Source organism: Plectonema radiosum NIES-515, assembly GCF_025753815.1.
GTDB lineage: Bacteria > Cyanobacteriota > Cyanobacteriia > Cyanobacteriales > Nostocaceae > Hassallia > Hassallia radiosum_A.
The window spans coordinates 1-46,818 of the sequence record NZ_JAOWRF010000368.1; the positions used below are offsets into that span (position 1 = coordinate 1).

The 46,818-nt window shown below is 41.2% G+C and carries 47 protein-coding genes and 2 pseudogenes; 26 read left to right on the plus strand and 23 right to left on the minus strand.

Annotated elements, in window-relative coordinates:
- Nucleotides 1–326: pseudogene (locus tag OGM63_RS25680) on the plus strand (hypothetical protein); the annotation flags it as partial.
- 98 nt (nucleotides 327–424) lie between these two features.
- On the opposite strand, the gene OGM63_RS25685 reads toward OGM63_RS25680, so the two are convergent.
- From OGM63_RS25685 to rbp, 3 genes are all read right to left on the minus strand, one after another.
- On the minus strand, nucleotides 425–565 hold the full coding sequence (locus OGM63_RS25685; protein ID WP_263748541.1) for a hypothetical protein: 141 nt from the start codon (nucleotides 563–565) through the stop codon (nucleotides 425–427).
- 477 nt (nucleotides 566–1,042) lie between these two features.
- Nucleotides 1,043–1,234 (minus strand): 30S ribosomal protein S21, encoded by a 192-nt coding sequence (gene rpsU, locus OGM63_RS25690; RefSeq protein WP_029637314.1) that lies wholly within the window; start codon nucleotides 1,232–1,234, stop codon nucleotides 1,043–1,045.
- Nucleotides 1,235–1,335: 101 nt separating this feature from the next.
- Nucleotides 1,336–1,641, minus strand: a complete 306-nt coding sequence (gene rbp, locus OGM63_RS25695; protein ID WP_263748542.1) for an RNA-binding regulator — start codon at nucleotides 1,639–1,641, stop codon at nucleotides 1,336–1,338.
- Nucleotides 1,642–1,891: 250 nt separating this feature from the next.
- On the opposite strand from rbp, the gene OGM63_RS25700 reads away from it, so the two are divergent.
- Nucleotides 1,892–2,158, plus strand: coding sequence for a hypothetical protein (locus tag OGM63_RS25700; protein WP_263748543.1), 267 nt, complete (start codon nucleotides 1,892–1,894; stop codon nucleotides 2,156–2,158).
- Between the two features lie 236 nt (nucleotides 2,159–2,394).
- Here OGM63_RS25700 and OGM63_RS25705 read toward each other — a convergent pair whose 3' ends face one another.
- From OGM63_RS25705 to OGM63_RS25730, 6 genes and pseudogenes are all read right to left on the minus strand, one after another.
- Nucleotides 2,395–3,555, minus strand: coding sequence for a VWA domain-containing protein (locus tag OGM63_RS25705; RefSeq protein ID WP_263748544.1), 1,161 nt, complete (start codon nucleotides 3,553–3,555; stop codon nucleotides 2,395–2,397).
- 150 nt (nucleotides 3,556–3,705) lie between these two features.
- Nucleotides 3,706–4,458, minus strand: coding sequence for an RNA-guided endonuclease InsQ/TnpB family protein (locus tag OGM63_RS25710; protein WP_263748545.1), 753 nt, complete (start codon nucleotides 4,456–4,458; stop codon nucleotides 3,706–3,708).
- 81 nt (nucleotides 4,459–4,539) lie between these two features.
- The gene (locus OGM63_RS25715; protein WP_263748546.1) at nucleotides 4,540–4,908 is read right to left on the minus strand and encodes a hypothetical protein; all 369 of its coding nucleotides are present in this window, start codon (nucleotides 4,906–4,908) and stop codon (nucleotides 4,540–4,542) included.
- A gap of 370 nt (nucleotides 4,909–5,278) precedes the next feature.
- Nucleotides 5,279–5,971: an NADH-quinone oxidoreductase subunit NuoB gene (gene nuoB, locus OGM63_RS25720; protein WP_263748547.1), complete on the minus strand. Its 693-nt coding sequence runs from the start codon at nucleotides 5,969–5,971 to the stop codon at nucleotides 5,279–5,281.
- 216 nt (nucleotides 5,972–6,187) lie between these two features.
- Entirely contained in the window at nucleotides 6,188–8,275 is a 2,088-nt protein-coding gene (locus tag OGM63_RS25725; RefSeq protein WP_263748548.1) for a TonB-dependent receptor plug domain-containing protein, read from the minus strand.
- A gap of 371 nt (nucleotides 8,276–8,646) precedes the next feature.
- Nucleotides 8,647–8,958, minus strand: a pseudogene (locus OGM63_RS25730) (energy transducer TonB family protein); the annotation flags it as partial.
- Between the two features lie 116 nt (nucleotides 8,959–9,074).
- Between OGM63_RS25730 and OGM63_RS25735 the strand changes: the two are divergent.
- From OGM63_RS25735 to OGM63_RS25785, 10 genes are all read left to right on the plus strand, one after another.
- A complete protein-coding gene (locus OGM63_RS25735) occupies nucleotides 9,075–9,275 on the plus strand; it encodes a hypothetical protein (protein ID WP_263748549.1) in 201 nt (66 codons plus the stop codon).
- A 266-nt stretch (nucleotides 9,276–9,541) separates the two neighbouring features.
- Nucleotides 9,542–10,783, plus strand: a complete 1,242-nt coding sequence (locus tag OGM63_RS25740; RefSeq protein WP_263748550.1) for a GNAT family N-acetyltransferase — start codon at nucleotides 9,542–9,544, stop codon at nucleotides 10,781–10,783.
- A gap of 139 nt (nucleotides 10,784–10,922) precedes the next feature.
- Complete coding sequence (ruvX, locus tag OGM63_RS25745; protein WP_375340525.1) at nucleotides 10,923–11,363, plus strand: Holliday junction resolvase RuvX; 441 nt, start codon at nucleotides 10,923–10,925, stop codon at nucleotides 11,361–11,363.
- A gap of 124 nt (nucleotides 11,364–11,487) precedes the next feature.
- Nucleotides 11,488–12,060 carry a DUF3727 domain-containing protein gene (locus tag OGM63_RS25750; RefSeq protein ID WP_263748551.1) on the plus strand — a complete coding sequence of 191 codons (573 nt, stop codon included), beginning with the start codon at nucleotides 11,488–11,490 and terminating at the stop codon, nucleotides 12,058–12,060.
- A 365-nt stretch (nucleotides 12,061–12,425) separates the two neighbouring features.
- Nucleotides 12,426–13,490 carry an endolytic transglycosylase MltG gene (gene mltG, locus OGM63_RS25755; RefSeq protein ID WP_263748552.1) on the plus strand — a complete coding sequence of 355 codons (1,065 nt, stop codon included), beginning with the start codon at nucleotides 12,426–12,428 and terminating at the stop codon, nucleotides 13,488–13,490.
- Nucleotides 13,491–13,678: 188 nt separating this feature from the next.
- Nucleotides 13,679–14,227 carry a YqeG family HAD IIIA-type phosphatase gene (locus OGM63_RS25760; protein ID WP_263748553.1) on the plus strand — a complete coding sequence of 183 codons (549 nt, stop codon included), beginning with the start codon at nucleotides 13,679–13,681 and terminating at the stop codon, nucleotides 14,225–14,227.
- Between the two features lie 253 nt (nucleotides 14,228–14,480).
- On the plus strand, nucleotides 14,481–15,590 hold the full coding sequence (gene proB, locus OGM63_RS25765; RefSeq protein WP_263748555.1) for a glutamate 5-kinase: 1,110 nt from the start codon (nucleotides 14,481–14,483) through the stop codon (nucleotides 15,588–15,590).
- 369 nt (nucleotides 15,591–15,959) lie between these two features.
- Nucleotides 15,960–16,130, plus strand: a complete 171-nt coding sequence (locus OGM63_RS25775) for a plasmid partition protein ParG (RefSeq protein ID WP_263748556.1) — start codon at nucleotides 15,960–15,962, stop codon at nucleotides 16,128–16,130.
- An 89-nt stretch (nucleotides 16,131–16,219) separates the two neighbouring features.
- Nucleotides 16,220–17,155, plus strand: a complete 936-nt coding sequence (locus OGM63_RS25780) for a CHAT domain-containing protein (RefSeq protein WP_263748557.1) — start codon at nucleotides 16,220–16,222, stop codon at nucleotides 17,153–17,155.
- A 17-nt stretch (nucleotides 17,156–17,172) separates the two neighbouring features.
- Complete coding sequence (locus OGM63_RS25785; RefSeq protein WP_263748558.1) at nucleotides 17,173–18,225, plus strand: hypothetical protein; 1,053 nt, start codon at nucleotides 17,173–17,175, stop codon at nucleotides 18,223–18,225.
- Between the two features lie 5 nt (nucleotides 18,226–18,230).
- Here the strand turns inward: OGM63_RS25785 and OGM63_RS25790 are convergent, their stop codons facing one another.
- The 6 genes from OGM63_RS25790 to OGM63_RS25815 form a co-directional block, all read right to left on the minus strand.
- A complete protein-coding gene (locus OGM63_RS25790) occupies nucleotides 18,231–18,572 on the minus strand; it encodes a type II toxin-antitoxin system PemK/MazF family toxin (RefSeq protein WP_263748559.1) in 342 nt (113 codons plus the stop codon).
- Complete coding sequence (locus OGM63_RS25795) at nucleotides 18,559–18,783, minus strand: ribbon-helix-helix domain-containing protein (RefSeq protein ID WP_263748560.1); 225 nt, start codon at nucleotides 18,781–18,783, stop codon at nucleotides 18,559–18,561. Before OGM63_RS25795 ends, OGM63_RS25790 begins: the two co-directional genes overlap by 14 nt.
- A gap of 283 nt (nucleotides 18,784–19,066) precedes the next feature.
- A complete protein-coding gene (locus OGM63_RS25800; protein WP_263748561.1) occupies nucleotides 19,067–19,252 on the minus strand; it encodes a hypothetical protein in 186 nt (61 codons plus the stop codon).
- Nucleotides 19,253–19,266: 14 nt separating this feature from the next.
- A complete protein-coding gene (locus OGM63_RS25805; protein ID WP_263748562.1) occupies nucleotides 19,267–19,593 on the minus strand; it encodes a Tse2 family ADP-ribosyltransferase toxin in 327 nt (108 codons plus the stop codon).
- A 17-nt stretch (nucleotides 19,594–19,610) separates the two neighbouring features.
- On the minus strand, nucleotides 19,611–19,949 hold the full coding sequence (locus tag OGM63_RS25810; RefSeq protein WP_263748563.1) for a type II toxin-antitoxin system PemK/MazF family toxin: 339 nt from the start codon (nucleotides 19,947–19,949) through the stop codon (nucleotides 19,611–19,613).
- A complete protein-coding gene (locus OGM63_RS25815; RefSeq protein WP_263748564.1) occupies nucleotides 19,936–20,160 on the minus strand; it encodes a ribbon-helix-helix domain-containing protein in 225 nt (74 codons plus the stop codon). The genes OGM63_RS25810 and OGM63_RS25815 overlap by 14 nt, the downstream gene beginning before the upstream one ends.
- Before the next feature lie 154 nt (nucleotides 20,161–20,314).
- Between OGM63_RS25815 and OGM63_RS25820 the strand changes: the two genes are divergently transcribed.
- Nucleotides 20,315–20,869, plus strand: a complete 555-nt coding sequence (locus OGM63_RS25820) for a PadR family transcriptional regulator (protein ID WP_263748565.1) — start codon at nucleotides 20,315–20,317, stop codon at nucleotides 20,867–20,869.
- Between the two features lie 449 nt (nucleotides 20,870–21,318).
- Here OGM63_RS25820 and OGM63_RS25825 read toward each other — a convergent pair whose 3' ends face one another.
- Together OGM63_RS25825 and OGM63_RS25830 are read right to left on the minus strand one after the other, a co-directional pair.
- Nucleotides 21,319–22,362 carry a helix-turn-helix domain-containing protein gene (locus OGM63_RS25825; protein WP_263748566.1) on the minus strand — a complete coding sequence of 348 codons (1,044 nt, stop codon included), beginning with the start codon at nucleotides 22,360–22,362 and terminating at the stop codon, nucleotides 21,319–21,321.
- A 582-nt stretch (nucleotides 22,363–22,944) separates the two neighbouring features.
- Nucleotides 22,945–23,802: an alpha/beta hydrolase gene (locus tag OGM63_RS25830; protein WP_263748567.1), complete on the minus strand. Its 858-nt coding sequence runs from the start codon at nucleotides 23,800–23,802 to the stop codon at nucleotides 22,945–22,947.
- Nucleotides 23,803–24,031: 229 nt separating this feature from the next.
- Between OGM63_RS25830 and OGM63_RS25835 the strand changes: the two genes are divergently transcribed.
- Nucleotides 24,032–24,856: a helix-turn-helix domain-containing protein gene (locus OGM63_RS25835; RefSeq protein ID WP_263748568.1), complete on the plus strand. Its 825-nt coding sequence runs from the start codon at nucleotides 24,032–24,034 to the stop codon at nucleotides 24,854–24,856.
- An 80-nt stretch (nucleotides 24,857–24,936) separates the two neighbouring features.
- Here OGM63_RS25835 and gatA read toward each other — a convergent pair whose 3' ends face one another.
- Nucleotides 24,937–26,397, minus strand: a complete 1,461-nt coding sequence (gene gatA / locus OGM63_RS25840; protein ID WP_263748569.1) for an Asp-tRNA(Asn)/Glu-tRNA(Gln) amidotransferase subunit GatA — start codon at nucleotides 26,395–26,397, stop codon at nucleotides 24,937–24,939.
- 297 nt (nucleotides 26,398–26,694) lie between these two features.
- Nucleotides 26,695–27,588: an alpha/beta fold hydrolase gene (locus OGM63_RS25845; RefSeq protein ID WP_263748570.1), complete on the minus strand. Its 894-nt coding sequence runs from the start codon at nucleotides 27,586–27,588 to the stop codon at nucleotides 26,695–26,697.
- Nucleotides 27,589–27,885: 297 nt separating this feature from the next.
- Here OGM63_RS25845 and OGM63_RS25850 point away from each other — a divergent pair, with 297 nt between their 5' ends.
- The 8 genes from OGM63_RS25850 (at nucleotide 27,886) to OGM63_RS25885 (ending at nucleotide 36,489) form a co-directional block, all read left to right on the plus strand.
- Nucleotides 27,886–28,698, plus strand: a complete 813-nt coding sequence (locus OGM63_RS25850; RefSeq protein ID WP_263748571.1) for a sulfurtransferase — start codon at nucleotides 27,886–27,888, stop codon at nucleotides 28,696–28,698.
- Nucleotides 28,699–28,828: 130 nt separating this feature from the next.
- Complete coding sequence (locus OGM63_RS25855) at nucleotides 28,829–29,140, plus strand: BMC domain-containing protein (RefSeq protein WP_263748572.1); 312 nt, start codon at nucleotides 28,829–28,831, stop codon at nucleotides 29,138–29,140.
- 85 nt (nucleotides 29,141–29,225) lie between these two features.
- A complete protein-coding gene (locus tag OGM63_RS25860) occupies nucleotides 29,226–29,579 on the plus strand; it encodes a carbon dioxide-concentrating mechanism protein CcmK (protein WP_263748573.1) in 354 nt (117 codons plus the stop codon).
- Nucleotides 29,580–29,836: 257 nt separating this feature from the next.
- Nucleotides 29,837–30,568 carry a TIGR04283 family arsenosugar biosynthesis glycosyltransferase gene (locus OGM63_RS25865; protein WP_263748574.1) on the plus strand — a complete coding sequence of 244 codons (732 nt, stop codon included), beginning with the start codon at nucleotides 29,837–29,839 and terminating at the stop codon, nucleotides 30,566–30,568.
- Between the two features lie 482 nt (nucleotides 30,569–31,050).
- Entirely contained in the window at nucleotides 31,051–32,226 is a 1,176-nt protein-coding gene (locus OGM63_RS25870) for a HetZ-related protein 2 (protein WP_263748575.1), read from the plus strand.
- Nucleotides 32,227–32,466: 240 nt separating this feature from the next.
- Entirely contained in the window at nucleotides 32,467–33,639 is a 1,173-nt protein-coding gene (locus tag OGM63_RS25875; protein WP_263748576.1) for a hypothetical protein, read from the plus strand.
- Between the two features lie 218 nt (nucleotides 33,640–33,857).
- The gene (locus OGM63_RS25880) at nucleotides 33,858–34,541 is read left to right on the plus strand and encodes a Crp/Fnr family transcriptional regulator (RefSeq protein ID WP_263748577.1); all 684 of its coding nucleotides are present in this window, start codon (nucleotides 33,858–33,860) and stop codon (nucleotides 34,539–34,541) included.
- Nucleotides 34,542–34,692: 151 nt separating this feature from the next.
- Nucleotides 34,693–36,489 (plus strand): M61 family metallopeptidase, encoded by a 1,797-nt coding sequence (locus OGM63_RS25885; RefSeq protein ID WP_263748578.1) that lies wholly within the window; start codon nucleotides 34,693–34,695, stop codon nucleotides 36,487–36,489.
- A 62-nt stretch (nucleotides 36,490–36,551) separates the two neighbouring features.
- Here the strand turns inward: OGM63_RS25885 and OGM63_RS25890 are convergent, their stop codons facing one another.
- A complete protein-coding gene (locus OGM63_RS25890; protein ID WP_263748579.1) occupies nucleotides 36,552–37,283 on the minus strand; it encodes a 2-phosphosulfolactate phosphatase family protein in 732 nt (243 codons plus the stop codon).
- A 246-nt stretch (nucleotides 37,284–37,529) separates the two neighbouring features.
- Between OGM63_RS25890 and OGM63_RS25895 the strand changes: the two genes are divergently transcribed.
- Complete coding sequence (locus tag OGM63_RS25895; protein ID WP_263748580.1) at nucleotides 37,530–37,952, plus strand: BlaI/MecI/CopY family transcriptional regulator; 423 nt, start codon at nucleotides 37,530–37,532, stop codon at nucleotides 37,950–37,952.
- Nucleotides 37,952–38,782, plus strand: a complete 831-nt coding sequence (locus tag OGM63_RS25900; protein ID WP_263748581.1) for a M56 family metallopeptidase — start codon at nucleotides 37,952–37,954, stop codon at nucleotides 38,780–38,782. The genes OGM63_RS25895 and OGM63_RS25900 overlap by 1 nt, the downstream gene beginning before the upstream one ends.
- An 84-nt stretch (nucleotides 38,783–38,866) precedes the next feature.
- Here OGM63_RS25900 and OGM63_RS25905 read toward each other — a convergent pair whose 3' ends face one another.
- Both OGM63_RS25905 and OGM63_RS25910 read right to left on the minus strand, forming a co-directional pair.
- The gene (locus OGM63_RS25905; protein ID WP_263748582.1) at nucleotides 38,867–39,697 is read right to left on the minus strand and encodes a DNA adenine methylase; all 831 of its coding nucleotides are present in this window, start codon (nucleotides 39,695–39,697) and stop codon (nucleotides 38,867–38,869) included.
- A gap of 297 nt (nucleotides 39,698–39,994) precedes the next feature.
- Nucleotides 39,995–41,251: a DUF4912 domain-containing protein gene (locus OGM63_RS25910; protein WP_263748583.1), complete on the minus strand. Its 1,257-nt coding sequence runs from the start codon at nucleotides 41,249–41,251 to the stop codon at nucleotides 39,995–39,997.
- Nucleotides 41,252–41,864: 613 nt separating this feature from the next.
- Between OGM63_RS25910 and OGM63_RS25915 the strand changes: the two genes are divergently transcribed.
- Nucleotides 41,865–42,146: an anti-sigma factor gene (locus OGM63_RS25915; protein WP_263748584.1), complete on the plus strand. Its 282-nt coding sequence runs from the start codon at nucleotides 41,865–41,867 to the stop codon at nucleotides 42,144–42,146.
- Between the two features lie 410 nt (nucleotides 42,147–42,556).
- Here OGM63_RS25915 and OGM63_RS25920 read toward each other — a convergent pair whose 3' ends face one another.
- On the minus strand, nucleotides 42,557–44,866 hold the full coding sequence (locus OGM63_RS25920; RefSeq protein WP_263748585.1) for an IMS domain-containing protein: 2,310 nt from the start codon (nucleotides 44,864–44,866) through the stop codon (nucleotides 42,557–42,559).
- Between the two features lie 794 nt (nucleotides 44,867–45,660).
- Between OGM63_RS25920 and pdhA the strand changes: the two genes are divergently transcribed.
- Entirely contained in the window at nucleotides 45,661–46,695 is a 1,035-nt protein-coding gene (gene pdhA / locus OGM63_RS25925) for a pyruvate dehydrogenase (acetyl-transferring) E1 component subunit alpha (protein ID WP_263748586.1), read from the plus strand.
- Nucleotides 46,696–46,818 lie beyond the last annotated feature (123 nt).

Below are 46,818 nucleotides of genomic sequence, written 5' to 3' on the forward strand. Positions count from 1 at the left end.
TAGTGGGGGAAGATGTAATTCATCCCACCACCAAAAAAGTTATTGCCCCGCGCAATACACCAATTAGTAACGAATTAGCTGCTGTAATTCAAAAAAGCGGCGTTGTCTCTGTGGTAGTGCGGAGTCCTTTAACTTGTGAAGCAGCCCGTTCGGTTTGCCAACACTGTTATGGCTGGAGTTTGGCACACGCGAAGATGGTGGATTTGGGTGAAGCGGTAGGCATTATTGCGGCTCAAAGTATCGGTGAACCGGGTACTCAGTTAACCATGCGGACTTTCCACACTGGTGGTGTATTCACCGGGGAAGTGGCAAAACAAGTGCGTGCCGAAAAAATTGATAATTTTGTGGTGTGCGATCGCTACCTTTTTGCACACTATGCGCCTGTTGCTAATTTCTACTAAATTTTTTAATTCAATTATTTAGCTTAACCGTCATATCTATTTGGATCTTTTTTATCCTTTTTGTCCTTAGAATCTTTTTTGGGTTTTTTAACTTCTTTATTACTTTTTTTTTCTTTTGACATTAGCTTTCTCACTTTTAGGTTAATAAATAAATCTTCCGCCACTTGTACTCAAATCAGGTGACGTTTCAAGCTCTACAATGTATCAATGCTTTGTGAACATAAGCTATTTGGTGAAACTAGAGCATGACGGCAAAGAACGTTTAATAGGGTGTAGTCTGATTGGATAAATAGAATTGATTAACTACGACACAAAACGCAAGTTTAATTTGATTTAGGAGCCATGTAAAAATTCCAGTTCTTTCTAACGGCAGTTTATTCGCAGGAATTGCCACCGCTTCAATTGGTTGAAATCAAGGAAGATACGAAAAGCCGTCCTACGATCGCGATCGGCTTCTTCAGGCTTGTACATCCCAAAGCGGTTACTTCACGGTTGTGTAGCAAGTGACAATGCTGATAAAGCACTGGTGAGCAAGATGAGGGAATTTATCAAGGGTAAAACTGTCAAACACTCTTCGCTCTTGGCTGTTATCGCACTCTGTACCCCTATGGGTGAAAGTAACCGCTTGTGAGGAGTTATCCTTAATTACTACGAAAACGTCTTTTACTTTGTTTGTGTCTAGCAACTGCTTTACGCTTATGTTTTTGCAGAGGTGTTTCAAAGTGACGATGCTTTTTCATGTCTGGAAAAATCCCAGCTTTGGAAACTTCTCGTTTAAATCGGCGTAAGGCTGACTCAATTCCTTCATTTTCTCCGGGAATTATTTGGGTCATTGTATCTCCAATTAAATTGATGTTTTGGGGGTGGTGAGCAAAAAAGGGCAGACAAGGAGTCTACCCTCAAGACCAACGAGTTCAACTCTTGCTCTTAAAGCTTAGTATCGGCGAGAGTTGTATCCACCACCACCACCTCGTCTGTCATTGGAGGAACCTCTTTCTTCACGGGGTTTAGCTTTATTAACTTTTAAGCTACGACCCATCCAATCAGCGCCATCAAGCGCTTCAATTGCCGCTGTTTCTTCGTCGTCTTTTGCCATTTCGACAAAGGCAAAGCCTCTCGGACGACCTGTTTCGCGATCGCTAGGTAGCTGAACGCGATTTACTGTGCCGTATTCAGCAAAAGCCCGCTTTAGGTCTTCTTCTGTAACTTCATAAGATAGATTGCCGACATAAATTGACATAAAACATCTCCAAGAAATCTTAAGTGTAGAGATTTAGATTCAGGAGAGACTTTATTAAAAGGAGTCATATCACCGAAAATAATACTCAATTAAACACAAGCATAACACAGAAAAGATGGTTATTAGTTGCTTGTACGTGCATTATGTCGGTTACTTTCTCCCAAATGGAAAGTTTTTCCTTGTTCGGTGTGCGAGCCTCGGTATATTGCCAAGCCTGTTCTGAAATAACAGGCTTCGTCAAAGCAAAGCTTTGAGGCTACCACACAAAGTGCGGTTGAGCAATCGGACGCGATCGCGCGATCGCACGCTTGACTTGAGTGGGCGGCTACCCTATCGTACTAAAGAATTTGTTAATCACTTCAAAGGCTCATATCTTGCACCTCAGCGTAGAAACCCAGACAACAGAAAAGGATGTGCCATAAGGCTACCTTATTTTTATTGGCGAGCGATCGCGCGATCGCAAGGGTTTTATTTTCATGTCGTCATTTCATCTATATTTATTTTAGCTTCAAAGTGATAGTTTAGGTATAATTTATGCTCAAAGCCCTATTTATTCCTACATTTTGGGATGCGATCGCATCCCAAGTATTCTCGTTATAACCCAGTCACCGTGAGCATTTCTCATTTCCGGCTCAGTCTATTTATTCGGAGATGGAATTACAGCACTTACTGAGGTGATTAGGTATAATAGCGGCAATTAGTAAACCAGTTTTTTAAATTTTATTGATATTTTCTCCGGAAATAGACTAGCCTCTAATCCCTTTGAGCGCTTTGCGCCGTCACTATATCATTATTAGCTGCCCATTGTCTAATATCTTGACGAGCGATCGCAGCTGCCATCAAATCAGGAAATTTATCAGGAGTGCAAGCAAACGCGGCAATACCAAATTCTGTTAATGATAAAGCAATAGAGCGATCGTACATCGGAGCGCCATCATCATTCAACGCTAGTAAGGCGATAAATTGCACCCCAGTATTCACCATCGCTGCAACTCGCTTAAGCATTTCTTTGCGATCGCCACCTTCATACAAATCACTTATTAAAACTAAAATTGTATCTTGGGGCTGTTGCACAAAACCTTGACAATATGCTAACGCTTTATTAATATCAGTCCCACCACCCAATTGAGTGCCAAATAGTAAATCTACTGGGTCTTCCCCTTCATCAGTCAAATCTACAACTTCGGTATCAAAGGCAACTATGCGCGTCTGCACTGCTGATAAAGATGCCAATACAGACCCAAAAATACCTGCATAAACCACAGAAGTTGCCATTGAGCCACTTTGGTCAATGCAAAGTATAATATTGCGTAAATTACTTCGCTTGCGCCCGTAACCGATTCTAACTTCTGGAATAATGGTACGATATTTAGGTTGATAATGCTTGAGATTGGCGCGGATAGTGCGATTCCAATCAATTTCATTGTGTCGGGGACGACGGTTGCTCCTACTGCGGTTCAAGCTTCCCATAACAGCTTGACGCATCGGGTTAGCGAGTTTGCGTTGCAATTCCTCGACGACGCGACGCACAACCATGCGTGCTGTATCTTTAGTAATGCTTGGCATAATATTGCTTAAAGAAAGCAAATTCGCCACTAAATGCACATCTGGCTCCACAGCTTCTAGCATTTCTGGTTCTAACAACATTTGACGCAAATTGAGACGCTCTAGCGCGTCAAGTTGCATCACCTTCACTACCGATGTAGGGAAATAAGTGCGGATGTCACGAAGCCAACGAGCAACTTTTGGGGATGAAGAGCCTAAACCACCAGAGCGCTCGCTATCGTACAATGCACTCAAGGCGTTATCCATTGCCAAATCAGCACCGCTTAATCGACACCCTGTACCATCAGCTTCTTGACTTCCTAACAAAAGTCGCCAACGGCGTAAACGTTCGTCGTCATTTTCAGTCATACTTTACACTATATTTGAAGCTTTGATCTATTGATTGGTCTTTTTGTATTCCACATTAATTCAAATTCGGCTTTTTTGACATACTCCCCACACCTACAGCGGTGGGGATTCTGGGGTCAAACAGCAATTGCTGGCGTAGCCAGTCTAACATCACCTAACCCAATGGTTGATGCCCCAACAAGAGCGAATATTTTTAGCGGCGTTTTCATCTCTTCCATTTACAGAATTACAAGATCGACAACGCCACTGTCTAATAGATAAATCCAGTTTTTCTAAAATATGCCCACAATTAGAACAAGTCTTACTAGATGGATACCATTGATCTATATAAACAACTTGTTTGTGTTTCTTTTTAGCTACCCATTCTAGTATTTGCAGAAATTCTCCAAATGCTAAGTCCGATATTTTTCTACCCCAAAGACGCTGCATACCCTTGAGGTTCAAAGTTTCAAAACACAGTACATCAAACTTGTCCGTCAATTGATGAGCTAGTTTCCACGCGCCATCACGTCTGCGGTTGCAAACATCTTCATGTTTACGAACTAAGTTTTTTCTAGCTCGTTCTCGATTATTTGACCCTTTTAGTTTTTTGGAGTGACTTCTACTAGCTTTTTTGATGGCGTTCAGAGATTGTTTAAGGAACTGTGGAGAATCAATTAAAGTTCCATCAGAGCAAGTTAGAAATTTTTTGAGTCCAAAATCAAACCCCGCTATTTTACCAGTCGTTGATTTAATTTCTAATTCTGACTCCTTCTCAACTACAATAACCATGAATAACTCACCTAGTGGTGTGCGTTTGATAGTTAATGTTTTAATTTTTCCTTCTATTTTTCTGGACTTCCAAAATTGATAAACTTGGCTTCCTATCTTAACTCTATTGCCCCACCGAAACTTATAACCCAATACCGTTCAGTTAAGCCTGAAATCCTCTGTAGAGACGCGAAATACGAAGTCTCTACATGCCGAAATCAATACCAAAAATCCTTAACTGAACCGTATTGACTTATAACCCGCTTGTTTAAGAGTGAATGATTTGTACTTTTTGACCTTCTTGAACCCTGGTGGTCTAACACATGATTTGTTGTGTTGGAAAAATAATTGGTAGGCTTTTTCAATGCGTTGGCAGATATCCTGTACTGCTTGAGAACCTACTAATTGCCAGAAATAATTGCGTTTTCTTAACTTGGCAATATGAGATTGAAGTTTTGCACAGTTTAAGTGTTTACCCCACATTCGGTAGTACCGTTTATGTAGAGCAATACAATGGTTATAGATTACCCCTGCGGCGTTAATCATCCGCTTGAGGTGTCTATTCCGTTTGTGTTCGTACAGCTTAAACTTTAGTGTTTTCATGCTAGTATTATCTCCTCAAATAACGGCAATATGACGGCATGAAAAAATTAACAATTAGATGTTCCGAGGAAGAGTACAAGATACTTGTGGAGTATTGTTCTGAAACAAACCGTACTCAAAACGATGTACTCAGAGAATTAATGAGAAAATTAAACAAACATCCTCTTAGAAGGACGGGGCTTTAAACCCAGTTTTTTGGTAAAGTTTCTATCGATAAGTGCGATCGTCTTCTTAATGGGAGCATTCCAATTTTTTCAAAACACAAATACCTCTTTCTTCCCACTTTGCGAACCTCTGCGTATACCTCTGCGCGACTTTGCGTTTAAAAATAAACTCAAACAATTAGAATACTCTCATCAAGAACGCGCTTTTATTTCTGAGCCAGATTAACATTGTTTTCTGACAACAAAGGTAAAGACAATCCCGGTGCTGCGGCAATTGAAGGGGGTTGAGTCTCCTGTTCTAACTTATACAAATATCGCCCATCGTGAACAGGAGACACAACTTTCATTTTGTGCGGAATGCTATAGTAACGGTGATTTTGTTTGGTTTCTTGCCGTTCTTGAATGCTCTCATTGGCAATCTTCTTACGTAGTTTAATAATCGCATCTAAAACAGCTTCTGGTCTAGGCGGACATCCTGGTATATAAACATCAACAGGAATTAACTTATCTACACCTCGAACTGCCGAGGACGAATCTACACTGAACATCCCCCCTGTAATCGTGCAAGCTCCCATAGCAATCACGTACTTTGGTTCTGGCATTTGCTCGTAAAGTCGCACCAAATTAGGAGCATACTTCATAGTGATTGTACCTGCGGTAATCATCAAGTCTGCTTGTCGGGGAGTCGCACGGGGAATCATCCCGAAGCGCTCCATATCAAAACGAGAAGCGTAAGCAGCCATAAATTCCATGAAACAGCAAGCTGTACCAAACATCATCGGATACAAACTGGACATTTTTGCCCAATTGTAGAGGTCATCTACGGTGGTGAGGATGATATTCTCAGATAGTTGTTGAGTTACTTCCGCACGTTCAACCGGATTGATAATTGAAGTCATCAGTTGATTGCCCCCATAATTAATATTGATAACTACAGTTTGCGATCGCCTACTTTCCGGTATCAGTAAAGATAAGTTTTGTGAAGAACGTCGGTTTTCTTGGAAGGTCAGTAATTTTGGCTATTTACAAATCTAGACATTGCCGAAATGTGCGATCGTTGTCTTCGCAATAGCCACCTCTGCTGTTTTCAATTCTAGCTCTCATGAGTTGCTGAATTAAAAACTCGACGATACACCAATTCTAAAGGTGCGTCCAGGTTGATAAACGCGATTAACTTTTTCATACTCAACACCAGCTAAGTTTTCTACAAAAACATTTAGCCCTAAGTTTCTCGTTATCGGAATCCTACCACCAAGATCCAAGTTCAACCAAGAGGGTGAGAAATCTGTAGTACTCTGACCTGGTAAATTAAATAAGGCTCTACGGGCACCACTGTTGTAACTAGCAATCAGATTAAGCTGCCAACCGTTGGATTGATAACCAATACCCATTTGTGCGACTGAGTAGGGAAGCGTACTCAATTGTAATCCTTTTTCTATACCTGATTCGATGCGGGCATCAGTATAAGTATAATTGAGAAAAGTTGACCATTCACGCGCAATTTGCAAACGCAAAGCTGCTTCTAAACCATTTGTATTTACTAATCCAATATTAGTCCACTGTCCGCGACTTACTGCCAAGCGGTTATCTAAACTACTGGCAAAGTAAGTAAATTGCCCTGTTAAATTATTAGATAATTTGACATCAAGTCCTGCTGTCCAAGAAGAACCAGTTTCCGGTTTGAGGTCGGGGTTGGGCAACCAGCCATGAACGGTATCATAAACATACAATTGGTCTATACCTGGGTTGCGCTGCACTGAAGCCCAACTGCCACGCACTGCAATATTTTCGCTAGGGGCATATTTTAACCCGACGCTAGGGTTAAGGTAACTACCAAACTCACTATTAAAGTTTTGTCTTAATCCTAAATCTGCTTGAAAATTTTTGGTCAGATTCCAAGTATTTAAGGCAAATATTGCTGTTTGAAATCTATCTCTAGTTTCATTACCATTAAAACGAATTCGATTGGGAACATTGCTAAGTAAATCACCATCAAGAGTGCTATTTTTTAAATCTAATCCCCAACGCAGAAGGTTATTCTGATTTAATTGCCACTGATGTTCTACTCTCGCAGTCAATCCTTGAGAATTTAATGAAGCTTGACGAGAAAAAGTACTGCCACTTGGACCATAAGTGCTGAAGTAATCTTGAGCATAGCCGATGGTGGCGTTAAGAATAGAATCTTTACTATTACCAAGCTGGCTTTTCCAAGATAAACCAGTATTGAATACATCATGGTCGAGTCTATCTCTTTGAAGAGGGAAACCAAAATAAGTTAAACCTCGGCGACTGCTAATTATATTAGTATCAAAACTGATAGTATTTTTGGGATCTACATCTAAACTAATATTCCCAAAGTAGTTGCTAGTAGCGGTATCTCCATTAAAAAACCGTCCATTTGCATCACGATTTACAGCCCCAATAGGTACTCTGTAATTATTTTCTGCGTCGTACTTTTCGTAGCCAATATTAAATTTTACTGAGCCAAGAGCACCACCATAGCTAGTGCGATAGTTGTCTTCTCCATAAGAACCATATTGCACTAAACCACTGAATCTGGGTGGACCTTCACCAATTTTAGTGATGATATTAACTACTCCGCCAACGGCTTCTGAACCGTATAATGTGGAGGCTGTGCCACTAGATAATTCCACCCGTTCAATCGATTCTACGGGAATGCTATTGAGGTCAGTATTGCCATGATAAGTGTTAATATTGCTGTTAATCGGTCTGCCATTTAGCAAAAATACAGACTGATTAATTGACTGTCCTCGATAGAAGGTTCCGGTATGAATATCTGCGCCATAACCGACATCGTTAATCGCAAATCCGGGCAAGCCTCTTAATACTTCTGCGGCACTATTAGCACCTTGTTTTTGAATTTCATCTTTATCTATTACATAAACTGGAGTAGATTGAGGCAGAATATCTTGTTCCCCGATCGCATCTAAAGTAATCTCGGCATCATCAGTAGTTTCTGGTTCTGTTTCTGGTCGAGGTTCTTGTTGAGTCGTGGGAGACTGGCTAACTTTATTTGATGCAGATTGCTGAGTTAATAATTTAGCATTAGTCGATGGTAGTTCGATGTCACTTAGACTGGGAATGTCTGAAATTACTTGAAACGATTTATCAGCAGCTAAGGTAGGAAACGCTATGAATAAACTCACTACAGCAACTGGAAGCACAACAAAATACCTTGTCACCCTGTCTCCTCACACAAACTAAAAACAACAACTAAGAATTATTTTGTGGTAACTGCAAACATGTGTCAAAAGACAGACTGTCATACTTCAGTTAACATATTCAAGACTTATATTTTTGAATTTGATGTTGAAAATAGACAATGTAGAGACGCTTAAGTATCGGGTATTGACAGGATTTATATGTAGCGCGATGAAAGTGAAATAGGATTACGCACCTGATGCCATAAACGCGATTTCAGAGTAGCTATCTGATTGCTAAACAGAGTATTTTTGGTAGAAATCGAGTTGATTTGTGTAACTCAATTGATGTTTATTTTTAGGAATTGTACTGCTAATAGTTGACAGCAGAATGTACGGAACATTCCCACCGACTAATTACTTTTTGTTGAATTGTCATTAGAATCACCAGACGGTGCATCTGAAGGCAGCGATTGCGATGGCTGTTGAGTTTGACGTTTTTGCAGTTCGCGGTGACGTTGTGTCCCCCGGATAACAAAATTAGCTGATACTCGCACCTCTTGTTTTCCACTAACGGAGGGTTTTAATTTGAAGTCTCTTGCTTGTTCCAGAAGCGCTTCATCCAATTCCCTGCTACCACTAGGACGAATCAGCCGCACATTGGTAACTTCGCCATTTTGATCGTAATTGATCGCAACTTCTGGGTTGTTTTCGATACCTCGCGATCGCCGCCGCCAAAAAAACCGTTAAACTTCATTGCGAAATAAAAAGATCGCCAAAACAACGTGATAAGTTTTGATGATGTAAAGAGACGACACAGATCAAGGAGAACACAGTGGCAATGGAATCAAATTTATTAACGAGCACAACCCCAGTGCAAGAAGATTTCAGCGAATACGTTGCCCACCTACAGCTTCACATGGCTTTGCAAGCTCGCAATCTGGTTCCAACCCTCACTTCAAAGCTCGAAGACAGTCGGAAAGAACTACTTCATCAAACTCAAGCCAATTTTGAAAAGCTTATATCTCGCCAAGCGCTCTAGAAGATACAAAAATTAAGCAAAATTAACATAAAATAAAAGCAGATTTTGTTGGGTAAACCCTTGGTAGTGTCTCCATCAAGTCTGCTTTTTAAGTATAAAGTGACGAAAATCACAAGGAATTGGAACTACGGCTTGGAGTAGAAAGCCGTTAAGATAATTGCATTACTTTCCTCACCCTCCTAGGCAGTTTGACGGGACGAATCGCTTCGCCGCCAACTGCCTCACCAAAAGCAGTTAGTTAAGGCTGAATGGCGGCTCGAACCAAAATGACTTCATTAATTCCTCGAAATCTTAGCGTAGTTATCCGACCAGTACAACACCGGGACTTGGACGGAATAGAACGCCTATCTCAAGAGTCATTCGCGGAACACACCCCGAAGGAAGCTAATTTTGCCATAAACCAAATGCAATGGCTGCGCCGGTGGTATGGGTTTCTCAAATTCTTGAGTTTGTTTCCCAACCCTCTGAAATATCGCCTTTGTGCTTATGTCGCAGAGCAAGGGCGGACAGTATTAGGCATGATTCAAGTGTCACCCTTTAACCGCACACGCAGTACTTGGCGTGTAGAACGAGTGATGCTCGATCGCACTGCCGATAAGCAAGGAGTTGGCTCACAACTTCTGCGTCATTGCTTTGAATCCATTTTAGAAGCTCGCACTTGGATACTGGAAGTAAATATTAATGATAAAAAAGCCCTAGCACTTTATCGGCAAAATGGATTTCAGCGTCTAGCAGAAATGACTTACTGGGAAATTGCACCAGAGTTGCTTGAAGAATTGGCATCTTCAGAGCCAGATTTGCCAAATTTATTGCCAGTGAGCAATGCCGATGCTCAGTTACTATATCAATTAGATACGGCTTCAATGCCGCCTTTGGTGCGACAAGTATTCGATCGCCAAACCCAAGATTTTAAAACCAGTTTGTTCGGCGCCATAATTGACGCGGTGAAGCAATGGGTGAGCAAAACAGAAGTAGTCACAGGCTATCTATTTGAACCCCAACGCAAAGCAGCGATCGGTTATTTTCAACTTTCACTAGATCGTAAAGGTCAACAACCACATGTAGCTACGCTGACTGTTCACCCAGCATACACTTGGCTGTATCCAGAGTTGCTGTCTCAGTTGGCTCGCATCGCTCAGGATGTCCCCAAACAACCGTTGCAGTTGGTTTCGGCAGACTATCAACCAGAAGGAGAAGAGTATTTAGAGCAAATTGGCGCACATCGTCGAGAACACACTTTAATTATGTCGCGCTCAGTGTGGCATAAAGTTCGCGAGTCTAAATTTGTCTCTCTAGAAGGAATTCAACTGCCGGAAGTACTCCAAGGATTGCAACCCGCACGTAAACCCATACCGGGTGGGATGTCATGGCAGCAACCCAGAAAGCCGCAATTGCCAGAAAGAAAAGTAAAGATAAATCCTTCTGGTGAATCGATTTCTTTTTCACGCAACAATTGCAACGTAGAACCACCCCTAAAGCCGGAATCAACAGATGCAAAGCCGGAGTGAGTTTGGGCATTTAGAAAAGGGACTCCTTGGAGGACAAGGGGGACTCCTTGGAGGACAAGGGGGACTCCTTGGGGGAAAAATTTCTCCCTTGTCTCCCCCCTCTCCCTTGATCACGCAGTCCCCCCCTCCCCCTCTCCCCATCTCGGCTTTAGGTTTGGATGTTGGTAGTAAGCGTATTGGTGTGGCAGGATGCGATCGCACTGGTTTGATTGCTAGTGGCATCACTACCATAGAACGCAAATATTTGCAACAAGATATAGAGCAAATACGACAACTGGTAAATGAGCGCGAAGTAAATGTTCTGGTAGTCGGTTTACCTTATTCTATGGATGGTTCTTTGGGGTTTCAGGCGCGACAAATACAAAAGTTTGCCGTCAAGTTGTCTAAAGCTCTCAAATTGCCTGTTGAATATGTAGATGAACGATTAACTTCATATCAGGCAGAGCAAATGCTAATAGCCGAAAACCGCTCTCCATCCCGCAATAAAGGCTTAATTGATCGCATTGCCGCATGTTTGATTTTGCAACAATGGTTGGATACTCGAGCGATCGCACTCCACAAGGCAGTAGGCTGCCCTTGAGTATTGATACTTTGAACGTGATATTCTGAAGTCTGTTAGCCAGCACTTGATATACTGCGAAAGCTATTTAATAGTTAAGCGATTTCTACAGTGGCTGGGAATTATAAAGCTCCACACCTCGGCTATGTTTTCCTCACCATATCCTGAAGAAAATGACAACGCTCCTGCTGGGTCGATTACTTTGACCGATGACAAAGAGCGATCGCTCGAATGTTACATTGAGCATTCGCTCTCTGTAGATGAGCAAGAGTATGTTTTACTTCTTCCTGTTGACTCACCTGTGGAAATTTTTGCTTGGCAAGGTGACGGCGAGGAAGAAGAAGCCATTCTCGTAGAAGATGATGCGACCATTGACGAAATTTTTGCGACGGCTCAAGCTGTACTATCTGAGCAAAATTTGCAACTCAAAAATACTGCTTACGCTCTGACGGTTGCGGGTGAATTACCCCCTGTCGAAGAGTCAGAACTCTTTACTTTAGAAATTGAAGATGAAGACGAAGATTTAGAGCCAGAGCAATTACAACTTCTAGCTAGTTTCTACTATGAAGACCAGGAGTACGCAATTTACACCCCCCTCGATCCACTGCTGTTTTTTGCACGGATCTCGGCAACCGGTACACCTGAATTACTCTCTCCAGAAGAGTTTCGCAAAGTCCAACCACTGCTAGAAGAACATTTGTTTAATGAAGTTGAATAAAAGAATTCTGTACTTCTAGAGACGCGATCGCGTCTCTAGTCTCTACAGAAGGAGCGCAGTCCAAATCATAATGGTGGGGTTGTTAACACCACCATTGTGTAGACTGCCTAGTAGAGAAAAGGGAGGGTCTTAAACCCTTTTATTTATCCACTGCTTCCTAGAGAATTCATCAGCTCCCAAATGACTCCAGCTTGAAGATGATGTCATGTTATTGAAAATACCCGCAAGCGTAAAAAGAGGGGCTAGGGATGAGGGTTGATGAAAATTCTAGTTGATTTACCGTACATGATATAAATTATTGTTGATAATTAAAATTAAAAATTAAGAATTAAAAGTATTTTTGATTTTTGATCTTAAATTATTTCATGACAACAAACATGAAAGTTGAGCAAAAAATTTGGCAGCGCTCATTAATTTTGGGTCTGCTGCCATTAACTTTAGTAATTGCAACTTGGCGTTCTTTGAGTTGGTGGAGTTGGGCAACTTCCCCAACCCAACCAACTAAAGCCAAATCGCTACAAATTCAGATTCCTTCAGGAACCGCAGCGCAGCAAATTGGACGCAACTTAGAAAAAGCAGGTTTGATTCGTTCTCAATTTGCCTGGAATTTATGGGCACGATATTTAGCTTGGCAAAATCCCAAAGGTGACTTCAAAGCCGGAACCTACGAATTGTCACCCTCACAACCATTACCCTTGATAGCTGAAAAAATCTGGCTTGGGGACGTAGTGCAAGCCAACTTCACCATTCCCGAAGGTTGGTCACTGCGGCAAATAGCAGCTTACTTTCAAGTAAAAGGCTTTTTTACCGCTCAAGAGTTTATCAGAGCTGCAAATCAAATTGACCGCCAACAGTTTCCCTGGATACCTGCCGATTTACCGAATTTGGAAGGATTTTTATACCCAGACACTTACAAAATCGCCAGCGGAAAAATTACGCCACAAGCTTTAGTTAAACAGATGCTGAAGCAATTTGAGCAAGTTGCTTTGCCAGTGTATCAAAAACAACAAAAGAAGACTAATCTCAACCTGAAGCAGTGGGTAACTCTTGCTAGTATCGTAGAAAAAGAGGCGGCAGTGCCTAGTGAGCGATCGCGTATTGCTGGCGTTTTCACCTCTCGCTTACAAAAAGGAATGCGTCTAGAAAGCGATCCCACAGTCGAATACGGTTTGGGAATCCGGCAAACAGCAGATAAACCACTGACTTTTGCCCAAGTAAAAATTGCATCTCCTTACAACACCTATCTTAATCAAGGCTTACCACCAGGACCCATTGCTGCTCCTGGTTTGGCTTCTTTAGAAGCAACTCTAAATCCCGAAAAAACCGATTATTTGTATTTTGTAGCACGTTACGATGGCACTCATGTGTTCACCCCCACCCTAAAAGAACACTTGGCAGCTGTTGCTAAAATCCGCCGAGAACGAAAATAGTTAGGAGTGAGGAGTGAGGAGTTAGGAGGAGCGGAGGAGCGGAGTTATAAATTATGATTTTTAACTCTGTACTTTCTCATTACTGGCATTTCACTTTTGACTCCGCTCCTCCGCTCCTCCGCTCCTCCGCTCCTCCGCTCCTCCGCTCCTCCGCTCCTCCGCTCCTCCGCTCCTCCTCACTATTGACCATGACCTGGAACAAACTCTTACAGCCTGACTTGATTTTAGAAGGTTCAGTGTTGAACCTCACACCAGACATTATCCAAAAATATCAGCTCAAGGGGCTGGTGTTGGATGTAGATGAAACTTTGGTTCCGGTGAGAGTTGGAACAGCTTCAAAAGAATTGCAAGAATGGGTAGCGCAAATTCGCCCTTTTACATCATTGTGGTTGGTAAGCAATAACTTAAGTGAAGCCCGCATCGGTGGAATTGCCCGTTCTCTGAATTTACCTTACTATCTGGGCGCTGCCAAACCCTCGCGACGCAAGATTAGAGCCGCACTCAGAGAGATGGATCTACCTGTGCAGCAAGTGGCAATGGTAGGCGATCGCTTGTTTACAGATGTGTTAGCTGGTAATCGCTTAGGGATGTTCACCATCTTAGTTGAACCAATTCTCCACCCAGATGCTGTCTTGCGATCGCATCCCATACGCAACTTTGAAGTTTTAGTATCGGAAATCTTAGGAGCCTCTATTACTCCCAAGAAACAAAGAGTTACAAAGCATCACAAAGGTTGATGAATCGTCAGGAAAGTAAATCTAAAGAAATAATAAAGAAATCGGGGATCGCTGCAAAAATCGGGGATCATAAGTATTAATAACATGGGATCAGCCAAATATAGATCCTAGTCCATGTAAAATCAATATATTTGTAAAGCGTCAACCCTCACCTATAGAAGGATTGGCGCTTTACAATTTCAGTTAATAGTTAAAAGTTATAAGTTATGAGTTAAAATTCATAACTCCTAACTCCTAACTCCTAACTTTTTCAATGCCTTTAACAATTGTCGTAAAAATTGGAACTTCCAGTCTCACCCAACCAGAAACCGGACTACTAGCGCTTTCCACCATTGCAAGTGTGGCAGAAACTCTTTCACAGTTGCGACGTGAAGGACATCGCGTAATTTTGGTTTCCTCTGGTGCTGTGGGGGTGGGTTGTGCGCGGTTGGGTTTAAAAGAACGTCCGAAAGCGATCGCTCTCAAACAAGCTGTAGCGGCAGTTGGACAAGGTAGATTAATCCGCGTCTACGATGATTTATTTACCACTTTGCAACAGCCAATTGCTCAAGTTTTGCTAACTCGCAACGATTTGGTAGAACGCACTCGTTATCTAAATATCCTCAACACCTTCAACGAATTACTGGAATTAGGGGTGATTCCGGTGGTGAATGAGAATGACACCGTAGCGGTAGAAGAATTGAAATTTGGCGATAATGACACTTTATCGGCTCTAGTTGCCAGTTTAGTTAAAGCAGATTGGTTGTTTTTGCTAACTGATGTCGATCGCCTTTATACTGCCGATCCCCGTTCTGTACCCGATGCGAAAGCGATCGCTTTAGTTGATAGCATTGAAGAATTAAACAAACTACAAATACAAACAAGTACTCAAGGTTCTCAATGGGGTACTGGTGGGATGGTGACAAAAATTTCCGCTGCCCGAATTGCGACTACAGCCGGGGTTCGCACCGTAATTACTCAGGGAAAATATCCGAAAAATATAGAAAAAATATTACAAGGTGAGTTAATTGGTACTCACTTTACACCGCAACTAGAACCAACGAGTGCCCGCAAACGCTGGATAGCTTATGGGCTTGTGCCTGCCGGAAAATTGTATTTAGATGCGGGTGCGATCGCCGCAATTTCTCAAAGTGGGAAATCGTTATTAGCGGCTGGTATAAAAATAGTTGAAGGTCAGTTTGATACTCAAGAAGCTGTGCAATTATGCGACAGCCAGGGTAACGAAATCGCTAGAGGATTAGTGAATTACAGCAGCGACGAACTACAAAAGATTCGCGGATGTCATTCTAGGCAAATTTCGACGATTTTGGGTTATGTGGGTGCTGAAACCGTCGTGCATCGCGATAATTTGGTTTTGATGTAGCAGGGTATTCAACAGCAAAATAATATTACATTTGGACGCGATATCAGAGCAATTCAGAAATACTTAGGGCATAAGAACATTCATCATACGGTTAGCTACACTCAGGTATCACTGCAACGATTTGAAAATTTTTGGACGGATTAACCTAGAAACTTCCAAAGCACTTTACCTGCATAGTAAGTAGGAAGGCACAATTAAATATAAGATAAAACCTCACCCTCAATCCCTCTCCTTGTTAAGGAGAGGGAAGCGGTCGGCTCTTTGAGGTTTTATATTTAATTTGACCCACTTACTTACTTTTACTTTTTAACTAGTCTTTTTTCGGAATCGCCATTTTTACATTTGTAGGTTTGTGTAAGAACTACGTACATGAGTACCGAACGTAAAGAAATGCATATTAGCATTACGGATGACTTGAAGAAGCGATTTCATGCCACCTGTGTCATGCGGGGTAAGAAGATGAGCCAAGTAGTAATTGAGCTAATCGAACAATGGCTGGAAAGCAACGAGGTTCCCCAAACTGGGGAGATAAAGAGGTAAGAAATACACGACCAAATCGGATGTTCTTGTTACTGGTAAAAGCAGTTGAATCAGAAATTTTATCAACTTACATAACTGGAGTTTAGCAAATGGTGCAAACAATCTTAATTTTGACAGCAAATCCTAAAGATACTTCACGACTACGTTTAGATCAAGAGGTGCGAGATATTGAAGAAGGATTACAGCGGGCAAAAAAACGCGATCAGTTCGTTCTAGAATCAAAGTTGGCAGTGCGACCGAGGGACATTCAGCGGGCAATGCTGGATATAAATCCTTCTATTGTTCATTTTTCTGGACATGGAACGGGGGATGAAGGTCTGATATTTGAAGATGAAATAGGTTCGGCAAAGCTAGTTGATGGAGAAGCCTTAGCAGGACTGTTTGAACTGTTTGCGGATCAAGTTGAGTGTGTTGTTCTTAACGGCTGTTATTCGGAGGTGCAAGCAAGCGCAATTTCTCAACAAATTAACTATGTGATTGGCATGAACAAGGCAATTGGAGATAAAGCAGCAATTGAATTTGCTGTGGGTTTTTACGATGCTCTAGGAGCAGGAAAGCCCGTTGAATTTGCCTACAAACTTGCTTGCGCTGCAATTCGGTTAGCAGGTGTTCGAGAGCAGCTAACCCCGATTCTCAAGATAAAGCCAAATATTGATGAGAAGGTTATCAAGAGCAGTTTGCCTGAAGAACAGCTTACAGGAGGGAATGAACCTGCATCTGAGCCATCTGAGGAACTAAACGACTCTGACAAAGAAATACTTACAGAACTCTTGATACGTAGTGGACGTGCAGAATATTCGGCACGAAAAGCACTTTGTCTAAAAATTGGAATTGAACCAAATCAACTTGGATTTTTAAGGCAATCCACCGACGCTGACTTTGCCTTAGAGCTAATTAGTTATTTGCATAGTATAGATGACAAACAAGCTCTTTGTAAAATCTGCAAAGAACTTGAAGTTGTGTTTAAAAGAGGGAAGTACGCAGCTGATTTAGAAAATATTAAATCAAAACTAAATTGTAAGTAGAGTGAAAAGCTAAAAGTATGTCCCAACCAAACTTTCTAAGCGAAACTGATATAGACACATTAATAAACCTTTTGCTTCGTAGCCAACAATCAAGAACACGAGAAGCACTATGTTTAAGTATTGGAATCGATCCCAAGCGACTTTCATTTCTCAGAGACTCTTCAGATGCTGATTTTTTTCTCCTGTTCATTCAGTATTTAAATGAAATAGGCGATACAGAAGCTCTTTGTCAACTTTGTTGTAAGGAACTATTTCCTATTTTTCATAAAGGAACACATAGTCTGATTTTAAGTGATATTGCAGTCAAACTTAATTGTAACCATCAGTTTAGTCAGAATTCCTCCAATAATAAACAGCCTACTTCTTCAGCATCTAATCCCGCTGCTGAATTCAACGACAATTTATCTAATCAACCGAATGTATCAAAACCGAAATCACTTTTTACGAGAATTGTTTACCACAAAAATAAATTGTTTGCAGTTGCCGCAATTCTTGCATTTGGGTTAATAGGGCATCCAGTTTATGAATCTCTTAAACCCTCACCTCAATTAGTCGAAGATAAGATGCTAACAGAGAAAGCGCGACTAGTTTGGTCTGAGACTGAAGGGAAAATAGGACCCTATAAGGAACATACGGTAATAGTTAAACCTACAAATGTAAACCTTCGTAATTTTAGTGTTGAAGCCCAATTTTATAATCCGTATAATGGTGCAATGGAGAATTGGACTTATGGTTTTGCATTTTGGCCGCAAAATCCAAATAATAATCTTAAGGTTTCATCGTTTGATATCTGGGTTACTTCAAAGGAAAAAGAATGGCGTTTCGGTGGAACTAGTAGATCTTCAAATGGCAAATTATCAAATCTTAATGTTTCCGAGAAAGGCTCAAATAAATTACGTTTAACTGTCAAAGAAAATAAAGCTAAAATTTTTGTTAATGATATATACATTGAAACCTTTGATGTTTCAGACTTTACGAATAAAGGAGATGTGCTTTTAATAATAAAAGACGGTATAAGTGGTAAATCAGTCAAATATGAAAACCTGAAAATTTGGTCTTTAGATAACTGATATACTTAGCGTCCCAGCCCTAAATGTAGCTTCAAAGCAGCATCAACTAATTGCATCAATTCCTCGCTTAAACTACCCAGCACTTCTCCAACAATCCGTTGTTTAGAAATTGTTCGCACCTGTTGCGATCGCACCTTAGAAGGTTTGGGTAAACCACTGTCCTCTGAATTCAGCAAAACCTCGAAGGGATAGACACGGCTGACATTAGACGTGAGTGGTAAAATCGTCACCGTACTAGCAGCATGGTTATTCGCATCATTGCTTACCACCAGCACTCTTCCGCGTTTGTACATTTCAGAGCCTACCACAGGGCTAAGGTTCGCATAGTAAATTTCACCACGCTTCATCTGTCAACCCATCCGCAACCGTCACATCCCAATCTGCATCAACTTCTCTAGAAGCTTCTCGGTAAGCTTCCTCTAGTTCTCGACTCCGCAATAATTCCACCGCTTCCGAAATCACTTGAGAGCGAGATTTGTAACCTGACGCAACTTTGTAATTCTCAACAAACTGCACCAAAGACAGTGGTAAGGAAATTGATAACTTTTCCGAGTGCATCGTATTACCAATTGGTAATCATAAATATTCTTACTAAAAAGTAGCATTATAGATGGCTTTTGTGGCAAAGATAATGATTTCGCGCGATCGCACCAAGCGCTCAATTTAGGATAGTTACTCAAGAATACGTGCCCTCGCCGCAACAAGGATACAATTATTACTTGCATATTCCATACTGTAAGCGATCGCTAATCTCAAAATCACGACAAAAAAGCGATCACCTTCTTCCACCAAGCTATGATTCCTCAACAGCTTGTTAGTTTTAATTAATTCTTCGTTTAAGTTACGCTGACTTTACTAATGTCTTCGCCATTTCCTCACGCAAGGCTTCTAAAAACATAGAATCGTTAGTGATATCAGAGATTTCATCCTCATTTAGGTTTTCTAGCTTGAGACGTTCCTCATATGCATTGATTCGATAGTCCAAAGCCTCAATAATAAACCGGATTGCTTTAGGCGATAGTTCCACAATTAGGTTCCTCTTTAACTAACTTTCTCAAATAATGTATCTACCTGTCGAAGTGCTGCTTTATATTCTTCCATTACCATTGTGTAACGAGGCTCCCAAGACCAGTGGTTGCCATAATCATTCACTAATTCTATTTGGTCTGGAATGATAGTACCCTGATTTAATCTCCACCAGTTTTTTCCTCTTCCTTGAGTTGCAAAGGTCGAGATTCCTCCAGAATTAGCTACCACCACTACCTCGTTATCAGACTCATAGGTTTCAATATCTTGGGGACGGACATTATCCATTCTAGGGAAGTTAGCATTGCCCTGACGGTAGAGAGTGGTCGGAGTTATTCTCATTCCTAATTATCTTTTATTCAATCCAGCCCTAAATGTAGCTTCAGCGCAGCATCAACTAATTGCATCAACTCCTCGCTTAAACTACCCAGCACTTCTCCAGCAATGCGTTGCTTAGAAATTGTTCGCACCTGTTGCGATCGCACCTTAGAAGGTTTGGGTAAACCACTGTCCTCTGAATTCAGCAAAACCTCGAAGGGATAGACACGGCTGACATTAGACGTGAGTGGTAAAATCGTCACCGTACTAGCAGCATGGTTATTCGCATCATTGCTTACCACCAGCACTCTTCCGCGTTTGTACATTTCAGAGCCTACCACAGGGCTAAGGTTCGCATAGTAAATTTCACCACGCTTCATCTGTCAACCCATCCGCAACCGTCACATCCCAATCTGAATCAACTTCTCTAGAAGCGTCTCGGTAAGCTTCCTCTAGTTCTCGACTCCGCAATAATTCCACCGCTTCCGAAATCACTTGAGAGCGAGATTTGTAACCTGACGCAACCTGATAATTCTCAATAAACTTCACCAGGGACTGTGGCAAAGAAATCGATATCTTTTCAACGTGCATAGTATGACTATTTGGTAATCATAAATCTTCTTACTAAATGGTAGCAGTGGAAATAAGTAGGTATTACAAGCTTTTTGGCTGACGTTAAGTTATATTAACGATATATCGCGATATGTCTATAATGAAATTACGAATACATTGAGAGAAAACTTCTATGTTTTTAGGACTTCATAGACATCGGCACTTTTTTGAGTCTGGATGCGACGATATGCCACCCAAAGGACGGCATCATCACCACGGTCGCGGTAAAAGACGAGATTGGGGAGACGAGCGACGGACTCCGCGTGGTGACATTAAATACATTTTGTTGGAGTTACTTGCAGAGGAACCCCGACATGGATACGAATTGATTAAAGAATTAGAAGCGCGTTACGGCGGCTTCTGGAAACCAAGCCCAGGCTCAGTTTACCCCACTCTGCAACTACTTGAGGAAGGGGGTTATCTCACCTTTGAACAGATCGAAGGGAGGAAAGTATATACCATTACTGAGAGTGGGAAAGAATTACTTAGTAAAAGAGGCGATCGCACACCATCGATGGACAGGGGAAACAGACCCCAACAGCTAATCGAATTGAAAGAAGCGATCGGTGATCTCGGTGCAGCAGTAATGCAAGTTGCTCGCAGTAACAATGCCGATAAAGTCACCAGAGTACGCGAAATTCTCAACCGAGTCAAACGCGAAATTTACAGCATCTTAGCAGAAGAGTGAGAAGTTAGGAGTGAGAAGTTAGGAGTGAGAAGTTAGCAGTTAGGAGTTAGGAGTTAGGAGTGAGAAGTTAAGAGTGAGGAGTTATACCATTTCTCTATAAAGATGAAGTTCAAATTAGCCCACCTTGGTGGGCTTTGTTCCTTTGGGAGTGAGAAGTTAAGAGTGAGGAGTTATACCATTTCTCTATAAAGATGAAGTTCAAATTAGCCCACCTTGGTGGGCTTTGTTCCTTTAGCGTAGCGTGCGCTTGGTTCAGGGCAATAAAGCACAACATCATAGAGAATTGGTATAACTCATAACTCATAACTCATAACTCCTAACTCCTAACTCCTACCTCCTAACTCATAACTCCTACCTCCTACCTCCTAACTCCTAACTCCTAACTCCTAACTCCTAACTCCTACCTCCTACCTCCTAACTCCTAACTCCTAACTCCTAACTCCTAACTCTTAAAGTGCTTCGGGGGGAGCAATATCAGATCCGACACTGACACCAGAACTACTAGACCTAAGTCCGGGTGTAGTAGTTTGTTCCATTCGTTGGGATGATTTTGAAGCAGCTGAAGGTGTAACGTCATCTGGAATCACCGCTCTGTCGGCATTTGCTTGCTGAGACATCATAGACAATCCTCCGACTGCTCCAGCAACCAAAGCTGTATACCCGACATATAAATGTACCGGACGTATATTTAATCCCAATCCTGGGGAACTATTTTTCAGCTTAGAACTGATGGGTAAAATTGCTTTTGCGATCTCAGGTGCAGGTAAAGCCGCAATTAAATTTGTGCCATTTAACCCTAAAGCATTTCCCATCACCCGGATAAACCCACGCAGGTAGACATCTTCTGGCAATGACTCAACGTTGCCATTTTCCACAGCTTCCATATGATAGATTGGGATGTGAGTGTAAACCTTAAGTTGCGAGAGAGAAAGACCTTGAGCAAATCGCGCTTGTCGTAATTGTTGACCGATTTTGCGTAGAGTTTCTATGCGTTGTTCAGCCGCAAGTTGCTTGGCTATTTCCGCTTTGTCGGGTTTTTTAGTGCGTTTTAACCAATGCGTTGGTGTTTTAGCGATCGCATTGGCAGAGCTTCTCCCAGAGAAGGGTGCCGTTTGCGAAGGCAAATTTTCTTCATTAGTATTTGTGTTTAATTTAACAGTACTTAAACACTGCGATAAGTCGCTATTTTCTGATTCCGCAGATGGTGAATCAGCAGTATTTATCTGTTGATTATCTGTAACTTTTGGTTCTTGTGTTGCAAATTGCTGAAATGATAAAGCGATCGCTTCTCTGCTAATAGCTTTAAACAACACCTTAGCTTCTTCAGATGAAGAACCTAGCAAATTTTGTAACGTAGCCAAAGCATTGCGATAAACTTTGCTGCGGTGCAATTTCGCTTCTATTTGACCTAGAAGCGATCGCAAATCATCTTGAGAAATTTGAATAGAAGAATTTCCGGGAATTGTTAATAAATATACAGGTGTGGTAGTCATATTTTAAGCCTCTGCCAATCGCTCAAAAAGTAGTTTTACATGTGTAATTTCTTCGATGCTTTCATACCCAATCCGGACGGTTAAGTATCAATTTTCTCCCGTTATCAACAACTTTGTAAAGATTTTTGCTATGCGCGTGATTTCTTTAGTCTTTTAAAGCCTTATGCCTTAAAGAAAAAAGTTTTCTCTCCGTATTGAGCCAGTCACGAAAAACAGCAGATGCATAGACTAAATATTGCATCTAAGTACGAAAGTATTTATTGAAAAATACCGTAAATATTATTACTTAAATCTCAGTACGACGATGGACTGTTAATTCTCAATCATGATTTTTTCTAAGTAAGTTTTTTAAATTAAGGTTAAATATGTATCTATCTAAAGATAGAGATGATTGATTATTGTAGATAGTTAACCCTTGGTTGCACCCTGAGAGTGTTTTTCTATCTACATTACAAGGCTTGAAAAATGCGGTTTAATGAAACTTAATAGCTATTAAACAATGAAGGTGAATGGGGCATTGGACATTGGACATTGGTAACAATTGTTTTCCTTTCTCCCTTTCCCTTTTCCCGTTTCCCCCTCTTATTTAAGAGCTTGCACTTTTTCGACAAAAGACTGCACCCATTGCAGATATTGCAACGGGGCAACATCTGCTGTGTTGTGATGTTCTGCACCGGGAATTAAAATTAATTTTTTTGGTTCTGGTGCAGCAGCATACAGATTTTCACTTCCTAAAGCGGGTATAGTTGAATCGGCAGTGCCGTGAATGAATAAAACTGGCATTTTCAAGCGTGGTACTTTTTTAATCGATTCAAACCGCTGTGTCAGAATTAAATTGACGGGAAACATGGAAAACATGTTCCTGGCAGTTACTAACTCCTGAATCGAGGTAAAAGAGCTTTCCACAATCAAACCGGCAGCGTCTGGGTGTTTAACTGCCAAATCGACGGCTATTGCTCCTCCTAGAGAATGTCCATAGATATAAATTTCTTTTTGGGGAATCTGTCGTTGCTGCACGAGGTAATTCCAAGCTGTAGCAGCATCTTGATAAACCCGCATTTCGTTGGGAAAACTGCCTTGACTGCGACCATAACCGCGATAATCAATCAGCAAGACCGAAAATCCTAGTTGATGAAATCGTTTCGCATGAGCTACATTGGCTCCAATATTGATACCGTTACCGTGCAAATACAACAACACCTTGGGGTTGAGTTGATTTGCTTTTATCCACCAACCGTGGATGTGTTCCACCTTACCAAATGTGGTTGGTACGGGTAGCCAAACTTCCTCGTAAGGAAGCCCAAAAGATTCTGGTGTCTTTTCGATCGCAGAAGAGGGAAAGAAAATGAACCGAGTTTGCTGAAAATAAAGATATAAACAAATAGTACAGTAGGCGATCGCCGCAACTACTCCCAGCCAAAATAGTAATTTGAATAACATTTGTATTATAAGTTTCCGTTTTTTTCTGATCGTGTACGCTATTTTATATTTTGAAAGGTATTTATAAATACAATAGTCATTGTTGAACTGGATGGATCAATATGTTAGAATTATGATTTTATTATCTTGGCAAGTATTATTCATCAGTTTAGCAAATTAGTCCCCTTTTATACATTGATTTAAGTAGTTTATCTCTTTAATAATAATGAGTGGATATCAGGAGAAGGCTGTGACACTTTTCAATGAGCCTCAACAAGAGCAACTCAAGGAAATAGGTGCATATTTAGGGCAAGTTCGACAAGAAAAATCTATACGTATAGAAGAAATAGCTGCTAAAACTTTGATTCGACAACCTTTTTTAGAAGCTTTAGAAGAAGGACGATTTGAAGATTTGCCTGAGCCTATTTATGTGCAAGGATTTATTCGTCGCTATGGAGATATTTTAGGGTTAGATGGTACTTCTTTAGCACGCTCTTTTGCGATTAATTTTTTTCTTTTTGACTCGGAAAATGATCGTAACAATCTAGAGAAAAAACCAAATCTATATATACCTCTGGCAGTACCTTATATCCTTTTATTAGCAGTTGCTTCTTTTGGATTGTTTTATATACTCAATCCACGTCGTCCAACTCAAGGAGTTAGTCAGAAACAAAACTCCTCAATCGTAGCTAAACAAAAAACAGCACCTATCCCGAAAAAAGCCAACCCAACAACATTACCTTCACCGACAGCCAAATTTACACCAACTTCCACACCATCTCCAAGCGCTGACGCAAATTCAACAGTTGAAGTAACCTTAGAACTTCAAGACAAATCATGGTTACAAGTAAAAGAGGATGGTAAGACTACATTTGAGGGAAATTTAGAAAAGGGACAGCGAAAAACCTGGACAGCAAAAAAACAGTTAACTATACGCTCTGGTAATGCAGGTGCTGTATTAGTAACTGCGAATAAAAAACAACCCAAAATTTTAGGAAATGTTGGGACTATCAAGGAAGTTACTTTTACCCCAGAAGTTAAAAGTCAAGATTCAGGAGGTGCGGAGGCACGGTAGAGACGTTCCACACCGAACGTCTTTACGGGTGTTAAAAGTCAAAAGTCAATAGTTTAAAACCTAGAACCCATGCTTAATAACTAACTTAATGTAGGCTTATTTAAATGCCAACTAGTTGATTGCTCGTAAGCATAAGCTACTTGAAATAGTTGGTCTTCTCGCAGCACATTGCTAATTAGCTGTAATCCAATTGGTAAACCATTGTTATCGAAACCACAGGGCACACTTAAACCTGGTAAACCAGCAAGATTTACGGGAATGGTCATCAAGTCAACTAAGTACATGCTTAAGGGATCGGTAGTTTTTTCGCCGGCTTTGAAAGCTGTACTGGGAGCAGTAGGACACACTAACACATCAAATTGCTGAAAAGCGTTTTCAAAATCTTCTTTAATCAGGGTGCGGACTTTTTGCGCTTTCAGATAAAAAGCATCATAATAGCCAGCAGAAAGGGCATAAGTGCCAATCATAATTCGGCGTTTCACCTCAGCACCAAAACCAGTGGCACGAGTACGAGTGTACATCGACAGCAGATTGTCGGCATCTGGAGCGCGTAAACCGTATTTAACACCATCGTAACGAGCTAGGTTTGCTGAGGCTTCACATGGGGCGATGATGTAGTAGCTAGGTAAGCCGTAGCGGAACCGAGGACAGGAAACTACATCAATTTCGGCTCCTAAATGTTGTAGTTGCTCGATCGCTTTATTCACAGCTTCTTCAACTTGTGAATCTAAGCCTTCGCCAAAAGTTTCTTTAATGATACCAATTCTCAGCTTATCTCTGAGTTTGAGGTCTGGTTTTAAGCTGGCAGCGTAGTTGGGGATTTCAACTTTCAGACTGGTGGAATCTTTAGGATCGTGACCTGCGATCGCCTGCAATAATATTGCCGTATCTTCAACGCTGCGTCCAAATGGTCCAATTTGATCCAAAGATGAAGCGAAAGCCACTAACCCGTAACGCGAAACCAGTCCATAAGTTGGTTTCATCCCGACAACACCGCAAAAAGATGCAGGTTGACGAATCGAACCACCAGTATCAGAACCGATAGAAACTACACATTCTTCCGCTGCTACTGCTGCGGCAGAACCTCCAGAAGAACCACCAGGAACCCTCGACAAATCCCAAGGATTAGCGGTGAGATGATAAGCGGAGGTTTCTGTAGAACCCCCCATTGCAAATTCATCCAAATTGGTTTTGCCCACCATCACCGCATCTGCATCCGCTAGTTTTTGCGTCACAGTTGATTCATATGGTGGCACAAAATTTTCTAGAATCCGGGAGGCACAAGTGGTGGGAATACCCTTGGTACACATATTGTCTTTAATGCCTATAGGAATCCCCGCCAGCATCCCTATTTCCTGTCCGGCGGCAATTTTGGCATCCACTTCCCGCGCTTGCAACAGCGCTCTTTCTGCGGTCACGCATAAGAAACTGTGCAATTTTGGCTCTAACGCTTGAATTCGGTCTAAAGCCTCTTGGGTAATTTCAACGGCAGAGCGTTCTTTTTTAATTAGCTGTGTGTGCAACTCGCGGATCGATGCCATGCATTGCTTCCTTTGTGACTCAAATCTCAAATTTTAGTACAGTTTGATAATTATTGGTACTGGTGACTGGGGAAGAAGAGATTTTTTACCTAACCCATAACTTGTGTTAAAACATACACATAAAATACTTATTGACTTATATTCTATAAATTACAGGACTTAGGAGATCAATTAAAGCTAAATTCCAAATTGGAGGAGTGAGCAACGTGTCCGTTCGCTTCAGAGGCACTCCTTGTAAGGGTTTAATAACCTTGATTTTAAGTTTCATATTTGAATTCAGCAATGCCATATTTAGTGCTAATATTTATTACTAAATTCTAAAATATGTTGGGCGGTAATTTGCGGCTTTTCTAAGTGAGGAACATGACCACAATCTGAAATCCAGATGAGTTTACTAGGTGGAATTGCCTTGTGAAATTTATCGGCATCCACAGTGCCTAAAATCTGATCAAAATCACCCCATAAAATCAGCGTAGGTTGTTTAATTTGTGATAATTGATTAAGTTGAAAACCACTGTACCCACCACTTTTAGTAAAAGCAATCAAAGCTAAATGCCAACTAGGCATTTCTAAATGTAAAGCTGCACAAATTTGAGCATCACTTGAAGCGAGACTTTTGTTTTTGTAAGCAGCGCGAGAAATGCTTTTGCGTATCTTTGGGTTGCGTAAAAACTGAGTTGCCAAATAATCCAATGGGGGAAACATCAACTTACTTAACGGTGAACCACCCGTTAAACCAGCACTATCAATTAACACTAGCTTTTGTACCACTTCCGGGTAAGTCAGAGTGAAATCAATCGCTGCTGCACCCCCCATCGAAGCACCCACCAAAATTACAGGTTGATTAATTAGGGTTTTCCAGAAAGAATAAAGATGAGTTTTAATTGCAGTGGGGCTAAATTGTATTTGAGAAACTCTATCTGTAAACCCAAAACCCAACAAATCTACAGCATAAGTGTCATTATTTTCTGCTAATAATGGTAAAAGGCGACGAAATTCTAACAAAGAACTATCAAAACCGTGAATTAATAAAATCGGCGTTCCACCACTTCCTTTCTGTACATAAGTTGTGGTAATAGGTTGTGTACTGAGGGGAGTACTTATCGCTATCTGCTCAATACTTTGAGCCAGTGCGATCGCATCAGCTTCTCTTAATTGCCCAACTGCCGCTGGAAGAAAACTAGCAAACATAATTTTTAGCTTACCTTGTATAAGTAAAAATAGAAATTCTATCCCGATAACTACAGCAGCCTATCGCCAATATCGAATACACGTAGAGACTATTCTGTGCTACGTCTCTACAAAGAGACGGATTTTATATATGTACGAACTTAGGAGTGAAATCTGCTGTATGTTGTCAAGATATTTGATCGCAATCCTAAATAAAAGCGTTAAATTAGCTACCTCTATTTCTCTCTTCCTCTGCGTTTTCTGCGTTTTCTGCGGTTCGTTTAAAAAATTATCACAACTCATCTACTATTACTATATATGAATCAATGGATACTCAGCCCTAACGAAGCCAAACAATTAATATCCCAAAGTGCAACAATTCTAGATACTCGCAACAAAATAGCATGGTTTTTTGGACATATACCGGGTGCTATTAACATCACCTGGCAAGAATTTTCCCAAGCACAAAAACCTCATCAAGGCAACCTCCTCAAAGACGAAAAACTTCTCCAACAAAAACTACGTGAATTAGGAATCTTCAACTTCAAACCTGTAATTGTCATTGGCAATCCCGCTCATAACTTTGGTGAAGAAGGGCGTATAGTTTGGATGTTACGCACCTTAGGACATAACAACGCAGCGTTCGTTGATGGCGGATATAATGCACTTGTAAAAGCAGGTATTAAAACTACTTTCAAAGTAAATAAACCTCAACAAATTGGAGATTTTGTGGTCAATCGCACCGCATTATGGGAAATTCAGCGCGATGAACTTAAAGCGAATCTAGCCGAAAATAAATTAATAGTAATTGATACTCGCGAAAAGCGAGAATATAATGGGGCAACTCCTTACGGTGAAAAGCGCGGAGGACATATTCCTGGTGCAGTGCATTTCTACTTCAAAGATTTAATAGATAATAAGGGAAACTTACTTCCGCCTGAAGAAATTATCGCCAAACTACAAACAATAGGAATTAAACATAATACTCCCATTGTTAGTTATTGTACAGGTGGCATTCGTTCGGCTTTTTTTGTCAGCGTTCTAGCAAATTTAGGCTTTACTAATGTGAAAAACTATGCTGGTTCAATGTGGGAATGGTCAGCCGAAGAGTGCAAAGACCTATCCACTTAAGTTAAGTAAAACTCCTAGTCAGGGCTAAAACGCTTACTACACCCAAACGAACTGAGCGAATTATTCAGATGCTGAGGTAACAACGTCGTACAATTAATAACGCCCATCCCTTGACTTAGGAGTTGATGCCATGCCAATGGCGGTTGGAGTAATTGAAACTTTAGGTTTTCCAGCTGTGTTAGCAGCAGCAGATGCAATGGTGAAAGCTGCCGGAGTCACGCTCGTATACTACGGTCTCGCGGAAAGCGCTCGCTTCGTAGTCGCAGTCAGGGGACACGTAGCTGAGGTGAAAACAGCAGTTGCAGCCGGAATCGCTGCTGGAGAGGAAGCTTACGGTGGTGAGGTAATCACCCACTATATCGTTCCCAACCCTCCGGAAAATGTGGAAAGCATTTTGCCCATCCACTTCACCGAAAAATCAGAACCATTTCGTATGTTCTAACCAAGTTCGCGATCAAAATCTGTAGCGAACATTCGTGCAATTATTGAATAGCGCCACATAAGTTTACTTATACAGGAGATCAATTATGTCATCATCACAGGCAGTTGGAGCATTGGAAACTAAAGGTTTTCCTGCTGTGCTAGCAGCAGCAGACGCAATGGTAAAAGCCGGTCGAGTCACCCTCGTCGGTTATATCAGAGTTGGTAGCGCTCGTTTTACAGTCAATATTCGCGGAGATGTTTCGGAAGTAAAAGCCGCTATGGCTGCTGGTGTTGATGCGGTCGAAAATGTTTATGGTGGTACTTTGGAATCTTGGGTGATTATTGCTCGTCCACATGAAAACGTTGAAGCTGTTTTGCCCATAGGCTACACAGAGCAAGTCCAAGAGTATCGCGAATCTGTTGAAAATCCGATTGTTGGTGCTAGGAGATTGACTTAAAGTTAATTGTTAGTTGATGGTAGTTAGTTGATGGTTGATGGTAGTTAGTTGATGGTTGTTAGTTGATGGTTGATAATTCATAGTTGATGGTTGGTTGTTTTACTAACTAACTCCAAACTCCAAACTCCAAACTCAAAACTCCAAACTCAAAACTCAAAACTCAAAACTCCCAACTCCCAACTCCTAACTCCAAACTCCAAACTCCAAACTCCAAACTCCTAACTCCTAACTCCAAACTCCTAACTCCTAACTAATCTATGTCCCGCGTCTCGATTATCATCCCCACTTTGAATGAGGCAAAGTGTCTGGGACGTACCTTGCGTCATCTCAGTCTACTGGAACCCCCAGCTTGGGAGGTGCTGGTTGTGGATGGTGGTAGTTCTGACGAAACGATCGCCATTGCCAAAACCGCAGGTGTACAAGTAATTTCTGCCAACCAATGCGGACGCGCTGCCCAATCAAATCAAGGTGCTTTATTCGCAACCGGGGAAATTCTCTGCTTTTTGCACGCAGATACTTTGGTAAGCGACGACTTGGTAACAGTCATTGAGCAGACACTAGCAGACAAAACTGTTGTTGCTGGGGGTTTTATTTCCCTGATGGCAGGTGAAAAAACAACGCGCTGGGGAGTTTCACTGCACAACTGGCTGAAAACTTACTATGCACCGTTGCTTTTTCGCCCACATTTGTTTTTTCAAGGATTGCGCTTATTGTTTGGCGATCAAGTAATTTTCGCACGTCGCGCTGATTTCTGGGAATGTGGGGGTTTTGATAGCAACCTCCCAATTATGGAAGAAGCCGACTTGTGCCTAAAAATAGTACGACGGGGAAGAATTCGCTTAGTAAATCGCATCGTCCAAAGTAGCGATCGCCGTGTCGCAAAATGGGGCTTCTTCAAAGCCACCGCAATATATCTTTACATCGGCTTTCTTTGGGGTGTTGGTGTCTCACCACAATACCTGAAGCAATTTTATCAAGACATTCGGTGAAATACTTAGTTATTCTCCAAGTAAATAGTACTCTTATAGTTCAGAATAATTACTAGTGCAAAAGGTAACATGTTTCTGACCTCTGTTGAATATACCAGAGGTCAGAAACTTATATGAGTTAAATAGCGTCTGATTTAAGGATGATAATATTTATTTTTAGAAAAATCTTTTGTTGGTCTGCTTGTCCAACCTTTTGAAAGCATCGATTCTGGGCAATAAAAACAAACAAATTTACAAAACTTAAAAATTATACCCAAGTGAGGAAAATAGCTAAAAGGGATTGATTTACGGTGATAGCAAACAAAAAGCAAAAATAGCAATGCGGAAAATACTGCATAACTTGAGTGATTCCAAACCTAAATAATAGAGGAAGTCGAAACAACGGCTTCGAGTGAATAATCACGCTCGATGTCCACCAAAGACATCATTCAATCAAGGGCAACTGCCAGTTAAAAATTTGAGTGGAATAAATGGGGGTTGTGATGCAAACTTTAAAACAGGGTTTCGAGGAGCGCAATCTCGCTATGGCTTCAGAAGCAGAAAAAATGACGCTCTATTGGCAGCAACGTTTGGCAGCAGAGTGTCCAGAACAAAGTGAAGCAAATAGAGAAAGTATTATTTTTTGGCTTTTGGGAAGCGACTTACAACGGTTTGACTTACTTAATCCTAAAGAGTTAGATATCAGAAAACAAGCGATGGAATATCGCTATCGGATTTTATGCCAGCGCTACTTAGGAATGGCAAGAGAACGTGCTTATCGCAATTTAATCACTCGGCTAGGGAGTTTAGTAACATTACGCAATAAAATCCAAGTCTGGATTTCTCTGAGTCGCGATCGCAAACGCACTGTCGTGGACGTATTGCAAGAAGTACTCCAAGAATTACTGCAAAGCGATAACTACATGCAGCAGCAAATGGCTTGCATCGCGAAGTTGACAAAGGATTCCAGACTACATAATTCTTTGCTGTTTGCCAGCATGGAAGAATATTGCTTGCGACCAGTACGCAATCAACCGTTATTAGTTTACCGTTTTGTAAATTACTTGCGACGCACCCAACGCGGGGGCTTAACTCAAGTGCCCGGTAGTGATTTAATTAGACTAGTTTCCGAAGAAATTCTCACAGACGATAACGAGAACCGCGTTAACTTAGCCGATAATCAAGCGATCGCCGAATATCTTGAAGCACAACAACTAGAAGAACAGCAAGTACTGCGTCATGCAGTCAAGCAAGAATTTGAAACTTATCTCCAAGAAAATCTAGGGCAAGATGCAGTGGAGTGGTTGCGACTGTATCTCCAAGGCAAATCCCAAGACGAAATCGCTAAAAAACTAAACAAGCCAATTAAGGAAGTTTACCGCTTGCGGGAGAAAATTAGCTACCATGCCGTGCGCGTCTTTGCCGTCAAAGGCAAACCGGAACTAGTAGATAACTGGCTAGAAATTTCTCTAGACGAACACAATTTGGGATTAACACCGCGTCAATGGCAGGAATTACAGTCAAAATTGACTTTAATTGAGCAGCAGGTCTTGTCTCTTAGAAAACTAGGCAAATCCATCGAAGAAATCGCTCTAGAGTTAAAACTCAAAACTCATCAGGTAATGGGCGAATGGAGTAAAATCTATCTCGCGGCTCAAAATTTCAGAGTTCAGGAGTAACCAAATATTTGCCCTTGGTGCTGTGCAGTCAAGAAAGCGCTTTGAGGGCACCACACGCAAACACCCCTATATAACTATCAATTTTAGATGACAGTTTCCAACCCCAATCCACAACCCCAAATAAACTTTCTATATATTTGTACTAAACTTAACTTTTATCACCGGAAAAACTAAGTTTATTCACTACCAAATAATTTAGAGGCAGAATACGATATAAGGAAACATCAAGCAATCAAACCTATGTTGTCTTCACAAGGCAAACCAAGTGATAGGGAAACAATTGGTAATCAACCGTTAACCGCTACTCCTTCGGAGTTTTTCGGCGAACAGAAGCAAATATTTGAGATGATAGAGCGTATTTTGTCCTTTGAAGCTTGCTTGTATCATCAAATTTTGCCCTTTACTATAGAAGACAACAAATTATTACTGGGCATGGTTAATTTAGAAGATACTGTGGCACTAAATTACGCTAGTAAGATTTTGTCTTATATTAATTGCACAATGGTGACTGTAGCGATCGCTGCCGACACCCACCGGAATATCCTCTCAGCCTACCTCAACTACAAAAATACATCCCAGCCAGTAGCCAACCTTACCCAAGCTCATAGCGCAGCTACCATTGCCGATTCGGTTGCGGGGGAGCCAGAGACATCTATTTTAGCTGAGACAAAAAAAAGCGAAAATTTTTTTCAACAAGCATATTCTCCTTCTCTGCGAGACCCTGATAAGTTGTCTAAAGCGACCATCCTCTTTACCAGCGCAGACAAAAAGACACAGGAAAGTACCTCCGAAGAGCGATCGCCACAAAGTTTACCTGTATTACTCATACCAGTTGCCGATCTATTACTGCCTGTTGAACAGCTAGCAACACTGCAACCCAAGAAATTACTAGCAGAATTACTAGGTCGAGTTCTCGCAGGGGGAATTGGTCGTTTGTATTTGGAAAGACAACCTTACGAAGGCAGGATACTCTGGAGTGATAATGGAGTCTTGCAATCCGTCTTAGAAAAACTTCCTCTCTCTGTTTTTCAGGGAGTACTTAATGAATTGAAGCGACTAACAAACCTGCCTGTAACTACATTTGCAGAAGCAAAACAGGTAGAGAAAGAATGTTTATATCAAGAAAACCGTTTATTATTACGCTTGCGAGTCATGCCGGGAATGTACGGTGAAGAAGCGACACTACAAGTACTCCGGGGAGCTGCCTTAAAATTCCATCAACAACAACAGTTGACACGTCTCAGCCGCGATGCTGTAGGAATTTCCCAACAACTCAGTTACAAATTACACGAACTGCAACAACGGTTAGTCGTGAATCGCAACACCAACCCCGGACAATTAGAAGCTTTTACGGCACTGAATAAACTGTTGGATGATTTAGATAATCAAATCAAAATACTTACAGATGCCTGACCACCGATAAATAACAAATAAAAATCTGTCAGTAAAACCGCTGATTTCGCTGTGATAGTTATTGTGTTGTAATGGAACCCTAGACCGATCAACCGAAGAGGTTGCGGTTGAATATCAAGAAAATTTTGATACCGTATTCTACTAAAGATTACGGCTTTTAAAACGTATAGTAATAAATCTAATTTTCCGCTCTTAAATCCATTTTTTGCAGATATTTCATGCAGACTGAGGTTTTTAGTGAAACTTTCCCCCTAATGAGTACAGCCAATCCACAAACTTTGGAATGGTTGCTCAATGTTGCAATTGACCACGAATACCCAGCGGGGCGAGCCGTTTTAATGGAAGATGCTTGGGGAAACGCTGTTTACTTCATAGTTTCTGGTTGGGTCAAAGTGCGACGGACACGGAGCGAAGATTCTGTTGCTTTGGCAATTTTAGGACAGGGTGATTTTTTCGGCGAAATGGCAATTTTGGATGAGTCTCCTCGCTCAACCGATGTGATTGCTCTTTCGCCTGTAAAATTATTGAGCATCTCTAGAGAGCGCTTTATTCAAATATTGTTTAAAGACCCGCAGTTGCATCATAGAATGCTGCAATTGATGGTGCGGCGATTGCGGCAAGTTAATATACGCTCTTCAATGCGGTCTTCACCACCAGCAGTTAAACTCGCTCAAACTCTAGTTAGTTTGGGCGAAAGTTATGGTCAGGAATCAGAAAAAGGAAAGGAAATTTTTAATATTCCTTACAAAGATTTAGCAGAAGTTACAGAAATTGGTGTGGAAGAAACCACCAAAATCATGTCCAAGCTTGATGAAAAAGGTTGGATCAAAATTGACAACGCTAATCAGGTAGTTTATCTAGTTAATTTCAAACAGTTGATGAATTTGGCTGGCAAAGTTTAATTAGTTAGGGTTCACCAAGTAACGCACCCTACGCTATAGGTGGTTTTCTAGCGGAAAGTGAGTAGTTGTGAGTTCTGAACTGTGAGTTATAAGTTATAAGTTAAATTTAACTCTAAATTCCTAGCTCCTACCTCTTAACTTCTAACTACAGATGAGTCACGCAACAGCACCTCGCACCGACACCCGCATCCAAGAAGCCGTGCCGACAATTCATTATCAGGTGGCAATGCCTCAACCAGAAACGCATTTGTTTGAGGTAACTTTACATTTAGCAAATTACCCATTGCCGATTCTGGATTTAAAACTACCTGTGTGGACTCCAGGTTCTTATTTGGTGAGAGAATACGCCAAACAGTTACAGAATTTTGCCGCTTTTTCGGACGTGGAACCTTTGCCTTGGCGGAAAATCAGTAAAAATCACTGGCAAGTACAGACAATTGGTGTTTCAAAATTAACCGTGAGTTACCGCATTTTTGCGAATGAGCTATCAGTGCGGACAAATCATTTAGATGCAACTCACGGGTATTTTAACGGTGCGGCTCTATTTTTTAGAATCCCTGGTTGGGAAAAGCAACCAATTCGCGTTTCTATCATACCACCACGCCCAGAATGGCAGGTAACTACGGCATTACCAGCAGATGAACAAGCCAATACTTTTTTCGCTGCGGATTTTGACACCCTTGTAGACAGCCCCTTTGAAATTGGTTGCCATCAGTTATATCACTTTGAGGTATTGGGAAAACCCCATGAATTGGCAATTTGGGGACAAGGTAATTTGCAAGTGCAACGGATGATTTCTGATATGACGAAAATTATCCAAGTTGAAGCGCAGATGTTTGGCGGTTTGCCTTATGAAAAATATCTGTTTTTGCTACATTTATTTTCTCAAGCTTACGGTGGTTTGGAGCATAAAAACTGTTGCTCGTTAATTTATCAACGCTTTGGATTTCGCGCTCAAGATAAATACGATCGCTTTATGCAATTGGTAGCACACGAGTTTTTTCACTTGTGGAATGTCAAGCGCATTCGCCCGAAAGCACTGGAAGTTTTTGATTACGATCAAGAAAATTATACACCGTCTTTATGGTTTTCTGAAGGAACGACAAGTTACTATGATTTGCTGATTCCTTTACGGGCGGGCATTTATGATGCTAAGACATTCTTGAGTAACTTGGAAAAGGAAATTACAAGGTATGAAAAGACACCCGGACGCCAAGTGCAGCCGCTTTCCGAGTCGAGCTTTGATGCTTGGATTAAACTTTATCGCCAAGATGCCAATAGCGGCAATTCCCAAATCTCCTACTATTTAAAAGGGGAAATGGTATCTTTGTTGCTAGATTTGCTGATTCGTTCAAAGTATGGCAATCAACGCTCTTTTGATGATGTCATGCTGAAAATGTGGCAGCAATTTGGCTCATATGAAATCGGCTTTACTCCCGAACAGTTACAGTCAGTAATTGAGTCTGTAGCAGAAATGGATTTATCTAATTTCTTTAAGCGCTACATTGATGATACTGAAGATTTGCCTTTCAACGAGTATTTGCACCCTTTTGGCTTGGAGTTAATTCCAGAAAATGAAGAAGAACTTTATCTGGGTGTGAAAACAAGTGCTGAAAACGGAAGAGAGATAATTAAGTTTGTCGAAGCTAGTTCACCTGCACAAATAGCGGGAATCGATGCAGGTGATGAATTGTTGGCAATTGATAAAATTAAGGTGACAGCAAGTGGGTTAAGCGATTCACTTTCGGGGACGCTGCGCGATCGCTTGAAAGATTATCAACCCAACGATACCATCCAAATGACAGTTTTCCACCAAGACGAACTGCGTACTTATTCTGTCACCCTAGCTTCACCACGTCCCACGCGGTATCAAGTAAAATCTGTTGCTAACCCTTCAAAAATACAGCAAGAAAACTTAACAGGGTGGTTAGGTGTCTCAGTTTTGTAAGGTATAAGGTAAAAGGCAAAAAGAAAAAGAATTGTTTGCTTCTTTCTTTTGCCTTTTGCCTTTTAACTTTTCAAAACTCCTGGTTCTCGTTGCATGGGTAAAACATCTAAAATATCGGTTTGCGAGCAATATTTCAGGTCTTCGTGACAATCAAGACGTAACAATCGCTGACCGTGGCTGCAAGCGTGGAAAAGTCCTAATAAGTTATCTTGCCATTGAGAATAAAGAGCGATCGCACTAATTACTTCATCATTACCAGCTAATTCCTCTAAAGGTAAGTTGGTTTCTTGTACAACATGTTGCGCGATCGCCCCTGCACAAGCTGTATCCTCTAAAGAAAAACTGCCTTCCCAACCTGAACCAACAATCCAAACTGTTTCTGGTTGCTTTTCGATCAGATATCGCACCACCGCAGCCCGATTAATAAAAGCTGCGGTGATGACAGTTGCAGCATCTTGTATTCTTTGTAAGGCACGAGTGCCATTCGTGGTACTAATAAACAAGCGTCGCCCTTGGACTAATTCTGGTGTACAGTCGAGAGGCGAGTTACCCAGTTCAAAACCAGGAACTTTCCCCCCACCGCGTTCTCCAGCTCGTAGCCGTTTTTCGGGGAGCCAAGATTCGCTAACATGCATAAGTTTTTCTAAATCGCTGAAGACTTGAATAGCCTCACCTCCAGCCGCTAAGACGGTCGCCATTGTGCTAGTTGCTCGCAAAACATCAACTGCGATCGCGCAGTCTGGCGCTTTATCCGCTGGAGTCAATTCCGGAGTGTGGTAAACGAATAGCTTCACGTGCTGGGTACACCTAGTCTTATACTATTGACGCAAATAATATCTTACCCAGATGCTGTCACTAAACGTCGCTTTATGCTAGTGGGTTCTTGATGTATAAACCCAGAGTATGCTCTATCCATGAATCTTTGAAGATTGAAATCTTGCCCCTCTTCAATGGGCAATTTCTCCTGTTTTAACGCAGCATTGGAACTAAACGTGTAATCTGAGAAGAAGGACAGCTTCTAGCTCTAATCGAAAATCAATATGGCACCTTTACCTGAATATCGCCCCAAACAACTGTCTTTAGGTCCTCTGGAAGCAGAAATTTTGCATATCATCTGGGAACTGAGTTCAGTTACAGTTAAAGATGTACACGATCGCATTCTTACTGACCCCAACCGCGAATTAGCTTATACTTCTGTGACAACCGTATTGCGACGCCTCACCGATAAAGGTTGGCTAACCTGCGACAAAAAAGCACGAGCATTTTATTGGCGTCCGTTGATTACCAAACAGCAAGCTGAGGTAATTAAAGCACACGAGCAGTTACAGCGATTTCTCGCGGTGGGTAATCCCGATGTAATTGCTGCTTTTGCAGATAGTTTAGATGAAGCTGCCAGCGAACAAATACAAGCGATCGCCAAACGCATTCAAGCTGCACGCCAAGCCAGGGAGGAACAACTTTAATGCATCTGATCATGATTTTTACTGCTTTAACAGTTGCTTGGTGCTTAAGATCCTCTCAAACTAACTTTGAAGGTAGTTGGAGTGTGCGCTGGAGGCGATCGCTATTCTTATTTCTCTTCCCGCCCTTGTTAATTTTTATGACCGCGATCGCCGTTTTGTGTATGGGTCCCCAAGGCAATATGGGCGGGATGTACACCGGCTGGTTTAGTTATGTTTTAACGTTAATTTGTCTTGCAATATTTGACATTTTGTGCATCAAGCTTGCCTTTGGTGGTTGGCAATCGGTGAAATCTGTTCGCAACTGTCCCTTAGTTAATCTTGAGGGTAAACAAGTCCGGTTGCTCAACACCGAAGCGCTATTCGCTGGTCAAATCGGTTTTTGGCACTCGGAATTAGTAATTAGTCAAGGACTACTGGAAACTCTTTTACCAAAGCATTTAGAAACCGTCTTCGCACACGAGGAAGGACATTACCATTACAGGGATACATTCTGGTTTTTTTGGTTGGGTTGGGTGCGTTCCTGCACCGCTTGGTTGCCAAATACAGATACATTGTGGCAAGAATTGTTAATTTTGCGCGAATTACGTGCGGATGCTTACGCTGCATCACGAGTAGATCCGTTATTATTAGCAGAATCGCTCTTGTTGGTAGTGAGTACAACTCCTATATCCTCAGAAATTTTCTGTGCTGCATTAGGTAGCGATCGCTTAGAACAAAGAATAGAAGCTTTGTTAGCACAACCAGAACCGACTCCAAAACTCAACTTCCAATTTTGGAATGGCTTTTTGTTAGCGTTTTTGCCTTTAGTAAGTGTGATATTTCACAACTAAATTGCTAATTCACACTAAGATCAATTATTGGATGCATATGATTGTATATCTTCCAATGGCGATCGCTCGAATTTTTTCGGTTTATCATTTTGGCAAAGAACAAGAGTAGTTTTTGATTAATAATTCTTTGCCTTTAGCAGCATTTTTTTGTTTATAATTATTCATTCCATACTGTACTTCTAACTCTGTTATTTCCGCAAAATTGAATAACTTTCTAATTTCTGGACAATCATCGTAAGTTAAAAGCCATCTGTGTTCGCATTTTTTTAAAATCTGAGCAAATCGTTCATGGTCAAAGTTGGTGTGTAAGTCACCTTTCACTCCATAAAGCTTTGATTTGACTGCTTGAAAATAAGGTGGATCGAGAAATAGAAAGACTTTTTTACCTGCTTTAATTAATAGTTCTTCATAATCTACACAACTAATATTAACTCCCGATAAATAAGGAGAAATATTGTTTAATCTCTCAACAGATGATTGAGTAAATCTTTTTTCAAATGCCTGCTGCGAATACCCACCTGAATCCATCAAGCCGGAAAAAGTAATTCGATTCATAATAAAAAAACGAAGCGCTCTTTCAAATTCAGAGTGTAAATTATCTGCATTAATTAAATAATTATATAGTTCTCTGCCATCTTTGTAGTTTTCTTTAAATTTATTAGTTTCGATTACGAAGTTACTTATATGATCTTTTGCATATTTCCAAAACAAATACAAATCAAAATTAATATCATTAATCCAGTATTCATTTATTCTTCGATGAAACAAACTTTTAACAGCTATAAAAACGGAACCACCACCGACAAAAGGCTCTCTGAATTCAGATATATCTAAAGGAATATAAGGTAATATATGATTAACAACCCTTGATTTACCTCCTGGATATCTCAAGGGAATTTTTATTGATTTAACCATTTTATTGATCGTACCGAAAGCTGCTGATTTTAGCTTACTGGATCGCTACTACAACAATAGATAATCAAATTCTTGTTTTCATCAACATATTAAACAAGCTTTTGATATAGCGCTCAAAGGTTATCACAATTTTTTCAAATTAATAGAATAATTTTTTTAACTGCAACCGTCGTAGAGACGTTCCATCGGAACGTCTCTACAATATGTGTGATTTGCGTTTTCATGATATAAAAATCCCCGCTACAGCATAACCATAGCGGGGGAAAAGTTTATGTGTCGATTTTAGTTAATCCAAAATTAAGAGAACCATTCAACAACAGCTTCTTCTTTGGTGTTAGTGTTGCGAGATGGTGTCTCACGAGTAAACTTCATTTGAATTGACCGTGTTTGTTCACCATCAACAGCGACAGCCTTAATCGGATAGTCAATTAAACCATCTTGGAAAGACATCTGGAAGCGGAATGTACCATCTGGATTCAGCTTGATTGGACGACCACCAATTGTTACGGTAGCATCGGGTTCGGTTGCACCATAAACAATCAACTCAGCATCCGCAATTAACCAGAATTGACGCGGACGCATTGGTACGTCTCCAGAGAAACCGGCACCGGACATTCCTACACCAGACATGGTTAAACCAGATGCGCTGGGAACTGCCCACATACCTACTCCAGACGGGAATACGTAGGAACTGATGGTTTGTTCGTGGATGGAAGTTTGATGCATCGAGCCAAATATAGAACCAGCAACGCGCATTGCTTCGGTAGATTCAGCCATGCCAAAGATTTGGTCATAGATAGGATTGCTACCATTGACGTTACCGTATGCGTTACCGTATGCGGTTGAGGGGGCAACTTTCTTGGCTGGGGGAACCAGTTCGTATTGAGTTTTGCCAGCCAAATCTTCTTCAAAGTTGACTGTGATGAAAACGTCTTCAATCCAGTCAGAAGGATAGACAGGAGGAATATGTACTGGTGTCGATCGCGCCAATATCAACCAGCGACCATCAGCACAACGATAACCGATATCAAGCACATAATCGCGATCGCTCACTGGCACCGGTAAATACCATTCCCGCGCTAATTCATCAGAAGGATATTCCTGAATGCTGTGCGGACTTTGGTATTCAATATTGATGTCGGTAACATCATAAATCCGCAGTGCTAATTGTTGTCCACCTTGGCGACGCAGTTCTTCTTTGTGTTCGTTGGAAACATCCCAGTAAGTGTAAGCCCACTGAGGATCTCGCGGCATCAGCACAATCCGGCTTTCTCCGTAACCAGATGGCAAATCTGCGAGTCCTTCGTCAACATCTGCCAAAAAGCCACCATTACGATCTATTTGACCTAATTCAAATTTTGCTGCTTCCACGGTTTCCTGTGCCTCCGGTGAACGAGATGGGGTAAGCGAAACTTTACTGCGCTGAACTTCTTGAATCGATGCCAGCAATTGCGATTTACGCATTCTGCTATAACGAGAGATACTATATTCGCTAGCAACTCTACGTAGTTGCCTTAGTGTCATCTCTTCTAGGGGTGGGCGTTCTTTTGCCATGATTTTGACCTCCAGTAGTTTAAAAGGTAAATGATTTCCCCTGGCTAAAGAGTGGTTTAATAAATGCCATCCAATCCAGATGAATTTCTTATTCCTGAAGGAGTGGTTTTTGCCCAGTTTTGAGATTTTTTTAGTCGGTTTTTAAATTAAGGTCTACTTCCTATAAGTTCCCTACAAATGCGATCGGCATTTATTTGGGATCGGAAAAGTCCCTTTGTTAATGAATATTAACTAACAAACCCGCACAGGGATCAAGGGGTCTCAAGACCCGTTTTTGTCCTTTTCACGAATTTATCAGCCATTTGGGGATCGCAATGTCACGCTTTCCTGACGTTAGTGAGATAATGCCCATTTGTCAACCAAAAATTGAGACCTAATGTCATGGAATGATGATAGAGGGATTGGCATTTTCTCGTGGGGCTTTTGTGCGATCGCCATTGCTTTCGATTTAACCAATATTTATCCTGGCTGAATATCCATGAGATAAAAACTGTATGAAAGATTTTCGGCTGATTTCCCACAAAATCAACACCCCAGTCCATACCTCCTAACCACCAGATGTCTATTGGACACACTTCTATGGAGACTCTAAGCCAGAGAATGCTCGTCAATTTTGACATCATTACCAGGTATAAATTCCAGTGTGCGGAAACCGCCTGTTGGAAGTATTTACCGACTTTGGGCAGTTGTTGATGGCGAAAAAATCCCCTGCGGACAGCTTCGTGCTATTACACAGGGTAAGATTGTCGAAAAATTTGCCATGCCTGGTGATTTCTATGATGCGGAGGTATCAGAAATGTTTGTTACCCTGGAGACATCCACAGACCATAGGTATCCACTAGGACTGGTGGTTATGAAGAATGCTTTTACCTTTGGTGATGGCAGCAAACTTTAATCCACATTCCACACTTAAAAATGCAATACTATATTGATGTTAAAAAAAATATTACTAATATTAACGATTTTAATTAAATATTAATACTGAGAACAATGAGTAAATGTGCGATGCCTTCTCTTCTCCTGTCGGAGACGCTCCGCGAACGAGAGGCTACGCCTACGCTACATAACCCACTTTCTGCAATTTACTTTGTAATCTGGACTTGAGACTAAAATCCAGTAAATAGACATAGGGGTAGAAATTCAATATGCGTTATTCAGAACCCCTAGAGACGTAGCAGTGCTACGTCTCTACATTCTTGTGTCTATTCGTTTAGACTATAATTTGAAGTGCAAACTTTATTTAATTTTTTTAAGATATCTTAATATTATCTTCATATAGGGTTGAGTTGAGTCATAATGCTCTTTTTAGCTTTCACTTGTTTTATTGAGAACTGACATATCTCGGATGCGCCAGTTCCCCTCTACACGAACCAAATTATATTTAACACGAACTTTTTCGTTGTAAGACTTTTGCTGATTAATTTGCCCGTTATCATAAAACTCTGCTAATTCTGTCACCGTAGCGTCTACCGTCGCATTCTTTTGGTCAGTTTCAGTTGTCTTGACAGATTCCACCTTGACAGTGTGGGTGTATTTGCGATAGCGGTTTTCTGCCTTATCCTCTTGAACAATTCCCTTCCATTTAGATAAAGTTGAACCGATTAAAATCTGATCTAAACTATTAATGTCGTGGTTGACTCCCAAAGCTGCGGCTTTAGTAGATAGCCAACTTTGAACGACTTCCTGTGCCGTAGTTTCTGTCAAAAGTCCTGGTGGTGACTGCGGTTTGCTGTTTGGGTCAGGAATCGGTATTGGTGGTTCATTAAGTTGCACAAACAACTGTTCGCCTTTTAAAGATGGTGCAGGCGAAAAGATATTTTTTAATAATCCAAAAGATGTGGTGAGCAAAAACCACAAAACTATAACACCTGCAAAAGAGCCAAATATCATCCACACTAGGCGCGTTTTTCCTTCTAAGGTGTTAGGAAAAAGCTGGCGTTGAGGATGCCAAGAATTATTAGCGGTAGCGGGTTTTCGCCTCCTTCGCTTATTCGTTTGAGCGGGTGCATTAACAGATGCTGAACCATTCAAATTATGATTTGTTTTAGGAGCGATAGGTTCAGCACTCGCAAGCTGTGGCACCCGATTTTGTTCTGGTGCATTAACAGATGTAGAAGGCGTGGCTGATGTTGTCAAGCTGGGTGGTGAGTAGTTGGAATGAACTGATTTTACTTTGGTTGGTGTTTCTAAAACTTCCCCGTTCTCTGTTCTGCTGGGGTAACGATAACTCCCACTTGAATTACTGCGGTGCGGGTAAGTATTTGTTTGTGTTTGAGAAGAAGACTTATGGTTAGTTAGAGTTTCATTGTTTTTTTGTGCATCCGTTGGCAAACTTTCTAAATAAGCTTGCACCTGTTCATCGGCAAAGTATTCTTTTAGAGAAGCTTGGTTATTTACCAAATCTCGAAAGTGAGGAAACACTTCGTCATGCAACCAACGTTCTCCGTATAAGCACAATCCCGGCAACATGTCAGGAGAGTCTTGAGATTTTTCGCGAATAAAAGCTAGAGCTTCGTATTCTTGACTAAGTTCTAAAGAACGAGTTGCGAGTTCTGTTTGCCCTAAAAGTAAGGCACATAAGGACTGCTCTAAATGTACATCCTGACGCTTGCCCAGACGTGTCAGCATTTGCCTTGCTTGACGAATCAAAGCAGGTTGACGTTGAGCAAATCCCCATGCTATCAGGGCATAGACAGCCAAATATGTGGCAACTGCCGAGGGACGTTTACTTTCAGCTTCAAATATTTTCTGTTGTTCTGCGGCTGTTAAGTGGTAGCGTAGTTGCTGGATAAATCGCAAAAAGTCATCTATATTTAAACCAGATTGGTCATTGCCAGTACCATCAATTCCCCCGCGCTCTTCTAAAACGTTTTGCAATAATTCCAAGCCTTGACGTCGTTCGGCGGTTTTTTCTTGAGGTAGTGCGAGTAATTCTAGAATTCGATATGGTCTTAATTTACAAAGGTCTGCTTGAATTTCGGCTCGGACGCTGGGAAATAAATTTTCCTTGATTAACAAATCTTGACCTGTTTCCAAAGAAAGTGCTGCGTTTTCGTAATGACCTTGCTGCCATTCTTCACGACCGAGTTCTAAGCAGGCAAGGGCAACGGTGAGAATAATATCTGGACGTTCTGGACGTTCATGATATTCTTCATTGCTTAGATCATTGACATTTGCGGCACTTACTGAGCCATTTTTATTAACTAGGTAAGGACGACCTAATTTGACTACAAGTTCGTATTCACCAAGTTCTTGCAGAATTAGTAAAGCACCAACTAATTCATCTTGGGAAATGTCAATGCCTAGACTTTTAGCTTCAGCAGTACCGTTGTTTTCTTTATAGCGATTTTCGACTGCGATCGCGACAGATGTCGTGCTTGCTTCCGGGTCGTAGACGTTGGCAAGATAAAGCTGGTCGTAACTGCTACGTTCTTTGGGATTTGATAAAACCACGATCGCTTCTTCTAAAAGTTGTTTTCTGGAAGTGATTGCACTTGACGAATACTCTCGTCGCGGTAGTTGTACAATGCGATCGCTGTATGCTTGCCGCAATTGTTCATCACTTGCCGCTAACGGTAGTCCTAAAATTCGGTAGTAATCTAGCGGAATTCGCACGGCTTACTTCCTCTGCTGCATGATCAACATTATTCATTTCAAGCATTCCCGGCTACTTCAACCGTGCCATCAGATTAACTTTTTGAGTTCACACCTTGATAGTGTGCGTATTGCCACAATTTTATTTGTGTCTTGTGTGAAAATAAATTTGTACTTTACTACTTAATTTTTTGTCTTATTGCTGATTTTTATTAATTTTTTCAGGTTTAACTGATTTGTCATTAATTTTATACATCAAACAATACTACAACACGGCGTAGTACCATAAATCTTCCGCTGGCAGGAGTATAAATTTAACTATCTTTCGGAGATCGATAGATTGTATTCCTGCAAACAATTCAGAGGAACTTTCCCCGGTAGTCAAAACAGACAAGCACCGCTAGATAAATTTCATCTTGATAACAGGCGTAGCGTATTTTATCATAAGTTTGTTGTAAATACAATTATTTACATAAATTAGATGAATTTCCGCCACCAATTTCTCTAAATTGTTAATCGATATGCAGAAATCTTGTGATTGTGACTGATAATCTATAAGGGTGAGTCGTGAAAAGTCCGAACTGCGGAAGTTTCGCAGATGGAAGCTTCCAACGAGCAGTGAAAATTAAAAATCAAATTAAAAACTATTCACCAATTCCTTATTATCTAGTTTTTGACTTTTTAGTCGCCATTGAGAGTGAATTTGTAACTTGTTAACTCCTAACAACGTTATCTTTGTACAAGCTTACGCCGAATGTGAGCAACTTATCTAACATAGTAGCTTTAAGTTTTACCATAGGGATACTAACAAAATAATGGTTCAAGAACGCACATTACCCACATTTACAGCCGCATCCGCGCAGATTACCAAAGAAGTTGGGTTACGGTTGTACGAAGATATGGTTTTAGGGCGCGTGTTTGAAGATAAGTGCGCCGAGATGTACTATAGAGGCAAAATGTTTGGTTTTGTCCATCTGTACAACGGTCAAGAAGCGGTTTCCACTGGTGTTATCCAAGCGATGCGACCAGGTGAAGATTACGTTTGCAGTACTTACCGCGACCACGTTCATGCTTTGAGTGCGGGAGTACCAGCGTCATCGGTAATGGCGGAATTATTTGGTAAAGCCACCGGCTGTAGTAAAGGACGGGGTGGTTCGATGCACATGTTTTCTGCGGAACATCGCTTGCTGGGTGGTTACGCTTTTGTGGCTGAGGGTATTCCTGTAGCAGCGGGAGCGGCTTTTCAGAGTAAATATCGTCGCGAAGTTTTAAAAGATGAAAGCGCAGACCAAGTAACAGCTTGCTTTTTTGGGGATGGTGCTGCGAATAACGGTCAGTTTTTCGAGACGTTAAATATGGCGGCTTTATGGAAACTGCCTATTCTTTTTGTGGTAGAAAATAATAAGTGGGCGATCGGTATGGCTCACGATCGCGCAACTTCCCAACCAGAGATTTACAAAAAAGCCAGTGTATTCAACATGGTAGGCGTGGAAGTAGATGGTATGGATGTACTAGCGGTACGAGCAGTAGCAGAAGAAGCTGTAGCTCGTGCTCGTGCTGGAGAAGGTCCGACATTAATTGAAGCTTTAACTTACCGTTTCCGGGGTCACTCATTGGCTGACCCAGATGAAATGCGATCGCAAGCCGAAAAAGATTTTTGGTTTGCTCGTGACCCAATTAAGAAGTTAGCTAATTATCTAGTAGAGCAAAATTTAGCCTCTGCCGAAGAACTCAAAGCTATTGATCGCAAAATCACAGAAAGAATTGCCGAAGCCGTGAAATTTGCCGAAAGCAGTCCCGAACCTGATAGCAGCGAATTATATCGCTTTGTCTTTGCAGAAGACGATTGACACTCCCCGGCGTAAACGCACGGGGATTCTTGAATCTCAGACATAACTTGCTCAACCAGGCTTGCGCTCTTATTGAGTAGAGGTTTCATCTCCCCAAGCGTTGCTCATGAAAGCCATGAAGGT

What these genes read in the sequence shown, in the direction of transcription:
- rpsU (WP_029637314.1), bottom strand. Translation starts at nt 1,234, where the DNA reads ATGACCCAAATAATTCCCGGAGAAAATGAAGGAATTGAGTCAGCCTTA.
- rbp (WP_263748542.1), bottom strand. Translation starts at nt 1,641, where the DNA reads ATGTCAATTTATGTCGGCAATCTATCTTATGAAGTTACAGAAGAAGAC.
- OGM63_RS25705 (WP_263748544.1), bottom strand. Translation starts at nt 3,555, where the DNA reads ATGACTGAAAATGACGACGAACGTTTACGCCGTTGGCGACTTTTGTTA.
- OGM63_RS25715 (WP_263748546.1), bottom strand. Translation starts at nt 4,908, where the DNA reads ATGAAAACACTAAAGTTTAAGCTGTACGAACACAAACGGAATAGACAC.
- nuoB (WP_263748547.1), bottom strand. Translation starts at nt 5,971, where the DNA reads ATGACTTCAATTATCAATCCGGTTGAACGTGCGGAAGTAACTCAACAA.
- OGM63_RS25735 (WP_263748549.1), top strand. Translation starts at nt 9,075, where the DNA reads ATGGAATCAAATTTATTAACGAGCACAACCCCAGTGCAAGAAGATTTC.
- OGM63_RS25740 (WP_263748550.1), top strand. Translation starts at nt 9,542, where the DNA reads ATGACTTCATTAATTCCTCGAAATCTTAGCGTAGTTATCCGACCAGTA.
- OGM63_RS25750 (WP_263748551.1), top strand. Translation starts at nt 11,488, where the DNA reads ATGTTTTCCTCACCATATCCTGAAGAAAATGACAACGCTCCTGCTGGG.
- mltG (WP_263748552.1), top strand. Translation starts at nt 12,426, where the DNA reads ATGACAACAAACATGAAAGTTGAGCAAAAAATTTGGCAGCGCTCATTA.
- OGM63_RS25760 (WP_263748553.1), top strand. Translation starts at nt 13,679, where the DNA reads ATGACCTGGAACAAACTCTTACAGCCTGACTTGATTTTAGAAGGTTCA.
- proB (WP_263748555.1), top strand. Translation starts at nt 14,481, where the DNA reads ATGCCTTTAACAATTGTCGTAAAAATTGGAACTTCCAGTCTCACCCAA.
- OGM63_RS25775 (WP_263748556.1), top strand. Translation starts at nt 15,960, where the DNA reads ATGAGTACCGAACGTAAAGAAATGCATATTAGCATTACGGATGACTTG.
- OGM63_RS25780 (WP_263748557.1), top strand. Translation starts at nt 16,220, where the DNA reads ATGGTGCAAACAATCTTAATTTTGACAGCAAATCCTAAAGATACTTCA.
- OGM63_RS25785 (WP_263748558.1), top strand. Translation starts at nt 17,173, where the DNA reads ATGTCCCAACCAAACTTTCTAAGCGAAACTGATATAGACACATTAATA.
- OGM63_RS25790 (WP_263748559.1), bottom strand. Translation starts at nt 18,572, where the DNA reads ATGAAGCGTGGTGAAATTTACTATGCGAACCTTAGCCCTGTGGTAGGC.
- OGM63_RS25795 (WP_263748560.1), bottom strand. Translation starts at nt 18,783, where the DNA reads ATGCACTCGGAAAAGTTATCAATTTCCTTACCACTGTCTTTGGTGCAG.
- OGM63_RS25805 (WP_263748562.1), bottom strand. Translation starts at nt 19,593, where the DNA reads ATGAGAATAACTCCGACCACTCTCTACCGTCAGGGCAATGCTAACTTC.
- OGM63_RS25810 (WP_263748563.1), bottom strand. Translation starts at nt 19,949, where the DNA reads ATGAAGCGTGGTGAAATTTACTATGCGAACCTTAGCCCTGTGGTAGGC.
- OGM63_RS25815 (WP_263748564.1), bottom strand. Translation starts at nt 20,160, where the DNA reads ATGCACGTTGAAAAGATATCGATTTCTTTGCCACAGTCCCTGGTGAAG.
- OGM63_RS25820 (WP_263748565.1), top strand. Translation starts at nt 20,315, where the DNA reads ATGTTTTTAGGACTTCATAGACATCGGCACTTTTTTGAGTCTGGATGC.
- OGM63_RS25825 (WP_263748566.1), bottom strand. Translation starts at nt 22,362, where the DNA reads ATGACTACCACACCTGTATATTTATTAACAATTCCCGGAAATTCTTCT.
- OGM63_RS25830 (WP_263748567.1), bottom strand. Translation starts at nt 23,802, where the DNA reads ATGTTATTCAAATTACTATTTTGGCTGGGAGTAGTTGCGGCGATCGCC.
- gatA (WP_263748569.1), bottom strand. Translation starts at nt 26,397, where the DNA reads ATGGCATCGATCCGCGAGTTGCACACACAGCTAATTAAAAAAGAACGC.
- OGM63_RS25845 (WP_263748570.1), bottom strand. Translation starts at nt 27,588, where the DNA reads ATGTTTGCTAGTTTTCTTCCAGCGGCAGTTGGGCAATTAAGAGAAGCT.
- OGM63_RS25850 (WP_263748571.1), top strand. Translation starts at nt 27,886, where the DNA reads ATGAATCAATGGATACTCAGCCCTAACGAAGCCAAACAATTAATATCC.
- OGM63_RS25855 (WP_263748572.1), top strand. Translation starts at nt 28,829, where the DNA reads ATGCCAATGGCGGTTGGAGTAATTGAAACTTTAGGTTTTCCAGCTGTG.
- OGM63_RS25860 (WP_263748573.1), top strand. Translation starts at nt 29,226, where the DNA reads ATGTCATCATCACAGGCAGTTGGAGCATTGGAAACTAAAGGTTTTCCT.
- OGM63_RS25865 (WP_263748574.1), top strand. Translation starts at nt 29,837, where the DNA reads ATGTCCCGCGTCTCGATTATCATCCCCACTTTGAATGAGGCAAAGTGT.
- OGM63_RS25870 (WP_263748575.1), top strand. Translation starts at nt 31,051, where the DNA reads ATGCAAACTTTAAAACAGGGTTTCGAGGAGCGCAATCTCGCTATGGCT.
- OGM63_RS25875 (WP_263748576.1), top strand. Translation starts at nt 32,467, where the DNA reads ATGTTGTCTTCACAAGGCAAACCAAGTGATAGGGAAACAATTGGTAAT.
- OGM63_RS25880 (WP_263748577.1), top strand. Translation starts at nt 33,858, where the DNA reads ATGCAGACTGAGGTTTTTAGTGAAACTTTCCCCCTAATGAGTACAGCC.
- OGM63_RS25885 (WP_263748578.1), top strand. Translation starts at nt 34,693, where the DNA reads ATGAGTCACGCAACAGCACCTCGCACCGACACCCGCATCCAAGAAGCC.
- OGM63_RS25895 (WP_263748580.1), top strand. Translation starts at nt 37,530, where the DNA reads ATGGCACCTTTACCTGAATATCGCCCCAAACAACTGTCTTTAGGTCCT.
- OGM63_RS25900 (WP_263748581.1), top strand. Translation starts at nt 37,952, where the DNA reads ATGCATCTGATCATGATTTTTACTGCTTTAACAGTTGCTTGGTGCTTA.
- OGM63_RS25905 (WP_263748582.1), bottom strand. Translation starts at nt 39,697, where the DNA reads ATGGTTAAATCAATAAAAATTCCCTTGAGATATCCAGGAGGTAAATCA.
- OGM63_RS25910 (WP_263748583.1), bottom strand. Translation starts at nt 41,251, where the DNA reads ATGGCAAAAGAACGCCCACCCCTAGAAGAGATGACACTAAGGCAACTA.
- pdhA (WP_263748586.1), top strand. Translation starts at nt 45,661, where the DNA reads ATGGTTCAAGAACGCACATTACCCACATTTACAGCCGCATCCGCGCAG.